At 33.3% G+C, this 57,671-nt stretch carries 48 protein-coding genes (1 of these 48 running past the window's edge); 26 read left to right on the top strand and 22 right to left on the bottom strand.

Features of this window, described 5'->3' with window-relative positions; translation table 11 throughout:
* A protein-coding gene (locus tag Q0876_RS03460) for an SLC13 family permease (RefSeq protein ID WP_299224129.1) crosses the window boundary here: on the bottom strand, nt 1-1,130 show its 5' portion. It extends 340 nt beyond the left edge of the window; only the first 1,130 of its 1,470 coding nucleotides appear in the window; its start codon is at nt 1,128-1,130; its stop codon lies off the left edge, out of view.
* Nucleotides 1,131-1,335: 205 nt separating this feature from the next.
* On the opposite strand from Q0876_RS03460, the gene Q0876_RS03455 reads away from it, so the two are divergent.
* The 3 genes from Q0876_RS03455 to Q0876_RS03445 are packed head-to-tail and all read left to right on the top strand — an operon-like array spanning nt 1,336 to nt 5,257.
* Nucleotides 1,336-2,157 carry a hypothetical protein gene (locus Q0876_RS03455; RefSeq protein ID WP_299224126.1) on the top strand — a complete coding sequence of 274 codons (822 nt, stop codon included), beginning with the start codon at nt 1,336-1,338 and terminating at the stop codon, nt 2,155-2,157.
* Between the two features lie 20 nt (nt 2,158-2,177).
* Nucleotides 2,178-3,677: a hypothetical protein gene (locus Q0876_RS03450; RefSeq protein WP_299224123.1), complete on the top strand. Its 1,500-nt coding sequence runs from the start codon at nt 2,178-2,180 to the stop codon at nt 3,675-3,677.
* Between the two features lie 41 nt (nt 3,678-3,718).
* On the top strand, nt 3,719-5,257 hold the full coding sequence (locus Q0876_RS03445; RefSeq protein ID WP_299224120.1) for a YifB family Mg chelatase-like AAA ATPase: 1,539 nt from the start codon (nt 3,719-3,721) through the stop codon (nt 5,255-5,257).
* Between the two features lies 1 nt (nt 5,258).
* Here the strand turns inward: Q0876_RS03445 and Q0876_RS03440 are convergent, their stop codons facing one another.
* The 6 genes from Q0876_RS03440 to Q0876_RS03415 form a co-directional block, all read right to left on the bottom strand.
* A complete protein-coding gene (locus Q0876_RS03440) occupies nt 5,259-7,412 on the bottom strand; it encodes a hypothetical protein (protein WP_299224116.1) in 2,154 nt (717 codons plus the stop codon).
* A gap of 184 nt (nt 7,413-7,596) precedes the next feature.
* Entirely contained in the window at nt 7,597-8,742 is a 1,146-nt protein-coding gene (grrM, locus tag Q0876_RS03435; RefSeq protein WP_299224113.1) for a cyclophane-forming radical SAM/SPASM peptide maturase GrrM/OscB, read from the bottom strand.
* Nucleotide 8,743: 1 nt separating this feature from the next.
* Nucleotides 8,744-9,058, bottom strand: a complete 315-nt coding sequence (locus Q0876_RS03430) for a hypothetical protein (protein ID WP_299224112.1) — start codon at nt 9,056-9,058, stop codon at nt 8,744-8,746.
* 28 nt (nt 9,059-9,086) lie between these two features.
* Nucleotides 9,087-9,884, bottom strand: a complete 798-nt coding sequence (locus tag Q0876_RS03425) for a hypothetical protein (RefSeq protein WP_299224109.1) — start codon at nt 9,882-9,884, stop codon at nt 9,087-9,089.
* Nucleotides 9,885-9,982: 98 nt separating this feature from the next.
* Entirely contained in the window at nt 9,983-10,570 is a 588-nt protein-coding gene (locus tag Q0876_RS03420; protein ID WP_299224106.1) for a hypothetical protein, read from the bottom strand.
* A gap of 43 nt (nt 10,571-10,613) precedes the next feature.
* On the bottom strand, nt 10,614-11,264 hold the full coding sequence (locus Q0876_RS03415; protein ID WP_299224103.1) for a hypothetical protein: 651 nt from the start codon (nt 11,262-11,264) through the stop codon (nt 10,614-10,616).
* A 261-nt stretch (nt 11,265-11,525) separates the two neighbouring features.
* Between Q0876_RS03415 and Q0876_RS03410 the strand changes: the two genes are divergently transcribed.
* The 8 genes from Q0876_RS03410 (at nt 11,526) to Q0876_RS03375 (ending at nt 18,257) form a co-directional block, all read left to right on the top strand.
* Complete coding sequence (locus Q0876_RS03410) at nt 11,526-12,644, top strand: DUF2891 domain-containing protein (RefSeq protein ID WP_299224100.1); 1,119 nt, start codon at nt 11,526-11,528, stop codon at nt 12,642-12,644.
* A complete protein-coding gene (locus Q0876_RS03405) occupies nt 12,637-13,863 on the top strand; it encodes an Nramp family divalent metal transporter (protein WP_299224098.1) in 1,227 nt (408 codons plus the stop codon). The genes Q0876_RS03410 and Q0876_RS03405 overlap by 8 nt, the downstream gene beginning before the upstream one ends.
* A gap of 7 nt (nt 13,864-13,870) precedes the next feature.
* Nucleotides 13,871-14,605, top strand: coding sequence for a 5-oxoprolinase subunit PxpA (pxpA, locus tag Q0876_RS03400; RefSeq protein ID WP_299224095.1), 735 nt, complete (start codon nt 13,871-13,873; stop codon nt 14,603-14,605).
* 8 nt (nt 14,606-14,613) lie between these two features.
* On the top strand, nt 14,614-15,345 hold the full coding sequence (locus Q0876_RS03395) for an allophanate hydrolase subunit 1 (protein WP_299224092.1): 732 nt from the start codon (nt 14,614-14,616) through the stop codon (nt 15,343-15,345).
* The gene (locus Q0876_RS03390; RefSeq protein WP_299224089.1) at nt 15,326-16,189 is read left to right on the top strand and encodes a biotin-dependent carboxyltransferase family protein; all 864 of its coding nucleotides are present in this window, start codon (nt 15,326-15,328) and stop codon (nt 16,187-16,189) included. Before Q0876_RS03395 ends, Q0876_RS03390 begins: the two co-directional genes overlap by 20 nt.
* Nucleotides 16,190-16,267: 78 nt before the next feature.
* On the top strand, nt 16,268-16,768 hold the full coding sequence (locus Q0876_RS03385) for a hypothetical protein (RefSeq protein ID WP_299224086.1): 501 nt from the start codon (nt 16,268-16,270) through the stop codon (nt 16,766-16,768).
* An 11-nt stretch (nt 16,769-16,779) separates the two neighbouring features.
* On the top strand, nt 16,780-17,487 hold the full coding sequence (locus Q0876_RS03380; RefSeq protein WP_299224083.1) for a hypothetical protein: 708 nt from the start codon (nt 16,780-16,782) through the stop codon (nt 17,485-17,487).
* On the top strand, nt 17,442-18,257 hold the full coding sequence (locus tag Q0876_RS03375; protein ID WP_299224081.1) for a histidine kinase: 816 nt from the start codon (nt 17,442-17,444) through the stop codon (nt 18,255-18,257). The genes Q0876_RS03380 and Q0876_RS03375 overlap by 46 nt, the downstream gene beginning before the upstream one ends.
* A 1-nt stretch (nt 18,258) precedes the next feature.
* Here the strand turns inward: Q0876_RS03375 and Q0876_RS03370 are convergent, their stop codons facing one another.
* The 3 genes from Q0876_RS03370 to Q0876_RS03360 form a co-directional block, all read right to left on the bottom strand.
* Entirely contained in the window at nt 18,259-18,969 is a 711-nt protein-coding gene (locus tag Q0876_RS03370; protein ID WP_299225162.1) for an RluA family pseudouridine synthase, read from the bottom strand.
* A gap of 9 nt (nt 18,970-18,978) precedes the next feature.
* Nucleotides 18,979-19,797, bottom strand: coding sequence for a 3-methyl-2-oxobutanoate hydroxymethyltransferase (gene panB, locus Q0876_RS03365; RefSeq protein WP_299224078.1), 819 nt, complete (start codon nt 19,795-19,797; stop codon nt 18,979-18,981).
* A gap of 71 nt (nt 19,798-19,868) precedes the next feature.
* Nucleotides 19,869-21,293, bottom strand: a complete 1,425-nt coding sequence (locus Q0876_RS03360; protein WP_299224075.1) for an L-serine ammonia-lyase — start codon at nt 21,291-21,293, stop codon at nt 19,869-19,871.
* 194 nt (nt 21,294-21,487) lie between these two features.
* Here Q0876_RS03360 and dnaK point away from each other — a divergent pair, with 194 nt between their 5' ends.
* From dnaK to Q0876_RS03335, 5 genes are all read left to right on the top strand, one after another.
* Complete coding sequence (dnaK, locus tag Q0876_RS03355; RefSeq protein WP_299224072.1) at nt 21,488-23,395, top strand: molecular chaperone DnaK; 1,908 nt, start codon at nt 21,488-21,490, stop codon at nt 23,393-23,395.
* A gap of 101 nt (nt 23,396-23,496) precedes the next feature.
* The gene (locus Q0876_RS03350) at nt 23,497-24,726 is read left to right on the top strand and encodes a class I SAM-dependent rRNA methyltransferase (RefSeq protein ID WP_299224069.1); all 1,230 of its coding nucleotides are present in this window, start codon (nt 23,497-23,499) and stop codon (nt 24,724-24,726) included.
* 41 nt (nt 24,727-24,767) lie between these two features.
* Nucleotides 24,768-25,058, top strand: a complete 291-nt coding sequence (locus Q0876_RS03345; protein ID WP_299224066.1) for a DUF2188 domain-containing protein — start codon at nt 24,768-24,770, stop codon at nt 25,056-25,058.
* Between the two features lie 25 nt (nt 25,059-25,083).
* Nucleotides 25,084-25,698: a DUF2306 domain-containing protein gene (locus Q0876_RS03340; RefSeq protein WP_299224063.1), complete on the top strand. Its 615-nt coding sequence runs from the start codon at nt 25,084-25,086 to the stop codon at nt 25,696-25,698.
* 355 nt (nt 25,699-26,053) lie between these two features.
* Nucleotides 26,054-28,921: a patatin-like phospholipase family protein gene (locus tag Q0876_RS03335; RefSeq protein ID WP_299224060.1), complete on the top strand. Its 2,868-nt coding sequence runs from the start codon at nt 26,054-26,056 to the stop codon at nt 28,919-28,921.
* Nucleotides 28,922-29,011: 90 nt separating this feature from the next.
* On the opposite strand, the gene Q0876_RS03330 is transcribed toward Q0876_RS03335, so the two are convergent.
* A complete protein-coding gene (locus Q0876_RS03330) occupies nt 29,012-30,202 on the bottom strand; it encodes a multidrug effflux MFS transporter (protein WP_299224057.1) in 1,191 nt (396 codons plus the stop codon).
* An 83-nt stretch (nt 30,203-30,285) separates the two neighbouring features.
* Between Q0876_RS03330 and Q0876_RS03325 the strand changes: the two genes are divergently transcribed.
* The 3 genes from Q0876_RS03325 to Q0876_RS03315 all read left to right on the top strand — a co-directional run bounded on the left by Q0876_RS03325 (nt 30,286) and on the right by Q0876_RS03315 (nt 32,430).
* Entirely contained in the window at nt 30,286-30,732 is a 447-nt protein-coding gene (locus Q0876_RS03325) for a DinB family protein (RefSeq protein WP_299224054.1), read from the top strand.
* A gap of 4 nt (nt 30,733-30,736) precedes the next feature.
* Entirely contained in the window at nt 30,737-31,270 is a 534-nt protein-coding gene (locus Q0876_RS03320; RefSeq protein WP_299224051.1) for a GNAT family protein, read from the top strand.
* A gap of 71 nt (nt 31,271-31,341) precedes the next feature.
* Nucleotides 31,342-32,430: an amidohydrolase family protein gene (locus Q0876_RS03315; protein WP_299224048.1), complete on the top strand. Its 1,089-nt coding sequence runs from the start codon at nt 31,342-31,344 to the stop codon at nt 32,428-32,430.
* Here Q0876_RS03315 and Q0876_RS03310 read toward each other — a convergent pair whose 3' ends face one another.
* Genes Q0876_RS03310 through Q0876_RS03280 form a run of 7 tightly spaced genes read right to left on the bottom strand, consistent with a single transcriptional unit; the run spans nt 32,431 to nt 39,517 of the window.
* Nucleotides 32,431-33,972, bottom strand: coding sequence for an acyl-CoA carboxylase subunit beta (locus Q0876_RS03310; RefSeq protein ID WP_299224046.1), 1,542 nt, complete (start codon nt 33,970-33,972; stop codon nt 32,431-32,433).
* 43 nt (nt 33,973-34,015) lie between these two features.
* On the bottom strand, nt 34,016-35,455 hold the full coding sequence (locus Q0876_RS03305) for an acetyl/propionyl/methylcrotonyl-CoA carboxylase subunit alpha (protein ID WP_299224043.1): 1,440 nt from the start codon (nt 35,453-35,455) through the stop codon (nt 34,016-34,018).
* Between the two features lies 1 nt (nt 35,456).
* A complete protein-coding gene (locus Q0876_RS03300) occupies nt 35,457-35,942 on the bottom strand; it encodes an acetyl-CoA carboxylase biotin carboxyl carrier protein subunit (protein ID WP_299224040.1) in 486 nt (161 codons plus the stop codon).
* A 38-nt stretch (nt 35,943-35,980) separates the two neighbouring features.
* Nucleotides 35,981-36,679, bottom strand: a complete 699-nt coding sequence (locus Q0876_RS03295) for a PrsW family glutamic-type intramembrane protease (RefSeq protein WP_299224037.1) — start codon at nt 36,677-36,679, stop codon at nt 35,981-35,983.
* Nucleotides 36,680-36,698: 19 nt separating this feature from the next.
* Nucleotides 36,699-37,253: an NUDIX domain-containing protein gene (locus Q0876_RS03290; protein ID WP_299224034.1), complete on the bottom strand. Its 555-nt coding sequence runs from the start codon at nt 37,251-37,253 to the stop codon at nt 36,699-36,701.
* Nucleotides 37,246-38,421 carry an aminotransferase class V-fold PLP-dependent enzyme gene (locus Q0876_RS03285; protein ID WP_299224031.1) on the bottom strand — a complete coding sequence of 392 codons (1,176 nt, stop codon included), beginning with the start codon at nt 38,419-38,421 and terminating at the stop codon, nt 37,246-37,248. The genes Q0876_RS03290 and Q0876_RS03285 overlap by 8 nt, the downstream gene beginning before the upstream one ends.
* 7 nt (nt 38,422-38,428) lie before the next feature.
* Nucleotides 38,429-39,517, bottom strand: coding sequence for a M42 family metallopeptidase (locus Q0876_RS03280; protein WP_299224029.1), 1,089 nt, complete (start codon nt 39,515-39,517; stop codon nt 38,429-38,431).
* Nucleotides 39,518-39,652: 135 nt separating this feature from the next.
* On the opposite strand from Q0876_RS03280, the gene Q0876_RS03275 reads away from it, so the two are divergent.
* The 4 genes from Q0876_RS03275 (at nt 39,653) to Q0876_RS03260 (ending at nt 45,687) form a co-directional block, all read left to right on the top strand.
* The gene (locus tag Q0876_RS03275) at nt 39,653-40,540 is read left to right on the top strand and encodes an ABC transporter ATP-binding protein (protein WP_299224026.1); all 888 of its coding nucleotides are present in this window, start codon (nt 39,653-39,655) and stop codon (nt 40,538-40,540) included.
* 30 nt (nt 40,541-40,570) lie between these two features.
* Complete coding sequence (locus Q0876_RS03270) at nt 40,571-44,218, top strand: M1 family aminopeptidase (RefSeq protein ID WP_299224023.1); 3,648 nt, start codon at nt 40,571-40,573, stop codon at nt 44,216-44,218.
* 156 nt (nt 44,219-44,374) lie between these two features.
* A complete protein-coding gene (locus Q0876_RS03265) occupies nt 44,375-45,061 on the top strand; it encodes a DUF4294 domain-containing protein (RefSeq protein WP_299224020.1) in 687 nt (228 codons plus the stop codon).
* The gene (locus Q0876_RS03260; RefSeq protein WP_299224017.1) at nt 45,061-45,687 is read left to right on the top strand and encodes a hemolysin III family protein; all 627 of its coding nucleotides are present in this window, start codon (nt 45,061-45,063) and stop codon (nt 45,685-45,687) included. Before Q0876_RS03265 ends, Q0876_RS03260 begins: the two co-directional genes overlap by 1 nt.
* On the opposite strand, the gene thrC is transcribed toward Q0876_RS03260, so the two are convergent.
* From thrC to thrA, 3 genes are read right to left on the bottom strand one after another with little or no spacing between them, the layout of a single operon-like run.
* Nucleotides 45,684-46,985, bottom strand: coding sequence for a threonine synthase (thrC, locus tag Q0876_RS03255; RefSeq protein WP_299224014.1), 1,302 nt, complete (start codon nt 46,983-46,985; stop codon nt 45,684-45,686). The two genes, Q0876_RS03260 and thrC, sit on opposite strands and share 4 nt — an antisense overlap.
* Before the next feature lie 14 nt (nt 46,986-46,999).
* Nucleotides 47,000-47,920, bottom strand: coding sequence for a homoserine kinase (locus Q0876_RS03250; RefSeq protein WP_299225160.1), 921 nt, complete (start codon nt 47,918-47,920; stop codon nt 47,000-47,002).
* A gap of 26 nt (nt 47,921-47,946) precedes the next feature.
* Nucleotides 47,947-50,394 (bottom strand): bifunctional aspartate kinase/homoserine dehydrogenase I, encoded by a 2,448-nt coding sequence (thrA, locus tag Q0876_RS03245; protein ID WP_299224011.1) that lies wholly within the window; start codon nt 50,392-50,394, stop codon nt 47,947-47,949.
* A gap of 88 nt (nt 50,395-50,482) precedes the next feature.
* Here thrA and Q0876_RS03240 point away from each other — a divergent pair, with 88 nt between their 5' ends.
* Nucleotides 50,483-52,033, top strand: coding sequence for an NAD(P)H-hydrate dehydratase (locus Q0876_RS03240; RefSeq protein ID WP_299224008.1), 1,551 nt, complete (start codon nt 50,483-50,485; stop codon nt 52,031-52,033).
* A gap of 44 nt (nt 52,034-52,077) precedes the next feature.
* On the opposite strand, the gene Q0876_RS03235 is transcribed toward Q0876_RS03240, so the two are convergent.
* Nucleotides 52,078-53,115, bottom strand: coding sequence for a TlpA disulfide reductase family protein (locus Q0876_RS03235; protein WP_299224006.1), 1,038 nt, complete (start codon nt 53,113-53,115; stop codon nt 52,078-52,080).
* Between the two features lie 126 nt (nt 53,116-53,241).
* On the opposite strand from Q0876_RS03235, the gene hutH reads away from it, so the two are divergent.
* Both hutH and Q0876_RS03225 read left to right on the top strand, forming a co-directional pair.
* Complete coding sequence (gene hutH / locus Q0876_RS03230; protein WP_299224003.1) at nt 53,242-54,753, top strand: histidine ammonia-lyase; 1,512 nt, start codon at nt 53,242-53,244, stop codon at nt 54,751-54,753.
* 499 nt (nt 54,754-55,252) lie between these two features.
* Nucleotides 55,253-57,671: hypothetical protein (locus Q0876_RS03225; protein WP_299224000.1), on the top strand; the 2,419-nt coding region annotated here is incomplete at its 3' end.

The following is a 57,671-nucleotide window of genomic DNA, read 5'->3' as shown; positions in this document are numbered from 1 at the left end:
ACTAATATTAGAATTAGAATAATAATGGTCATGCCTTGTAGAGAAGCCATTTGGTTTCCTAGCCAAGCTGCAAGACCACTAGTTTCAAAACCTTTGGCTAGCGCCATGCCACCTCCAAAAAGAAGGATAATTCCCCAAGGTAGCTTTACGGCTTCATTCCAATTAATAAGGTTCTCGTTTTTATTTTTTGAAGGAATCAAAAACAATATGATGGCGAAGAAGATAGCAATAATGGTATCGTCAATAGCTGGGAGAATACGCTTTAATATAAATGATCTTGTAATCCAGCAAAATGCAGTGAGTGCAAAAACGAGCGCTACCGCTTTTTCTTCATAATTAATGTTTCCTAAGGTTTTTAACTGATGTTTAATTTCAGCTTTGCCACCAGGAAATTGGGTTTGTTTAAATGTAAATGCATAACGTGTAAGGTACTTCCAGCAAATAAATAAGAGTAATAATGAAATTGGAAAGCCAAACATAAACCATTGTGAAAAAGTAATCTCATAACCATAAGTATCTGAAACTATGCCAGCCAAAACTAAGTTTGGTGGTGTGCCAATAAGAGTGGCAATACCACCAATTGATGCGCTGTAGGCAATAGCAAGCATTAGCGCTTTACCGAAAATTTGATTCTCATTTTCAAGTGTATCAGGATTATCTTTTAATTGCTTGATGATAGCAATACCAATTGGTAACATCATCACTGACGTAGCTGTATTTGAAATCCACATGGATAAGAATGCCGTAGCAATCATAAAACCCAAAATAATTTTTCGAACATCACTACCAATAATATGGATGATATTTAATGCGATACGTTTGTGAAGTTTCCATTTTTCGATAGTAATAGCAATAACAAAACCGCCTAGATAAAGAAAAACATATTTATGACCAAAAGCACTTGTGGTATTTGACAGATCCATCCCACCAGATAAAGGAAACAAGATTATAGGTAATAAAGCAGTTACAGCAATAGGAATGACTTCGGTAATCCACCATGCAGCTACCCAAGCTGTAGATGCTAATACTGCATTACCCTCAGTTGAAAGACCATCAGGCTTAAAGAATAAGATTATAACAATAAATAGTGTTGGTCCAAGTAAGAGACCAATACGTTTTTTTAAACTCATTTATGCTTTCAATTAAAGCCCTAAGATATATAAATTTGAGGTAGTTACTATTTTTTGAATAAATGACACTATGATCCAGTCTTGTGTTTTAGGTACGTTTTTATAATTCTTAAAGATTAAATGCAAGTTGTAAATCTTTTTTGTAATTTTAAGTTCTTCCTAAGAATACTAATTAATAGAGTTATTAATCTTAAAATCAATAAACATGAAAAGTATTGATACTATTAATGGTATTGCTTTGCATTATGCAAGACTGCCTCAACACCCTTATGGGACTCGTGGAATTCAGCGTACATTTAAAATCGAAGAGCATTTTTTAGAAGCTTTAGAAGCAGCATTAGAAGAGGTTTTTGATCATTGTCCTTTAGGAAAACCAGACGTCATCACTACAGCTGGTATCCTTGTTGATAAGCCAGGGCAGCATGGTCATGGAAAAGCCTTTGATTTAGATGCTATTTTCTGGCAAGACCAAACACTAATCACTCAAAATTTTTTGCATGATAAAGAGTTATATTTAGGTATAGAATCCTTTTTGCGGAAGCATTTTGGCATTGTTCTTAATCATTTTTATCCTAATCATCAAGATCATTGGCATGTTGATCAAAGTGTCAATGTAGATTATCATGAATCTTCTAAATCAGAAACACTATACTTACAAATGGTCTTAAAGTATATTTACGGAAAACCTGTTATTATTGACGGAGTTTCAGGACCACAGACCAGAGGTTTTACTAAAGAGGTCTTTAATAGGCTCAATATAAATACACCAATAACAACAAAGGTTAATTATTTAAAATTTTTAGACCTTACTGGAAAAATAGCATTTGAACTTAGTAAAGAAACGGTAACCCCTAAGCAACTATTAGAAAACTTGGAAGCAGTTGTCGACAATTTACCGTTAGATAATAGACATCAAGTAAGTCAAGCTTTAAACTCCTTTTTAGATCATAATGAAACAGCATCATGGCTTGGTGGAATAGATCATGAACATGATCTAGATGAAATTATAGATAGTATTATTAGCTAAAGAAACTATTCAACAAGTACATGGATCATAAACTAGAGCCTACAGTAAAATCGAAAGTAGATATGCCTAAGCAGTATACAGTTTATAACTGTCATACGCATACGTTTACTATAGATCATGTGCCCAATAATTTTGGTAAAAAGATATTGCCTTTATTCTATCAAGTGATTACCATGAAGGTGGTTAAATGGTATTACTTGAATTTAACGTTTCGAAATAGAAAATACAGACGTTTTTTGCACAAGTGCAAAAAGGTAAAATATTTCATTATAGCTATTTTAAAGTTTACACACATCTTGTATTGGTTGTACACGTTGATATTGTTTTTGTGCAATTGGATATTCAAAATGTTAATCAATATTTTAGCTTTAAGCAATCTTTTTAGTGCTCAAAGCAAAGCGGCATTCAAGCGATTTTCTACTATTGGTCGCTATGCTACTTACGTCGACTCTGGTCAAGGTAAAGTCTTCGATTTGTTAGAGAAAACGTATGGCCCCGACACCAGATTTGTTGTATTGCCAATGGATATGGATTATATGGAAGCAGGAAAGTCTACATACAATTATATGCAACAACTCGATGAATTGTTGAAAGTGAAATCTAATAATAGGGGACAAATACTTCCTTTTGTGTTTGCAGACCCAAGAAGAATCATTGATAAGAAAATCAATATAAATGGGTTTTCTTATGAGAATTATATTAAAAAAAACCTTTCAAATCATAAATTTAATGGCATCAAGATGTATCCTGCTCTAGGGTATTACCCCTTTGATAAAAATTTAATTGAAACCTTTAGGTTTGCTCAAGAGCATCAAATTCCAATCATAACACATTGTATAGAAGGCACTGTGTTTTATAGAGGAAAGAAGAAAAAAGAATGGAGAAATCATCCGATTCTTACTTATAAAGATGATAAGCTTATTAAGCCTTTGCCTCTTCCACAAACAAAGAATTACGAATTCACCACAAATTTCACACACCCATTAAATTACCATTGCTTATTAGATAAGACGCTATTAAGTAACTATTTGGGAGAAGAGACCGATTTGAGTAAACTAAAAATATGTTTAGCTCATTTTGGAGGAACTAAAGAATGGTTACGTTATATAGAAGACAGCTGGATTAACTATAACAATAAAATTTCTAAAGTTTCTAAAATAGATTATCAAAACAGTAAATATAAAAACACATTAACCCATGGTAATAAGAGAACTATATGGTGGAATGCAAGCTGGTTATCAATTATCTATGACCTTATGATAGCCTATGAAGGTGTATATACAGATATTAGCTTTATCGTTTTTAATGAAGAACTGTTTCCACTTTTAAAATATTTGTTAGAAGATGATAAAGTAAAGCATAAAATTCTATTTGGTACCGATTACTACGTTGTAGCTCAAAAAAATACTGAAAAAGCATTGTATCTTAATCTTAGAAGCTATATAGGCGAAGAGTTGTTCTATATGATAAGTCACGTCAATGCCAAGCGATTTTTGAGTACTTCCTTTAAAACATTTTGATTTTATAGAATATTGTCTATTTTTGAGTAAATATTCTACATATGCTCAAAAAAGTATTCGGTAGTGCTGTCTTTGGTGTTGAAGCAACTACAATAACAGTTGAGGTCAATGTCGATTCTGGTATTGGTTATCATTTAGTAGGTCTTCCAGATAATGCTATTAAAGAGAGTAACTTTCGAATTGCAGCTGCTCTTCAAAATAACGGTTATAAGATTCCTGGGAAGAAGATCATCATTAATATGTCTCCAGCCGATTTACGTAAAGAAGGTTCTGCCTACGATTTAACCTTAGCAATTGGTATTCTTGTGGCTACAAAGCAAATAAAAGCTAATCGTTTGGAAGAATATCTCATTATGGGCGAGTTATCTCTAGATGGTAATTTGCAACCTATAAAAGGAGCTTTGCCTATAGCGGTAAAAGCTAGTTCAGAAGGTTTTAAAGGATTTATTCTTCCAAAACAGAATGCTAAAGAAGCAGCTATTGTTGATGGTTTGGATGTGTTTGGGGTTGATAATATTAGACAGGTTATAAATTATTTTGATAATGATGAACCTATAGAAAAAACAATTATAGATACTAAAGAAGAGTTCTATAAAAATCTAAATTTTCCAGAGTTTGATTTTAGTGATGTCAAAGGGCAAGAAAGTATTAAACGTTGCATGGAAATCGCTGCGGCTGGTGGTCATAATATTATTTTAATTGGACCACCAGGTTCTGGAAAAACAATGTTGGCTAAACGATTACCAAGTATTTTGCCTCCTATGACTTTACATGAAGCATTAGAAACGACTAAGATACATTCTGTTGTGGGTCGTGTTAAAGCACATTCAGGTTTAATGGCTCAGCGTCCGTTTAGAAGTCCGCATCATACCATATCAAATGTCGCTTTAGTAGGAGGAGGAAGTTACCCACAACCTGGAGAAATATCGTTGTCTCATAATGGTGTCCTGTTTCTAGATGAGTTACCAGAATTTAAGCGTGAGGTTTTGGAGGTTATGCGCCAGCCTTTAGAAGATAGAGAGGTAACTATATCTCGAGCTAAATTTACAGTAACCTATCCATCATCTTTCATGTTGGTAGCAAGTATGAATCCAAGTCCTGGTGGTTATTTTAATGATCCAAATGCACCAGTGACCTCATCTCCAGCAGAAATGCAACGCTACTTGAGTAAGATATCTGGTCCTTTGTTAGATCGAATTGATATTCACGTAGAAGTAACACCAGTGCCTTTTGATAAACTATCAGATAAGCGAAAAGGAGAATCATCTGTAGCTATTAGAAAACGAGTCACTAATGCCAGAGCAATTCAAACAAAACGTTTTGCTAATTCAGAGCATGTGCATTATAATGCACAAATGACTACTAAACAAATTAGCGCCTTTTGTGCTCTTGATGAGAGTTCTTTAACACTATTAAAAACTGCTATGGAACAACTAAGCTTGTCGGCAAGAGCTTATGATCGTATTTTAAAAGTCTCAAGAACTATTGCCGATTTAGAAGCGTCTGACCATATCAAAGGCGCGCATATCTCCGAAGCCATTCAATACAGAAGTATGGATAGAGAAGGTTGGTTAGGTTAAATTATTCTTTGATAAAATAATTAGTGTCGTCATCTAGGCGCTTCCAATCTTTAGTGTTAATATCATAGCTATAAGGTACAGAAGCAATTTTAGTTTTATTTGCAGATTCAAAAGTCATAATAGTACCTAATCTGTTTAAGTACATATAAGACTTTTCAGATATAGGTAATAATTCAGCTTTTGGTAGATCTACATTGTCGCCTTTTCGTTTATAATAGAATTTGCCATCTTCTAGCCAAAATTTTCTTGGACCATAATTACCAGAATAAGCCTTATTTTGGGCATTTAAACTATCAGTACTTTTAGTTTTAATATAGTTAAGATGTTTAAGTATATTTGCTAAATAACTGTGCTCAGGATTATTTTTAAAAGCTACGCTGTAAAGCTGTTCAGCTTCAACCATATTCCCTTTTTCATAGGCTTGATTAGCTAGTTCAATGCTAGAATCCATTTTCCAATATAGAGTTGTGTAAGTATTTAGCCTATTAAATTGTGATACCGATAATGCATAGGTTTTACCTGCACTATTTTTAACCAAATCGCATTTATAAGTTTGATTTCTAATAAAGCCACTCGCAATACTTTTAGGTCCTGCTGGTATAAAGGTAGTCATACGTTGGTTTTTGATATACTGTATTAGCCGATCACCTTCTATCCATAGTTCCATAATTTGTTCATTGCTGCCAGACCTGTAGGTACCAACAAATTTTTGTAAATCTTTGATTGTTGGCGAATTGTTTTTTAAGTAGTTTACTACTGTGTCGTATACTTGACTTCTATTAGAATTACCTGGATATTGTAATTTAATGTCTTCTAATAAAGTTTCTGCAGCTTTGATGTCGCCTTTTAGAAGTAAGGGTTGTAGTTTAACATAAGAAAGGTTGGGATTTATAACTTCGTAAGTTTCAATAGCATCAATTAATAATTCGTCTTCACCACTAACTAAAGCAGCTCCAGCTAAATTCATACCTTCCTCTGGGCCTGGGTCTTTATCAAAAAGCTGCTCAGATTTTTTAAAATAAGCATCTACCTGTCTGGTTTCACCGTAGATAGAAAACAGAATTTGATTGTAAAAGTAATTGTTTGGATCAACTTCCAACTGTAGTTTTACTAGTTTTTCTGCTTCATCATAATTTTCATAAGCCAAGTTTCTTTGAATATACACTTCCAACTGTTTCTGTAAAGGAAGTTTGTTTCTCAAAGCATATGCCTTATCTATAATATCTTGAGTTTCCAATTTACCTCTATTGTATAATGTAGATCGCTTGGCATTTTCTAAATAAGCTAGAGCAAATGTATTGTCGATACTATATGCTTTGCTATAATCATCATTTGCAAAAGCCTCAATCGCTGGCATCGAGCTACTCATAAACTCATTTAGTGGCAGATCGATATAACGAATTGAATTGCGCTCTACAAAACCAGCTTGCGCAGTTATAAACACACTAATATCATCTAATAATTCTAAAAAGTTTGGTCCTTTAAATGTTTGTTCTTTTAATGTTTTTCCATTGCTTGATTTGCGGATAGAAGTTGTGATTTCAAAATCATCTCCATTTTTTTTGAACGTACCATCTACATAAAAATCATAAAACAAAGACGCTTCTCGTATTTTTGATGTTGTTGTGGTTACATATAAAAAATCTGGACTTAAACTTTTGTTTTGTAGCAAATCTTCGTGTAATAATTTACCAATACCATAATGCATCCATGATATTGTGCTATCATTGTCTATTTGCTCAAATGTATAAATTGGAATACCAATTCTAAATTCTTCTTTAGTAATAGTTTTGGTCTCTACCTCACCCAAATCGTTTTCATAGGTTATGTTCTTAGTTGTAGCACCTAAATCACTATTTCCAAAACCAAAGTATAGCGTGATAATTAGTAAAACAATATTCAAAGGGAAAATGATCTTCTCTCTAAGTTTTAGTATGCGTTTATTAATTCGATCTTGGTGATATAAGTAGATTGCTAAAGAAGGAATAATACCAATAAATACCCATAGTAGTACATCAACCCAATACGGAGAAATATTGTATCGGTTCAAGATCCAGTCCACAAATTGTAAAAATGTCCACGCAGCAACAAGATAAGCTGCAAGAATCTTTAAGGTTTTCACCCATTTTTTTTGCTTTTTAGTTTCTGTAGACATGGTTTTGAAGTTTTGCTATCACTAATTCAAAAATAGACTATGGCTTTTTATAAGTTTAAATATAAGTAGTATTTACAGTATTTGTAAGTGAATACTTCTAAAATATACCAAACTGTAAATTTAAACTGTTTTTTTATTTTTCAAATTAAAATTTATTCTATTGAAATTCATAGTGTAGCATTCATTATAACTCTTCAGAAAGTTTATTTAGAACAACGTTCAAAGGGATTTGAGTTGAAGCTTTACAATTATATGTTATTGTAGAATCAAAAGTTCCATTTTCAAAGAATTTGTTTGAAGGGCTTCCGCCACCACAAAAATCATAATATTGGCAAGTATCTATACACTTTTTTACTCCAGAAGTAATGTCTCTATATATTTGCTTGAAAGCTGTGTTACTTAACATCTCATTAATATTATTCATAGAAAATATATTTCCAAATAGAAAATCATTGAAATCTTTAGATTTCTGTCCCATTAATTCAGGAGAAAATGTTGATAAATTACCTTCTACATCAACAGAAAGTATTTTAAATGGTGTTATTTCTTGACCGTTTATATATCTTTTATCTAAAGCTTTTTTATCTAAATCTGCATATAATATTCTCTTTTTCACCCTATCTAACTCTCTAATATATAGCGGATCTTTATCATTTAATTGTTTGTTATATAAAGTATTAAAGAAATTAAACACCTTGTTTTTATTATAGTTTTCAATAAAACTACTTTTAGTGTTTGAGCCTTCTATTTCTTCTATATTTAATCCTAGTCTACTTATTCCTAAGGCCTTAAAGAAATCGTATAATTCATCTGCTTTATCAATGGATTCTTTAGTTATAACTGCAATTACATGAAAGTCAATATCATTGTCGCGAAGAATTTTAAGAGACTTATTTAATGTGTTATAAGTTCCTTTACCTGATCTAGTAATTCTATTAACATCATTAATTGTTTCTGGACCATCTATACTTAGACCTAAATTGATGTTTTGTTTCTTGAAAAAGCGAACCCAATTTTTATTAATTAACAACCCATTTGTTTGGAAAGAATGCTTAACAGTTATAGGTTTATTTTTTAATGCTTTTGAAATAGTATCAAAAAAGGTTTTGTATTGCTCTATTGGTATAACTAATGGCTCTCCACAATGCCATACAATACTAAGTTCTTTTCCTATGAGATTACTAGTTAATAATAGATCAATGGTTTTTTTTATGGTTTCGGTACTTATAACTCTCTTGTCTAGCCTATTTGGAAGATAGCAATATCGACAATCTATATTACAAAATGGAGTGCCTTGAAAAATTAGAAGATCTAAAGATTCTGAGACCATGCTAATTCATTACATTTCCCCAATTGTTCCAGTTATCCCAGTTGTCCCAATCACTCCAGTTGTCCCAATTATCCCAATCAGACCAATCAGACCATGGTAAGTCTCTAAAATCGTTGTTTAATGTTTTGGAGGTTCTATTGTTAAATAAATCTTGTAAAACCTTAGAATCTTTATTTTCAACTTTTTTTAGTTTTTCCCTAATATCTTTAACTCTTTCATTTAAATTGTTAGAGGTGTTATCAGTATTTATATGACCAAATGAGACAAATGGGATTAACGATAAAATAAATGAGGCAAGTTTTCTAAAATTCTTCATACGAATAAGTTAGGCTGCTATTATAAGTTTAATAGTAATAGTAAATATACTTATTTCGTGGTTTAATACCAAAATACCCTCTAGCTGTTATACTAATATCTATAGATTTACTATTTAGAGAACTTCCGTCGTGAAATAAATTTTCAGTAGGTGCTATATAAGCTTCAAATGGCTTAAGTTCAATTCTGAAGAGCTTATAGTTTGGGTTTGCTTCCAAAAAGAAATAAATTCTATTATAATGATCTGGTGTACCTATGTTTAAAGAAGAAAATGGCTTTGCTCTTAATTCATCTATTCGCTTATTCATGAATAGAAAATAACGATGTTCTTTTCCTAAATTAATACAGATTCTATTTCTTACTTTTCCTCGGTCTTGGGATGAAGCTTTTTCCCAACTATCAATATGCAAGCCTATTTTTTTTCCTTCATTAGTAGTTAATGTAGATTGGTTACTTTGTTTTTGACTAATGTTATGAATATCAATATGATCTTTTTTAAGCATAAAACTTTTAAGATATTTGAGCGTAAATAAATGCAGTTTTTGGTTTTCATTTAGCTCTCTTAATGTATATGCTTTTAACAATGCTTCTGCTTTTTTTCTATAAGAATTAGATGTTTTAAAAAAGCCTATGGTTTGAAACTCTTTTGGTGGTTTTTTGTCAATTAATAGTTTAAGCTCATTATCTGTAAGTTGCCTCCATAGATGGTCTTGAGGATAGTAATTATTATCATCCAAATTTTTTTTCACGGTTGTGGTCATTATGCGATCATTTAATTGATTTTTTAAATTCCATGAAAAAACAGTAATACCTTTTTCTAAGTTCATATTACATTATAATAACTGTGCCCAATAAGTGTAAGTTTTTATGTGATATTTTTTATTTTAAAAAAGACTTTTTATTTAGATTTTATACTAAAAAAGTGTTATATGCCTTCTGTTGTTTGAGAAGTAGTATTCTCAATTTCAGAAAAGCCTGTGTTATCAATATTTATTTGGTTTATTGGGTATACATATAATATGTATAAATAAAAGAAAGCAATAGATACGCATAAGATTAGTAACCCTATTATCGAAGAATTTATCTTCACACCATTAGTTAGAGATAATTCAATTTCAGTTTTATCTAAAATTGGGGAACTGTCTTCAGAACTGCTGTCGGTTGATGCTGTTTTTTTATTCAAATGGTTAATAGACTGTTTGAATTGAATACCTGAAAAGACGAGACCGCATAAAACTATTATAATTACAGTAAAGAAGATTAATTTTGTCGAAAATAACTGCCAGTCAAATGTTTGTTTCCTGTGGTCTAGGTTTTCAGTAAAATACTGAACATATTGACTTTCAAAATATTTTTCTTTAGCAATTTCATATTTTAGTCTAGCAACTTCGTTCAAATCACTGTAGTAGTCAACTGAATCTGTCAAAGAAGTTTTTTGGTTTTTGGTGAATTGTTCGAATTTTTGTGTAGCTTCACTAGAATCTTGACTTAAGACACTGGTAGATGAAAACATGATTAAAAAGCATGTAGATATTATTATTAAACTGTATGATTTTTTAATTTGAACTAACATTGTATTCACTGTTTAGAAATTTTAAGAATTTTTTTCTAAAAATAAACCGCTTTGAGTCGGTAGTTATATTTTTATTTTGTTCTAACTTAAGATAGTCTTTATATGTCATTCCTATAATAATATGTTGATTTTCGTTGATTAACTTTTTAATTGTTTCTAAATAAGTTTTAGAATCTTTAGATAGATTTCCTGTTCTTGTTGGGAAAATATCTATATCGCTAGCTATGCCTCTACATGTTAGGCTAAGCTTTTTTTCATTACGAAGCTTATTTATGTTTTCTGTTTTTTTGTTTTCACTTAGGCTCGATAGATCATCACAGAACATTTGAGAGAAATCAAGTTTTATAACTTCATTATCAATGGTAATTGAAAGTTTTTGAGACTCTAAAAGCCTAACTTTTTCTATGTAATTTTCTGAGTTTAATAAGCTATCGAGTTCAATTACTTCCTGAATGAAAAGATCTCTTTCTTTTTCTGTTTTCTCAAAATCTTTAAATGATGATAATGCGTCTTTCTGCTGACTTAATATATTATTCTGTTGGTTTAATACATTATTGTCATATTTAAATGATTTTGTAGTATTGCAACTACATATCAAATAAAATGCAAATAGAATCAATATTGTTTTTTTCATCCTTTTAGGTTAGATCATTTATAAATATATGATAATTTCTTAAGATTTCATTTATAGATAGTTATTTAAATGAACCATTTTAGGTTATTAGTTTCAGTAAGTATAATTAGAGCTGTTAACAATGATTTATTCAAAGAAGAAAGATGGCTGTTTTTAGTTTAGTATTTGTTGCAACCATAGTATTTGTGATTGAACGCTTCAAAATATACTAAATCGTATATTTAAATTGTATTTTTACTTGTCTAACTTACATAATTCTAAATGAAACCTCATCAAATTTTACTAGCTATATTTTTATTTGTTAGTTGTAATTCATCAGAAGAACAAAAAGTTGAAAACGCTCAAAATAAAATAAAAATCAAGAAAGAATCAATTGCAAAGATTGATTTGTCACAAGCAAATCGCTTAGCAAGTTTGCCAATACATTGTATTCAAACCGAATATCCAAATAAATTGAATCAAGTTATTGGAGGAGGCGAAGATTTAAAAACACCTCAAGAATTGCATCCTGCTTTTTATGGCTGTTTTGATTGGCATTCTGCAGTTCATGGGCATTGGAGCCTGGTGAGTTTATTAAAGCAGTTCCCAGAATTAGAACATGCTGAAAAGATGAAACAGATGTTACTAGAAAATATGTCTAAGACTAATATAGAAAAAGAAGTGTCTTATTTTTTCGGAAAGCATAATACAAGCTATGAGCGAACATATGGATGGGCTTGGTTGCTAAAATTAGCTGAAGAGCTCCACACTTGGGATGATCCAGTGGCTAAGGAATTAGAAATTAATCTGCAACCATTAACAGATTTGATTGTAGGGAAATATTTAGAATTCTTGCCTAAACTAAACTATCCAATTCGTGTAGGAGAGCATACCAATACAGCATTTGGATTATCTTTTGCTTATGACTATGCTAAAACTGTTGAAAACGATCAATTAAAATCTCTCATAGAAAAACGAGCTAAAGATTTTTATTTAAGCGATAATGACTGTCCTTTGAGCTGGGAGCCAAGTGGATTTGATTTTCTCTCACCTTGTCTTGAAGAAGCAGCGCTGATGAAACGTGTCTTGTCTACTGAAGAATTCAAGGCGTGGCTCAACGATTTTCTTCCAAAACTAAAACATGAGGACTTTGCTCTAGATACAGGAAGAGTAAGTGATAGAACCGATGGTAAACTGGTGCATCTGGATGGTGTTAACTTTTCAAGGGCATGGAGCTTAAATGAGATATCAAGAGCGTTACCAGAATATGAACATTTGAAAAACATTGCTAATCAGCATATTAATTATTCATTACCAAGTATTGTTGGTGATAGCTATGAAGGTGGTCATTGGCTAGGAAGTTTTGCTATATATGCTCTAAATTCTGTTGAACGTGATTAAAAAATGGTTCAAAAATATAGGTCCAGGGCCATTAGTTGCAGCAGCTTTCATTGGTCCTGGAACGGTTACAGTTTGTACGTTGGCTGGTGTTAATTTTGGTTATACATTGCTTTGGGCTATGTTATTATCTGTTATAGCTACAATAGTTTTGCAAGAAATGGCAGCACGATTAGGAATTATATCTCAAAAAGGATTGTCTGAAGTTATAAGAACTGAACTAAAACATCCCTTAATAAGAGGGTTGGCAATAGCTTTAATCCTTTCAGCTATAGTAATAGGTAATGCAGCTTATGAAGCAGGTAATATCAGTGGAAGTGTTTTAGGATTAGAGACTATTTTTGGAGATCATAGTTTTAACCTTGGGATATTAAAACTAAATGTTTTTAGCTTATTTGTTGGACTCATAGCCTTTGTAATACTATACATTGGGAATTATAAAACGCTGGAACGTATACTTGTTGCTTTGGTGGTTTTAATGAGTTTGGCCTTTTTAGCTACTGCTATTTTGACAAGGCCAAGTCTAAAAGAGGTCTTCAAAGGAATGTTTCTTCCTAAATTTTCTAATGATAATATTTTGACCATTATTGCTTTGGTAGGAACTACAGTGGTACCATATAATTTATTCTTGCATGCGGCCCTCGTGAAAGAGAAGTGGAATTCTGTTTCCGATTTGAAGTATGCGAGAAAAGACACCATCATTGCTATTGTTTTAGGCGGATTGGTTTCTATGTGCATCATTATATCTGCTGCAGCAATAAAGGCTCATGAAGTTAATAATGCAGCAGATTTAGCTAAAGGTTTAGAACCACTTTTTGGAAATTTTTCAGCTAATTTTCTATCTGTTGGATTGTTTGCAGCTGGTATAACAAGTGCTATTACAGCGCCTTTAGCTGCAGCTTATGTTGTTTCAGGTTGTTTAGGTTGGAAGTCTAATATGAGGTCTAGACGGTTTAGATGGGTTTGGATAATTATTCTTGGATTAGGTGTTTTCTTTTCTTCTGTAGGATTTAAATCTATAAAAATAATCAAGTTTGCACAAGTGGCAAATGGTTTGCTGTTGCCTATTATTGCTGGATTCTTACTTTGGGTAATGAATAAAATGTCTATTCTTAATAAGCATAGAAATACATTACTACAAAATGTATTTGGATTTATAATTTTAGCAATAGCTGTATTTTTAGGAATTAAGAGTATTTTGAAAGTGTTTAATATACTATAAGAAATAAATGTTTGAAATAGATATTAATTGCGACCTAGGTGAAGGTATTGGTAATGAGACTTCATTAATGCCATTCATATCGTCATGTAATGTGGCATGTGGTGGACATGCAGGTGATGAATACTCTATGAGAAGAGTAGTTGAACTTGCTAGTTCTCATAAAGTCAAGATTGGTGCTCATCCATCCTTTCCAGATAAAAATGGTTTTGGGAGACAGATAATGTTCATGACCAAAAAAGCACTTTCAAAAGTCTTAGTAGAACAAATAGATGCCTTACAGAACGTACTAGAAGAAAGAAATATGACTATGCATCATGTAAAGCCTCATGGTGCTTTGTATAATTTGGCTGCAGTAGATAAAAAAACAGCCAAAATTATAATAGATGTAATAAAATCATATGATAAAAATTTAGTTCTATATGCGCCTTATCAATCTGTAATTACTAGAATGGCTAAAAATGAAGGATTGAAAATTAAATTTGAAGCTTTTGCAGACCGAAATTATAATGAGGATCTAACTTTAGTTTCAAGGTCAAAATACAATGCTTTAATACAGGATTCAAAATCTATTTTTGATCACGTTTATAAAATAATTTCTAAAGAAAAAGTTAGTACAGTTAGTGGAGTAGAAGTGGTATTAAAAGCAGATACATTTTGTATGCATAGCGACCATGAAAATATACTTGAAAATTTAAAATTTTTAGTAAAAAAATTAACAGAAAATAACATCAAAATTTTGTAAGTTTATAGGTGGATTATAATCTTACATATCATCACTTTTCAGAGCGCTCAATCTTAGTGAATTGGCCTCAAATTATTGATAAGAATGTATTAAACGACATCTTATTTTATAAAAATAACTTAGAAATTTATTATGCTAAAGAAATAGTTCAAGTAAAAACCGCATATAACTCGTTGTTAATTACTTATAATAGAACTATTGATAATATCAATGATGAAATATCAGCCCTAAAGTTGCAATATAACAGCCGCTTGAAACTTGACAAGGCAAGTCACAAGCTGTGGCGTATACCAGTATGTTATGCTGACGAATTTGCACTAGATATTGATGAAATATCAACTAAAAATAAGATATCAAAATCTGAAATTATTCGCTTGCATTCTGAGCCGATTTACACTGTTTTTTTTATAGGATTTTTACCTGGTTTTTTATACTTAGGAGGTCTCAATGAACGGCTATATTATCCAAGAAAAAGAAGACCAAAATTCAATATAGAAAAAGGTGCTGTTGCCATTGGAGAAATGCAAACAGGAATTTATCCAAATGCTAGCCCAGCTGGTTGGAATGTGATAGGCAATTCGCCTTTAAACTTTTTTAATGTTAATGCTCAGGTTTCTTGTTTTGCTAAACCTGGAGATTGTATTCAATTTTTTCCTATTACTCTTAATGATTATCATACTATATCTAGAGATGTTTCTAGCAGAGTTTATAAATTAGAAAATGAGATCATCTATGATTGAAGTATTAAAAGCTGGTTTCTACGATACTATTCAAGATTTGGGTAGGTTTGGTATGCAGAATATTGGAGTGCCTTTATCTGGAGCGATGGATCAATATGCAGCTAAAACTGCAAATTCTGTATTGGGTAATAATGTTAATGATGCTGTTTTAGAAATTACAGTATCTGGACCAAAGCTACTTTTTCATTGTGATACGGTTATTTCTCTTTCAGGAGCAAATCTCAATGCATTAATGAATGCTGAGCATGTAAAATTAAATTCAATAATAGCCGTAAAAAAAAATGACATCCTGTCTTTCGGTAAATTAAGCTTTGGTTGCCGAGCTTATTTGGCTGTCAAAGGAGGTTTGCTTACTGAATACGTGATGAAAAGCCGAAGTATGTGCCCAAATATAACTTCTAATTTGCGACTACAAAAAGGGGATTGCATTAAAATTGAAGCCTACAGAAATGCTAAAATGAGTTCTACAGCATCAGTTAAGTTAAACTTGCATTATTTTGAAAACAACTTATTTGAGGTATATGAAGGACCAGAGTTTAAAATGTTATCGAAACAGCAACAAGAAGCGTTGTTTTCAAGAAAGTTTTCAATATCAAAAGATAGTAATCGAATGGGAATAAGGTTGAAAGAACCGTTCCCTAACCAACTAAAGTCTATAATAACATCATTAGTATTGCCCGGAACTATTCAATTAACACCTTCTGGTGAGCTTATAATCTTAATGAGAGATTGTCAGGTAACTGGAGGTTACCCAAGAGTTTTACAGGTTAGCGAGAATGCCATAAATCGATTAGCTCAGAGGATTTCTGGAAGTAATATTCGGTTTAAACGTATTTTTCAGTAAGAAAAAGACTAAAAAATATAGTTTTTTGTAAAGATTTTCAATATTTTAGGCTTAACAATTAATTCAAACTAACCAATTATGAAAAACTTAGTATTACTTATTCTCGGAATAATTTTAGGGGCAATAGCAATGTATTTCTATTGCTGTAAAGATGAACCTGTAGAAATGTTGCCAAAACCTCCTCAAGGAACAATTACTCCTGCTGAAGCAAGAACACTTGATGAAGCTTATAATTTAAGACATCGATTAATTAGCGATTCTATTGTAACGAGAGAAGGAGGCGACAATCGTTCATCATGGTATTCACTTACTGATATTGAAGATTTTATTGAAATTGCTAAAGATCAAGCAAGTGATTCTGGTTACACTATGAATGGAATAAGAATTTATTTAGGTGCTTATCCTCAAAGTAAAGAAGGTGCTGGTTACACAACCATGTTTTTAATTCCAACGGGTTATTTAAATACCGCTGAAGGTAGTATGCTTAATTTTCAATATAGCAATGGTGATATTCCTGGAACAAATGGATTGAATCATGGTGGTGACGGTGAACCACCTTCGGCTAATTACCCACAGTAGAAAGAGTATATTTGAAAGATTTTCTTTTAAATAACAAGGCTTTAATTACAAAGTCATTAGAATTATTTGCTGCAATTTTTGGAACCATTTATTTAAAAAATACCAAGAATTACACATTTAAAATATTTGTTCAGTATTTATGGTTAACTTTTGTAGTCGAAATTTTAGGCTATTATAGTACCATTCTACTGAACAACTATGATTATGATTGGTATATACAATTAAAAAATAGTGTGTTTTGTGGCAATAGGTGGCTTTATAATATATATTCTTTTTTAAGTATTGGGTTTTTAGGAGTTTTTTACTCTGGATTATTGAGTACACCAATATTTAAGATAATTATAAGAGCTGTTGTTATTTTTTACAGTGTCTTTTCAATTGCATTTTATTCATTTACAGATGCCTTTTTTGTGAAGACATTGCCTTATGATAATATTTTAGCTATGGTTATAGTTAGTATATTCATTATTTTATATTTTATAGAATTAATAAAAAGTGAGTCTATACTTATCTATTATAAATTACCATCATTTTACATTAGTGTAGCTTTATTGCTTTGGTATTTATGTGTTACGCCTTTATTTATTTTTGATTCTTATTTCTATGCTATAAATGAAAAGTTTGTAGAATTTAGATCTTTATTTTTATTGATAATTAACATTTTTACTTATTCATGTATCATATTCGGTTTTTGGTATTCATTGTACAAGAAGAGTTAATAAATGAGGAACAAATAGCCTTAATTGCTTACGTGATTTTTGTTGTTCTTTTATTGGCAGTCATGGTCATTTTATTTTTTGTGACCTTTCAAAAGCGAAAAAATAAACTGCTTATTGATAAAATGGAGCAGCAAAAACAGTTTGATGAGGAAATCTCTCGTACGCAAACCGAAATTCAAGAGCAAACACTAAAGCATATAGGATGGGAATTGCATGATAATGTAGGTCAATTGCTTGCTTATGCAAGTATGCAACTTAATATGTTGGGTAGTAAGGTGCCAGAGAATATTAAAAACAAAGTAGAAGAAACTTCAGGAATTGTAAAGCAGAGTTTAAAAGAAGTTCGTTCATTATCTAAATCATTAAATAATGATGTGCTTTTAAATATGGGTATTGAAGAGTCAATTACTAATGAGCTCGATCGGTTAAAGCGTATGAAGTTTACAACTGCTGAACTTGAGATTCGAGGTGCTAAACGAGAGATCGAGAATAAAAAACATGAGATTATCATATTTAGAATATTGCAAGAGTTTTTTTCAAATTCTGTAAAGTATTCTGAAGCTGAGCATATAAAGGTGGTTTTAATCTATGAATCTGATCAATTATCAATCGTAGCTTCTGATGATGGTATTGGTTTTGATACAACATTACAAGAGAAAGGTTCAGGACTCATAAATATGCAAAGTAGGGCAGAATTGATAAATGCCAATTTTCGACTAGAATCACAACCAGATGACGGAGTTCAACTCATTATAGATTACCCTTTTTAAATTAATATTCGCAAGCACTCCATATTGGATCTTTGGGTAAAGGTGCAATAATGTCAATATGATCTTTAGAAACGGGATGCGTGAACTGTAAACGTCTAGCATGCAGACTAATACTTGCATCAGCATTACTTCTGTTAAAGCCATACTTTAAATCTCCTTTGATTGGAGAGCCTATTTTTGCAAGTTGACATCTAATTTGATGATGTCTTCCTGTTTCTAACTCAATTTCTAATAGCGAATAATTATCAAGAGTTTTTAATATGCTGTAATGTAAAATTGCTTTTTTACTTCCTTCAATAAGTTTTGAGTATGCTGTAGATTTATTGTTCTTTGGGTTCTTCTTTAGCCAGTTGATGAGTGTGCTTTTTGGTTTTTCAGGTGCTTTTTTTACAATAGCCCAATAGGTTTTTCGAGCGTTTTTTTCTGCAAACAATTTATTGAGTCTTGGTAAAGCTTTGCTGGTTTTTGAAAACAAGATTATACCAGTTGTAGGCCTGTCTAATCTGTGAACAACGCCTAAATAAACATTACCAGGCTTGTTATATTTGATTTTTATATAGTCTTTTACTATATCACTAAGCGGTTTATCTCCAGTTTTATCACCTTGAACAATATCTCCAGCACGCTTATTTACTACAATGATGTGATTGTCTTCGTAAAGAACTTGTAGATTGTTTTTATTGGATACGACTTTTTCTAGAGACACATTGATTGTTCTAGGTTAGTATTGTTCTTTATCATTTGGGAAGCTAATAGTTTTAACATCGTCAACATATTGTCCTATAGCTTTGGTCATGTCTTCATAGAGATTCATGTAACGACGTAAAAATCGCGGATTGAACTCATGCGTCATACCTATCATATCGTGAAGTACAAGAACTTGACCATCAACACCTGCTCCAGCGCCAATGCCTATAACAGGAATAGAAATACTTTCTGCAACTTCTTGAGCTAATTTTGCAGGAATCTTTTCCAAGACTATTCCAAAGCACCCAGCTTTTTCTAGCATAAGTGCATCTTCCTTCAATTGTTGTGCTTCTTGTTCTTCTTTAGCACGAACAGTATATGTTCCAAACTTATAAATGGATTGTGGTGTTAAGCCTAAATGTCCCATTACAGGAATGCCAGCATTTAAAATACGTTTGATAGACTCTTTAACTTCTTTTCCGCCTTCCATTTTTACGGCATGACCTCCAGACTCTTTCATAATTCTAATAGCTGAACGCAAGGCTTCTTTTGGATCACTTTGATAGCTTCCAAAGGGTAAATCAACAACAACTAAGGCTCTGTCTATTGCTCTCACTACTGAAGAGGCATGATAGATCATCTGGTCTAAAGTTATGGGCAAGGTAGTTTCATGACCAGCCATGACATTACTAGCCGAATCACCAACTAAAATTACATCAACACCAGCCTCATCAACTATTTTAGCCATCGTGTAATCGTAAGCGGTTAGCATCGATATTTTTTCGCCCTTAGATTTCATATCTACTAAGGTTTTTACGGTAATTCGTTTGTATTCTTTTTTTGCAGTTGACATATACAATGGATTTCAGTTTGTAAAAATAAAAAATATTAAATGATAAAATAGATTTGTTTTTATAGAGCCTATTAACAATCACTAAAATGAACACCAACTGCTAAACCTCCTTCACTAGTTTCTTTGTATTTGGTATTCATGTCTTTGGCCGTTTCCCACATTGTATTTACAACTTTATCTAATGGAACCTTAACATTTTTAGGATCTGTATCTAATGCTAGCTCTGCTGCATTAATAGCTTTGATAGCTCCCATGGCGTTGCGCTCAATACATGGGATTTGCACTAAACCACCAATAGGATCACATGTCATTCCTAGATGATGCTCCATAGCAATTTCTGCGGCTATCAAAACTTGTTCAGGTGTGCCTCCAGATAATTCACACAGCGCTCCAGCTGCCATTGCAGATGAAACACCAATTTCTGCTTGGCATCCACCCATAGCTGCACTTATAGTTGCGCCTTTTTTGAAAATACTTCCAATTTCGCTAGCAACCAATAGAAAACGCTTAATATCTTCAAAATTCCCATCATGATTTTCAATAACCAAGTAATACATAAGTACTGCAGGAATAACACCTGCACTTCCATTAGTTGGTGCTGTAACAACACGACCTAATGAAGCGTTAACTTCATTCACTGCAAGAGCAAAACAACTCACCCATTTTAAGATTTGACGAAATTTTACTTCCGTATTTCTTATGGAGTAAAGCCATTCTATAGGAGTCGAATAAGGTGTGTGACCTTTTAAACTTTGGTGCATGTCATAAGCGCGACGTCTTACGTTTAACCCACCCGGAAGATTACCTTCAGTATGACAACCTAGGTACATACACTCTAACATGGTATCCCATACACGTTGAAGTTCAGTATCTATTTCTACTTCTGATCTAATTGATTTTTCGTTTTCTAGAACCACACCTGAAATAGGTAAGTTCAAATCTGAACAAAATTTTAAGAGCTCTTCACCTTTAGAAACAGGATAAGGAAATGTACAGTAAAAGATAATCTTATTGGCTTTTGATACTTTTCGTTCTTCTTGAACAACAAAACCGCCACCAATAGAGTAGTAAGTTGATTTATAGCGTCTGCCATTTATATGAGCAGAAAATGTCAATGCATTTGCGTGGAAAGGTAGAAACTTTCTGTTAAAAATAATATCTGTATCAATATTAAAATCAATAGTTTTCTCATTATTGAATTGTAAACTTTTAGAATTTTTAATTGATGAAATAATTACAGCTATATCTTCAACAGGAATATATTCTGGGTCAGCTCCACTTAAGCCAAGAAGTATAGCCGAATCTGTAGCATGACCTTTACCTGTTAAAGATAGAGAACCATACAGATCAACGGTTATTTTTTCAACGTTATTAAACTTTTGATTGTTTTTTAATTCTTTGATCCAGCGTTCTGCTGCACGCCAAGGCCCTAACGTATGCGAACTAGAAGGACCAATACCTATTTTTAGCATGTCAAAAACAGAAATACATTCCATACGAAATCGTTTTAGTGTGCCAAATATAGTTTGTTTGCGTTAATTTCATAGGTTTTCCTAAAAAGTTTAAAACGCAAAATGACATCATGTCATATTTTTTGTCATGGCATAATGATTGACATATACTTACCGAAATTAAAAAGAACACAACGTTTCCGTCTAAGGCGGAAATCTATAAAACAAAATATAGTATTATGAGTAAGATTATTGGAATCGATTTAGGAACAACTAACTCTTGCGTTTCTGTAATGGAAGGTAACGAACCAGTTGTAATCCCAAACGCTGAAGGTAAAAGAACAACACCTTCGGTAATTGCCTTTGTAGAAGGTGGCGAAATTAAAGTTGGCGATCCAGCAAAAAGACAGGCAGTAACTAACCCAACAAAAACAGTTTATTCTATTAAACGTTTTATGGGAAATAAATATTCTGAGTCTAAAAAAGAAGCAGAACGTGTACCATATAAAGTGGTAAAAGGTGATAACGATACACCAAGAGTTGATATTGACGGACGCTTATATACACCTCAAGAATTATCAGCAATGATTCTTCAAAAAATGAAGAAGACCGCTGAAGATTACTTAGGTCAAGACGTAACCGAAGCTGTAATTACAGTGCCAGCTTATTTTAATGACTCACAACGTCAAGCAACAAAAGAAGCAGGTGAAATTGCTGGTTTGAAAGTTCGTAGAATCATTAACGAACCTACTGCAGCAGCGCTAGCTTATGGTTTAGACAAAAAAGGTCAAGATCAAAAAATCGTTGTATTCGATTTTGGAGGTGGAACACATGATGTGTCTATCTTAGAATTAGGAGATGGCGTATTTGAAGTATTGTCAACAGATGGAGACACTCACTTAGGTGGTGATGATGTTGATGAAAAAATCATTAACTGGTTAGCAGATGAGTTCAATTCTGAAGAAGGGATTGATTTACGTAAAGATCCTATGGCTTTACAACGTTTAAAGGAAGCTTCAGAAAAAGCGAAGATCGAATTGTCATCTTCTGCTCAAACTGAAATCAACTTACCTTATGTAACAGCTACAGCTTCTGGACCAAAACACTTGGTACGTACATTAACGCGTTCAAAATTTGAACAATTAATTGATGACTTAGTTAAGCGTACAATTGAGCCATGTGAGTCTGCATTAAAAGCTGCGGGTTTATCAAAAAGCGATATAGATGAGGTTATCTTAGTTGGTGGATCAACTCGTATTCCTGCAGTTCAAACAGCCGTAGAGAAATTCTTTGGTAAGTCACCAAGTAAAGGTGTAAACCCTGATGAAGTTGTTTCTCTTGGAGCTGGTATCCAAGGAGGTGTTTTAACTGGAGATGTGAAAGACGTTTTATTATTAGATGTAACACCTCTATCTCTTGGTATTGAAACTATGGGTAATGTAATGACAAAATTGATTGAGGCAAATACAACGATTCCTACTAAGAAATCACAAGTGTTTTCAACGGCTGCAGACAATCAGCCTTCAGTAGAGATTCATGTATTACAAGGAGAACGTCCTATGGCTGCTGATAACAAAACGATTGGCCGTTTTCATTTAGATGGTATTCCACCAGCAAGACGAGGAACACCTCAAATTGAAGTAACTTTCGATATAGATGCCAACGGTATTATTAAAGTATCTGCTACAGATAAAGCTACTGGTAAATCTCAAGATATCAGAATTGAAGCTTCTTCAGGATTGACAGAAGAGGAAATTCAGAAAATGAAGCAAGAGGCCGAAGCTAATGCTGAAGCAGATGCAAAAGCTAAAGAAACTGCTGATAAATTGAATCAGGCGGATGCGATGATTTTCCAAACTGAAAGTCAGTTAAAAGAATTTGGTGATAAATTATCTGATGATAAGAAGAAGCCAATTGAAGATGCGCTTGAAGAATTGAAAAAAGCGTATGAAACTAAAGATGTGTCTGTTATTGAGCCAGCTTTAGAAAAAATAAATGAAGCTTGGAAAGTTGCTTCAGAAGAAATGTATAAAGCGCAAGCCGAAGCTCAGCAAGGTGGAGCAGAAGCACCAGGACCGGACGCCAGCCAGAATGGGCAAGCTGAAGGGAGTGATGTGGAAGACGTAGATTTTGAAGAAGTCAAATAATTAAAATATAATTACTTAACATTTGAAAAACGCAATCAGAAATGGTTGCGTTTTTTTTATATAATCGGCTTAATATCTAAAAAAGAGATTAATTTGCAATCATGAACTTTTCTTCATCTATAGATTGGACGCATCATCCTAAACGACTAGCAGTAAAACTCACAGCTAAAGGCGAAAATTATGTGCAACAAGGTCATCCTTGGGTGTTTTCTGAGAGTATTATAAAAGTCAACCCAAATGCCAAAACTGGTGATTTGGCTATTGTATTTGGCAAACGCGCAAATAAAATGATTGGAATTGGCTTGTATGATGCTAAATCTCCAATTCGTATCAAGATGATCTATAATGAAAGTGGATCTGTTCAAATAGATGATTCGTTTTTTCTTAGAAAGATTGAACAGGCCTATCAAAAGCGAGTCTTATTATTGAGAACTAAGACCAATAGTTATCGCTTGTTATTTGGAGAAAATGATGGTTTTCCATCTTTAATAGCAGATGTCTATGCTTCAGTATTAGTGGTAAAGCTGTATTCTGAAATTTGGCTGCCTTATTTGAAAACAATTCTTAAGAGTTTGATCTCTATCTCTAAATGCAAAACGGTAGTTTTGAGATTAAGCCGAAGTTTACAAAATTCCAATACACATCAACTCAAAGATGGAGAAATAGTTTATGGTACTCTAATAGATGAAGTAGTACAATTTGTAGAGCATGGTGTTAATTTTTCAGCCAATGTGATTAAAGGACATAAAACTGGTTATTTTTTAGACCATCGTGAAAACCGACGACAAGTAGGGTTATTAAGTAAAAATAAAACGGTTTTAGATGTGTTTTCCTATGCAGGTGGATTTTCAGTGCATGCTTTGGCTAATGAAGCTACTGAAGTTACAAGTGTAGATATAAGCGCGCAGGCTTTGGAGATAGCCATTCAAAATGGGAAGTTGAACCCATATAAAGGCAAACACTTTGTAAAAGCAGGAGATGCATTTCAAATTTTAGAAGAATTTATAATATCGAAAATTACTTTCGATGTTGTTGTTATTGATCCTCCAAGTTTTGCAAAGCAACAAAAAGAAGTCGCTTTAGCGAAAAAGAAGTATGCACAATTGGCTTATTTAGGCGTTCAATTAACTGCAAAAGGAGGGATATTAGTTTTGGCATCGTGTTCATCTAGAGTTTCATCTATCTCTTTTTACGACATTAATGCACAAACCTTGCAAAATTGTAATAGACCTTTTTCAATAGAATTAAAAACCCAGCATGATATCGACCATCCTATTGGTTTTCCTGAAGGCGCTTATTTAAAATCTGCGTATTACCGATTTTTGGATTAATAGTTTTATTATATTGCTTATATCTAAAGTGATACTAACACATGTCAAATAAGAACAGCTTAGCCAAAGCTATCCAGCAGCTAATTGAAGCTATTCTCAAGGCTTTGGGTCATAGCACTTATAAAAAGAGAACATGGCACCAACATGTTGTGCCTTATCAAGGCGATTGGGCAGTTCGCAGAGAAGGTAATCAACGTATCACATCTAAACACCGAAAGCAGAGTGCAGCCATACGTAAAGCTAAAACCTTGGCAAAACGCTACAAGGCAGATGTAATCATTCATCGCGAAACTGGAGGTATTCGTGATAGGATTAGTTATCAGGAGAATTAATTAGGAGTAGAATTCAAATTAAAAAATGATAAAAAAGATTGCGTTTATTGTTTTTGCCTTATCAAGTGTGGCTATAGGTTTGTACCCTATTATTTACTTGTTTATAGACGCTAATTTCGGATTGTTATCATCAAAACCAGAAGCGTTATTAAATAATAGTCTATGGAACTTTACCTTTTATACGCATATCTACTTTGGAGGTTTGGCGTTAGGTATTGGTTGGATACAGTTCAATCATGAGTTTAGGTATAAAAACCTCAGGCTACATAAAATTATTGGTAAAGTATATACAGTTGCAGTGTTATTAAGTGGCTTTTCTAGTTTGTATATAGCGTGTTTTGCAACAGGCGGTATCATTGCAATCTTCGGATTTACATGTTTAGGAATTATTTGGCTGGTTTCTACAATAGCAGGTTATTTATCAATTAAGAAAGGAAATATTGTTAAGCATCAGGAGTTCATGATATTCAGCTATGCTGCATGTTTTGCTGCTGTTACACTTCGCATTTGGTTGCCTTCATTAACAGTATTGTTTCAAGATTTTATAATTGCTTACAAAATTGTTGCTTGGTTATGCTGGGTTCCTAATATAGTTGTTGCTGCTATTATAGTTCGTCGATTGCAATCAAAAAATGTTTAGCAATTACCTTTGCCATTATCTAGATTCAAATTAAATAATTGGTAATTAATTCTTTAGAGTTAGTACTTTTTTAGATGTATAAAATTAAGTAAAGCGATTAGTCAGTAATTTTTATTAAATTTACATATCTCCCTTTATGAGTTGTTTGCCCTCAATAAGATTGGTCAATCTTGTTGAAACAACTTTTTTTCATAGTTGAATATAGATAATGAATGCATAATTTTATTATTAAGTAATCAGTATTTATGAAACCTTAAGATAGCCCGTTCTTGTCAGACGTGGTCTGGCTTATATACCATTATAAGTATTATTGCGATGTGCACAACAGGTTATTTAAATACAAAAACAAAAAAACATGGCTAAAACTTTAAAAATTTGTTTGGCAATGGGAGGCGGTGTCTCGCTAGGTTCTTTTTCTGGATCTGCCTTAACTGAAGCTCTAAAATTATTAATCTTGTACGGACAAGATGCAGAAGGTAATAAATACGACGATGTTGTTGTAGATGGTATGAGTGGCGCAAGTGCAGGAGCAATAGCACTTACTGTAATGCTTAAAACACTCATTGATTATGAGTCTATGATGTATCTTTTAAAAGACGTTACTCATGACAGCTTGATAGATGAAATTTCGATGTCTTATTTTGAAGGAAATAATACTGAAGCAGCTAATTTTGATAAAATTGAAGAATTGAAAGCACTTCAAGTAGCTCAAAAAATCCAAGAAGAATTGTGGGTCAATAGATTAGATGCTGTGAGCCTTTTTGGAAACAAAAAAATTAAAAACTTCAAACCTAACATTCACGAATCATTTTCTTTACTAGATAGAGGACTGCTTGAAAAGTTGGCTAAAGAATTCATTATCGAGCCAAAATTCGAGAATTTAAATAAAGTGAAAGTTTTAGATCAAGTAAGAGTTCCATTTGCTTGCTCATTAACTAATCTTTTGCCTATTGAAATTAAAAAAGATGAAAAAGGGCTACCTCAATTAGAGAAAAATGTGATCCAATCTGTTGGTGCTCAAAACCATACAGAGCTACGAATCATAGATTTTGTATTTAAGAAAGATAAACTCAATCACAAAGAGACAGATAAACGATGGCTGCAGTTCTCTGATACAGATGATGTAGATAACCGTCACTTCGATCTTAATAGCGACAAAGCTTGGGCAATTATATGTTCGTCCGTATTGGCTTGTGGTGCATTTCCAATTGCTTTTGAGCCTGTTATTTTAAAGCGATACAAAGAAGAATTTGATGGTGAAGGCGAAAATCCAAACGGTCAATGGCCAATTCAGTTTAATAAGTTAAATCATTTATACACTAGTGACTCTGTAACTAAAAAAAGCAGTGTATTTAATGAAACAATTGAAAATGAGATGTCTTACAAAAGTTTTAACTTTCCTTATGTAGATGGCGGAACTTTCAATAACGAACCTATAAGAGAAGCCTATCGTATTGGTGCGTTTCAAGATTTTGGTGATCACTCAAATAAATCTGATAGGCTAATTCTGTTTGTAGATCCAATCGTTAGAACCGAAAAATACCAAACATTCCTTCAATCGTCTTTAATACCCGTGAGTATGAAGGCGAAAGCGGCACAAACCAATGGAGAATTATCTAAGTTTGTTGGTGTGACCTCAAGTTTAATAAACTCATTGAAGAATCAAGGTCGTGTCAAAGAAGAACATAAAATATCTGACGTAAGAGAAAACCTAAAACTTAGAAACACCATATTTAATTATTTAGAAAATAACGATAAACTAGGAAAGAGCTTAACTGTAGAAATTTTAGATACGGCATATGTAAAAATTGAGACCAACCTTAAAGATGATATCATCCCTTTAGGCACACGTGATGTTGTAGCCTATTTTAAAAATGAACTTATAAAAACTTGTGTCAAAGAAAACAAGCCTGACAGTTCATGTCTAGTTATAGCGCCTAATCAATTTGAAAAGCTAATTTCAGAAATAGAACGCTATAAAAGAGAAGGTAAGAAATTTGATTTTCAAAAACTCGGTTATAAAATTTTAGGTATCAAAACCATTGAAGATGAAAACTTATTTGCCAATACTGTATTTAAGATCATATTCGATTTTTCTTTGAACACAGATGGTAAAAATGAAAAAGCAGAGCGTGTTGCTATATTGCCTATCAATTCAGAAAAAGAAATTATAAGCTTACCAGGAGAGGAAGTAAGTGCTTTTGGAGGTTTTGCATCTGTAAAAGCAAGACAATATGCATTTCATTATGGGAAGCTTAGTACATTAAACTCTCTAGCAGCTGTAGAAGGTGGTTTTAGAAAACGAAGGGAAGGTCAGGAAGAAGCATTTCCATTTATTACTTCTGAAAAAGAAGCCTATATAAAAGGTTATTTAGAAAAGAAAATCAATAAGATTAAGTTTTTTGATAGCTTGAATGCCTATCAAGAACATATTCGTAAAGACTTGGTAAAACTCGGCTTAAAACGCGTGTTAGTTTTAGTGAAGCACGTATTTGGTCGAGGTATGTTTTTTAGCGCATTAATAGGTTCGTTTGCAGGCTTGATGTTTAGATTACCATCTAGATTAAATTGGTTTATGAAATTCACATCTGGTATGATTTATAAGTTCTTTTTGAAAAAGAAAATTGAAGTTACTCATGTAAATTTACTACCAGTAACGATCTCAATCTTGAGCAAAACAAAGTTATCAACTAAAGCACGTATTACTGCAACAGATGAAAAATCTCATAAAATTAAAATGATTTTAAACGAGTCTGCAGATAGTGATGGGAACGAGAGCTACCAATATATATTTCAAGCCTATAGAGGGCTTTATCGTAAGGATATAGTCGATACTAAACCAGATGAAAAGCCAGAAACTAAAGTGTTAATGGGAACAACCTATACACTTGAACCAGAAAAGGTTGAAAAAATAGCACTCACACTTCAGAAAAAGGTGCGTTTACCCAATATTGACGGCAATTTAAGTCAAGGGGAGATGACCAAAGAGCTGCAAGCTAATTTTGAAAAGATCATTTATAGAATTCGAATTGGAAAACACGAACTACCATCAATAAACAAAGCCTTAGAGGCCGAAAACGACATGTTAAGGCATTCATTTTTAAACATTGAATATCATCTAAATCCACTTATCGAAATTGATATAGACCAACTTGATAAGGGTTGGTACTTCAAAGAAAATACTGAAGCCATGCATAAAAAGTTTTTGAGGACTGATGCATAAACTTAGTTTTTTATTTATGCCTAATTATTAACAAAAAAGTTGAATAGCCTTTAAAGCGGAAATACTGTAAATTAAATGACTTCAACTATATCACATTCTTTGTTTCAACCATAAAAATACTGTAACCGACAATATACCAAATATCGAAAAGCCAATAAATAAAGGCAGGACGGAAGTTTCTACAAAACCACCAATATAATTGGCAATAGGTACAGCCATTACTGTAGATACAAATCCGTTAATTGCAGAACCAATACCAGCAATATGGCCTAAAGGTTCCATAGCTAGTGAGCGTAAGTTGCCAAAGAGAAACCCAACCGCAAAAAATTGTAATAAAAAGAATGTAAGTAAGATGACAATACTTGGATTAGTTCCATCAAAAAACAATACCACATATAACAAAGAAATAATTGTATAGGCTATAGCTGCTCTAAACGCAATATTATAAGCGCCAAAACGTATTACAAGTCTGCTATTGGTAAACGTTGCAAAGCCAACAGAAAAGGCTGTGCTTGCAAAAATATAAGGAAATAAATCACCAAGCAGATATTGCTCTTGAAAAATTTGTTGAGACGTACTCAAATACACCATAAACGAACCCGTAATAAAACCTGAGACTATGGTAAAAGCAACCGCTTCTTTGTAACGAATAAATTCTTTGGTCCCTGTAATAAAAATAGAAGACGAAAACTTGATTTTGTGCTCTGGTGCTAAGGTTTCTGGTTGTCGTTGCCAAAACCATAACACGATAAGTAAACCAATAACCAGATTAGCATTAAAGATGGCTTGCCAATTAAATAAATGCAGTAGCCATTGCCCAAACGTTGGAGCAACAATGGGCACCAAAATAAAGAACATGACAATAATAGATAGTATTTTGGCCATAAAATCACCACTGTAAGTATCACGAGTCATAGCAATAGCAATTGTTCTAGGAGAAGACAGGCCAATGCCTTGAAAAATACGTCCAATGATCATAACTTCAAACCTATTGGTGGTTACACAAACAATGCTGGCAATAACAAATACAGCAAATCCAAAATACACCATGGGTTTTCGTCCGAAACTATCAGATAGAGGCCCGAAAATCAATTGCCCAAAGCCTAGACCTAAAAAGATCATGGTAATTAGCAATTGATTGTCACTTGGGTTGGTCACGCCAAGCGAGTTGCCAATTTCTGGTAATGCAGGTAATAAGGCATCAATAGACAACGCTACTATAGACATCAACGATGCCATGAGTGCTATAAATTCAACTTTAAAAGTAGGTTTGCTTTGCATGCCGCAAAAGTAAGTCAATTATTGTCTATTTTTGATAGCAGCGTATAGCAATAACAAATATTTACATTCAATCTATAAATCCTATGACCACAGCATCACTTATTACTTTGTATAACAAAGACTTAAATGCGCTTATTAAAGAAATTCGACTATATGCTGATGAATCTAATCTTTGGTTAGTTCCTAATGGTATTTCAAATTCTGCTGGGAATTTATGTTTACATCTCGTTGGAAATCTCAATCATTTCATTGGAGCAACACTTGGCAATTCTGGATATGTACGTCAGCGTGATTTAGAGTTTACTCAAAAAGATGTGCCGCGTACAGAATTAATTCAGAAGGTAGAGGAAACCATGCAAATGGTAACTAACACTTTACAAGCATTATCTGAAGATGATCTGCAACAGGAATACAAACATCGCGTTATTGATAAACCTATGACTACTGTTTTTTTTCTAATGTATTTGGCTATGCACTTAGCATATCATCTTGGACAAATTAATTACCATAGACGGTTATTAAATATATAAATTCATGAAATTTAATCACTATAACATCAACCTGCTACAAGCTGAACAAAGTGAAGCTTTTTTCAATTTAATTGATAAAAATAGACCACGTTTGGAAGATTTCTTTGCTGGTACTGTGTCTAAAACGCGCACTTTAGAGGAGACCGAAGCTTATTGTGTTGAGATTCAGAAACGCATTGTCAAAAAGACTTATTTGCCTTTTATGATTACGGACACTAAAACCAACGCTTTTGTCGGATTGGTAGATGTAAAGAATATTGATTGGAATGTGCCTAAAGCTGAGTTAGGTTCTTTTATTGATAAGCGATATGAAGGAAAAGGAATTGTGACTAAAGCGACACAAATGGTAGTGAATCATATCGTTGAAAAATACCATTTTATTAAATTGCTTTGTAGAGCAAATAGTAGAAATAAAGGAAGTATAGCAGTAATATTGAAAAATGGATTTGAGCTAGAAGGTACTATACGAAACGATTACAGAACAACTAAAGGCGAAATTGTAGATTTAAACTACTATGGTCGTGTTTTCGATAACTAAATGTTAAACCCATACTAAATCTGTAAGATACGCCTTAATGATGTTTAATTTTATTATATAAATTTTCACTTATGACAATTAAACACTATTTACTTATTGTTTCAATATTAGCTGTAAAATTCATCTCGTTTGCTCAAGATATCTCTTTTGAAGATTATAATCCAACATCTACGCTTGTCGTTCCAGGAGAAGTTATTAATAAAGCCAAGTTCCCATTTATTGATGTACATGGACATCAATATAATATGCCAAATCAAGACTTAACTCCTGTGGTAGCTGCTATGGATACACTTAACATGCAAATTATGGTAAATTTGAGTGGCCGAACAGGTCGCGATCTTGAGAAATCTATGGCTAACATTGATGCTAATTTTCCAAATCGGTTTGTTGTATTCTGTAACATAGATTTTGAAGGTGCAGGAGCAGAGGGTTGGATTGAAGAAAAAGTAGCGCAACTAAAAGAAGACGTAAAGCATGGTGCTCGTGGCCTTAAAGTTTACAAGAGTTTGGGCTTATATAATAAAGACGTTGATGGAAAGCGTTTAACTATAGATGATAAGCGTTTGGACCCAATTTGGAAAACTTGTGGAGCGTTAGGGATTCCTGTTTTGATTCATGCAGCAGACCCTAAACCCTTTTGGGACGAATTTAATGGAGATAATGAACGTTGGTTAGAGTTAAAAACGCGTCCACGTCGTAAACGTGGTGCTAATAATCCTGCGCCTTGGGAACAAATTATTCAAGAGCAGCATAACATGTTTAAAGCCCATCCTAATACAACGTTTATTAATGCACATATGGGTTGGTTTGCTAACGATCTAGAACAATTGGGTCGTTTGCTTGATAAAATGCCTAATATGAATGTTGGCATTGGAGCTATAATCGCCGAATTAGGTAGACAACCTCGTTTTGCAAAAGCATTTTTTATAAAGTATCAAGACCGAATTCTATTTGGAAAAGACAGCTGGAAACCTGAAGAGTTTCCAACATATTTCAGAGTGCTTGAAAGTGATGATGAATACTTTCCATATCACAAAAAATACCATGCATTTTGGCCAATGTATGGTTTAGACCTGCCTGACGATGTATTAAAAAAAGTATATTACAAAAATGCATTAAGAATAGTTCCAGGACTAGATAAAAGTAAATTTCCTAATTGATTAAAGCGGAATATTTCCATGCTTACGCTTAGGACCATCAATAACTTTATCTTCTAGCATTGCAAAAGCTTTTATGAGTTTTCGTCTAGTGTCTTTTGGATGAATGACTTCATCAACAAAACCACGTTCTGCTGCACTGTAAGGATTTGCAAAAAGCTCAGCATATTCTGCTTCTTTTTCTTTCCACTTAGCTTCCTTGTCTTCAGCAGCCTTAATATCTTTTTTGAAAATAATTTCAGCAGCTCCTTTGGCTCCCATAACGGCAATTTCTGCACTAGGCCAAGCAAAATTCATGTCACTACCAATATGTTTTGAATTCATTACATCATAAGCACCGCCATAAGCTTTACGAGTAATTACCGTAACTCTAGGTACAGTAGCCTCACTAAATGCATATAAAAGCTTGGCACCATGAACGATAATTCCATTCCATTCTTGATCTGTTCCTGGTAAAAATCCTGGCACGTCTTCTAATACGAGTAAAGGGATATTGAAGCAATCACAGAAACGTACAAAACGTGCCGCTTTTTTAGAGCTATTCACGTCTAATACACCAGCTAAAAACATGGGTTGATTAGCAATAATACCAATACTTCGACCACCTAAGCGCGCGAAACCAACAATAATATTTTCAGCATGATCTTTATGGATCTCATAAAATGAATTCTCATCAATAATTCCTTGAATGACATCATGCATGTCATAAGGTTTATTAGCATTGTCTGGTACAACAGTTGACAAACTATCTCTAACCTCTTCTTTTAGTTCGTATGGTAGTAGAGTAGGTGTTTCAGTATTATTTTGTGGCAAGTAACTTAAAAGTTTTTTGATATCTTCTAGGCATTCGATATCGTTAGAAGCGGTTTTGTGAGCCACACCAGATTTGGTTGAGTGTGTACTAGCACCACCAAGAGCTTCACTTGACACTTCTTCATTAGTTACGGTTTTAACAACATTTGGACCTGTAACAAACATATAGCTTGTATCTTCGACCATTATTGTAAAATCGGTCATAGCTGGAGAATACACAGCACCACCAGCACAAGGACCCATGATAGCCGAAATTTGTGGTATTACACCTGAAGCTTGAACATTTCTATAAAAAATATCTGCATAACCACCTAAAGAACGTACACCTTCTTGAATACGAGCTCCGCCTGAATCATTTAGTCCAATAACTGGCGCACCAATTTTTACTGCTAAGTCCATGATCTTGCATATTTTTTCAGCATGTGTTTCTGATAAAGAGCCGCCAAAAACAGTAAAATCTTGCGAAAAGATGTATACCAATCGTCCTTCAACTGTTCCGTAACCTGTAACTACACCATCCCCATAGAATTTTTGGTTTTCCATACCAAAATCTTTGGTTCTATGTGTGACTAATGCTCCAATTTCTTCAAAAGAACCTTCATCTAAGAAATACATCACACGCTCTCTAGCGGTTAGTTTTTTCTTTTCATGTTGTTTATCAATTCTTGATTGTCCGCCTCCTAAATAGGCTTTTTGTAGTTTATCGTTGAGGTTTTTTATTTTAGAATCCATAGAAATGGTATGTAGTATTATAGGTCTTAACCTGTTAAATCAATTAATTTGGTATGCGCAACTGTTTTTGTTCTTCCAAATAGCATTTTACCGCAACAAGTGCAGCGATATGTGCTTCAGTTTTTTGTTGATCAATTAAATCTTTAGGTGCGTAGTAGCGTTTAACAAAATGCGTGTCAAAATTTCCACTTCTAAAAGCATCATGTTCGCAAACATAGGTGCCAAAAGGTAACGTAGTTTGGATTCCTTCAATATGATAATTATCTATCGCCTTTAACATTAATGCTATCGCTTCATCGCGTGTATTGCCATAGGTGATGAGCTTAGAGATCATTGGATCATAATAGATAGGTATTTCCATGCCTTCCTCAAAACCGTTATCTACTCTTATGCCTTTGCCAAAAGGTAACTGGTAAGTCTCTAGCTTGCCTACACTTGGAAGAAAATCATTTAAAGGGTCTTCAGCGTAAACACGCAATTCAAGAGCATGACCATATATTTTTAAATCGTCCTGTTTCATTGGTAGTACTTCGCCACGAGCAACACGTATTTGTAATTCTACCAAATCTGTATTAGTAATAATTTCTGAAACAGGATGTTCTACTTGAAGTCGTGTATTCATCTCTAAGAAGTAGAAATTATGTGCATCATCCAATAAAAACTCAACAGTTCCAGCACCAACATAATCGCATGCCTTTGCAACTCTTATAGCAGCTTCGCCCATGTCTTCGCGTAATTTTGGTGTTAGCACAGTTGAAGGCGCTTCTTCAACAACTTTTTGATGACGACGTTGAATACTACATTCACGCTCAAATAAATGGATGATATTACCGTGAGTATCTGCCATTATTTGTATTTCAATGTGTCGAGGCGATGCAACATATTTTTCAATAAATACGGAGCCGTCTCCAAATGCATTTACAGCTTCACCTATGGCGCGATTCATTTGAGATTCAAATTCAGATTCTTTTTCAACGATGCGCATCCCTTTACCACCTCCACCTGCTGAAGCTTTTATAAGAATAGGGAAGCCAATAGTTTTAGCTATTTCTTTAGCTTCAGAAATATCTGTAATGGCTTCATCTGTTCCTGGAACCATTGGGATATTATAGGCTTTTACAGCTTCTTTAGCAGCTAATTTGCTGCCCATGACTTTAATGGCGTGTGATTTTGGACCTATGAAAATGATATTATTGGCTTCACATAATTCGGCAAAATCAGCATTTTCACTTAAAAAGCCATAACCAGGATGAATGCCATCAACATTTAAGCGTTTTGCAACTTCAATAATTTTTTCTCCTAAAAGGTAAGATTGATTAGAAGGCGCTTCCCCAATTAAAACCGCTTGATCAGCATATTTAACATGAGGCGAATGCCTATCTATTGTAGAGTATACAGCAACAGTCTTAATGCCCATTTTTTTTGCAGTTTGCATCACGCGAATTGCAATCTCACCTCGATTCGCTACTAATATTTTTTTCATTTTATTGGAATTCAATTAGTAATTGATTCTTGTCTACAGCATCTCCTTTTACTACAGAAATAGATTTTATAATACCAGCCCTTGGAGATGTTAGTGCGTTTTCCATTTTCATTGCTTCTAGGATTAATAGTGTGTCATTTTCTTCAACTTCTTGACCAGCTTCTACATTTATCTCAAGGATTAGTCCTGGCATTGGTGCTTTGATTTCATTTATCATTTTTGAACTGCTCAATTCAAACCCCATTTGTTTAACAAGAACATCTAACTCATTTGAAATGTATATGTTATACGTGTTATTGTTAACTTTTACTTCAAATGATTTTTTATTAAAATTTGAATGTATTATTTCAGTTTTATAAGATGAATCCTCATACAGAACATGATATTTGTTTACTGAAGTTTTGATACTATTTAGATTGGAACTGTCTATTTCCGAAATATCAAAATCGAATGATTTATTGGCATTTACCTTAAACGATTGACTCATTGAAACTTGTTTTCTTAATTGGTTATAAATATAACAAATTATAACGTTTTCGTAAGGTCATCTTCAGGTTTAAATTGTGATATGTTTTGATGTTTTTTTATTGCTTTTTGAGATAAAACGATACCAATAATTAAGGATACAAATGCACCAATCCAAATGCCAGGGATAAAATCGATGAACAAGAAAAAGTCATAAGCGCCATGAAATAAAATGGCTAGTGCCAATCCATAAAGATTTAATCGAATTCTATGATTTGAAAATTTAGCTTTTCCCATGAAATAACCCATCAATATACCAAAAGTAGCATGGACAGGTACAGCAGTAAAGGCTCTTAATATCGCTACTTGATAACCGCCTTCAAGAACGTAAAAAACATTTTCTGTTGCGGCAAAACCCATAGATATCATTACCGCATAGATAATCCCGTCGAAGGGTTCGTTAAATGCCGTTTTTGGTTGTGCAAAGTAACGCACAATAACATATTTACTGAATTCTTCAACCAGAGCGACAACAAAAAAAGCTTTTACAAACTGTTGAATAACACTATAGTCATCTGGTAAAGGCAGGATAATATCAAAGCCGATATATAAAACTGTGGTGATAACTATACTAACGATGGCTCCAAATACAAAACTTAATAAAAGTAAGCCTCTTGGTTCTTTTTCGTATTTATCTTTGCAATAGATATAAACGATGATGATAAGTATTGGTGCGACAGCTAATAATAGTGTATTCATGAGTTGAAAGTACTAAAAATTATTGTTGAATTTGTTTCTTTATTGCATTTAAAACAAAATGATAATAATTGCTATTTGAAGCGATAAAGTGATTATTGATTTCACTTTTCTGCAATAGGGTTTCAAACTCTGAAATTGTAACATACTTAACTGCTTCAACTTCATTTTCTTGAAGTATTAATTGCTTGATTGCAACGTCTATTTTTGAAATAAATGTATTGTGAAATTCATTATCTATAATTCCATTTTCATAGGTTTGGAAGCACTTGAACACACCAATTTTTATAAGTTGGTGTTCAAAAAGATCTAAGCCAATTTCTTCTTTGGCCTCACGAATTATCGCCTTTGCAATCGTTTCACCAGCATCTACATGCCCTGCTACTGAAACATCCCAAAGTAGTGGAGCTATAGATTTTGTGGCTGCTCGCTGTTGTAGTAAGATATGACCTTTTGATGTGTAACACCAAAGATGTGCAGTATGGTGAAAGAGGCCTTTTGAATGGATTTCAGATTTTAACGCTGATTTACCAGTAGCATTTCCATTTTCATCAACAATATCAATTAGTTCATCCATACTTAGCATTATCTATATGCGATGATAAGCAGTTGATTAGAGGGATAAAATCTTCAGGTGTGTTATATAAATGACATGATATTCGGATATAATTCCCTCTAAAGGATATAAAGATGTTTTCACTTAACAGCGCTTTCTTGAGTGCTTCTATATCTATTTGATCGGGTAGTTTAATACCGAAGAGGTGATGAACTCTGTCATTATCATTTTCAATAGCACATCCCATCGCTTTTAATTTCTTTACGGCATTCGATGTAATGTTTTTGCAGTAAGCTTGAATGGCTTTAGGAGTCCAATCAAGTACTTGTTTTAAAGCAGCAATTTGCATTTTTATATAAATGAAACTTCCACTTTCACCTACGGCATAGCGATTGGCCAAAGGTTTATATTGTGATTCGTAATTTGTTAAACTAGAGAAGTTTTCACTATGCAGTCGATTAGACCAGTTTTGTTCAATTGGTGTTCCATTATCGAAATATTCACCATAGTAAGCGTATGCACAACCATAGGGTCCGAATAACCATTTATAACCAGCACAAATCAAGGCGTCTGGCTGAATGTCTTTAACAGAAAAAGGTAAAGCACCAATAGATTGGCTTCCATCAATAATGAGTAATGCATTGTATTGTTTTGAGACTTCTCTGATTGTTTTTAAATCAAACAAATTCCCATTTGACCAGTGTATATTTCCCATTGCCACTACTGCTGTATTCTTGTTTATAGCATTGAGAATGTTTTTATTTAATTGCTGTGATTTACTACCACTTTCATTTTGGGTTTTTACAGTCACAATTTTAGCATCATAGGTTTTGGCTAATTTTTGCCAAGAATAGATATTACTAGGAAATTGCTCTTCAATAACCAAAATCTCATCGGTAGGCTTTAACTTTATGTTATTTGTGACAGTAGCCATTCCATAGGAGAGAGATGGAATAGTGACTATCCGATTATAATCATTAACTTCAATGAGTTTTGCAAATAATTTTTTGAGTTCAGTTACAGGCTCAAAATAATCTGATGTTTTAATGGTATGCGGATGACTTTTTTGTTTCAAGCCTTCTAAGCCAGCTTCATAAACGGCCTTAAAAGCTGGAGATTGGCTTGCGATATTTAAATAAATGACATCCTCTGGAATATCAAATAAGTGTTTTTGATGTTGCAATTGCATTATTTATTTAATCAAAATATGAAAAAGTGTCACCTTCTTTTATGTTAAGTAGTGTTTCATATATCATTTTAATCACGTTTTCTACATCTTTTCGATGTACCATCTCTACAGTAGTATGCATATAACGTAAGGGTAATGAAATCAATGCGGAAGCAACACCTCCGTTACTGTATGCAAATGCATCTGTATCTGTGCCAGTGGATCTAGATAATGCAGAGCGTTGGAAAGGAATTTTATTTGCTTCTGCTGTATCTGTAATTAGATCACGCAATTTTTGTTGTACAGCTGGTGCATAAGCCACAACAGGACCTTTACCTAACTCGAGATGACCTTCTTTTTTCTTATCGATCATAGGTGTTGTGGTATCGTGTGTAACATCAGTAACAATAGCAACATTTGGTTTTATGGTCTCAGTAATCATTTGAGCACCTCGGAGTCCGATCTCTTCTTGAACAGAGTTTGTGATATATAATCCAAAAGGTAATTTCTTTTTATTTTCTTTAAGCAACCGTGCTACTTGCGCTATCATGAAACCACCCATTCTGTTATCTAATGCGCGGCACACGAATTTATCTTTGTTTAAAATATGGAATTCGTCAGGATAAGTAATCACACAACCAACATGAACGCCTAATTTTTCAACATCTTCTTTAGTAGCGCAACCACAATCTATAAAAATATTATCAGGCTTTGGAGCTTCCTCTTTAGCTCTGTTTCTGGTGTGAATTGCTGGCCATCCAAAAACACCTTTTACGATTCCCTTTTTAGTATGGATATTCACCACTTTACTTGGTGCTATCTGATGATCGCTACCTCCATTTCTTATAACATAGATTAACCCGTTATCTGATATATAATTAACATACCATGAGATTTCATCTGCATGACCTTCAATAACTACTTTGTATTTTGCCTTTGGATTGATCACACCAACCGCAGTTCCGTAAGTATCAGTAATAAATTCATCTACGTAAGGTTTAAGATAATCCATCCATAATTTTTGTCCATCCCATTCGTAACCAGTTGGAGCTGCATTATTCAAATAGTTCTCAAGGAAATCAAGTGATTTTTTATTAAGTATGCTTTTTGTAGCCATAAGTATTCATTGTTTGTATTTGTGTAAAAATAAAAGGATTTATTTAGTATTAAAACGTTAGTGAATTAATTTTTGTAACAAAATGAACTATTTTTACACCTATCAGCTTATAAATTAATTTTTAAACTAAAACAAATGAAACTAGTCATTACAGATTTAACAAAGACCTACAAGAATGGAGTAAAAGCTATAGATAATCTTAGCCTTGAAATTGGAACAGGAATGTTTGGTTTGTTAGGACCTAATGGTGCAGGTAAGTCCTCATTGATGCGAACTATTGCAACACTGCAGAGTCCTGACTCTGGATCTATTATGTTTGGCGATATCAATGTTTTAGAAGATAAAATGGCACTGAGAAAGATCTTAGGTTATCTGCCACAGTCTTTTGGTGTGTATCCTAAAATGTCTGCCGAAGCACTATTAGATTACTTTGCTACTTTAAAAGGGGTAAGTTCAAAATCGGACAGAGGAGTTTTGGTGAAAGAAGTCTTAGAGATTACCAATTTGTATGATGTTAGAAAAAAGAATGTGGCTGGTTATTCTGGTGGAATGAAACAACGATTTGGCATTGCACAATTATTACTTAATAATCCGAAACTAATCATTGTAGATGAGCCAACGGCAGGTTTAGATCCAGCTGAAAGACACCGGTTTTTGAACGTACTCAGAGAAGTAGGAACCAATTGCACAGTAATATTTTCTACACACATTGTAGAAGATGTAAAAGAATTATGTAATGAAATGGCTATTTTGAATGGAGGTCGTATTTTAAAGCATTCTACTCCTACTAAAGCTAGAGAAGAATTGAACGGTAAGATTTGGACTAAAGTTATACAACGAGAAGATTTAGAAATTAATGAAACCAAATACAATGTGCTTTCATCAAACTATAATGAAGACAATAGCTTAAATATAAGAGTGTTATCAGATGAGAGTCCTGATGAGGACTTCTCCTATGCAGAACCACAATTAGACGACGTGTATTTTATAGCATTAAGGCATGACGAACCTGTGCTAAGTTAAGATTGATCTTTAATTATTAAAAAATACATTATGTTTTCAACTATATTTTTTCATGAAATAAAATACTGGATTAAAAGACCAGCCTTTTACATATATTTATCAATTTTCTTTGCATTATCTTTATTATTTTCGGCTTCTTCAGCTGGAATTTTCGATAGTGTAACGGTTACTACTGGTTCTTCTAGAATAGTAAATTCGCCATTAGGAATTAATAATCTATTTAGCGGATTATCGATATTTATTTTCTTTCTGTTTCCTTCAATTATTGGTGTGTCAGTGTACAGAGATTATAAGAGTGAAATGCATACAATCTTATATTCTTATCCATTTTCTAAGGCTAATTATTTATTTGCTAAATTTTTTAGTTCCATACTTATAGTTACCTGCATCGTATTAATGATTGGTATTGGTATTTTTATTGGATTTAGACTTCCTGGAACAAATCCAGACATAGTAACCGCCTTTGATTTCAGTTCTTATTTCAATACATATTGGCTTTACATCTTACCAAATATCTTATTGTTTGGCGCCATTGTATTTGCTGTAGTTACATTTACTAGAAATATAGCAGCAGGTTTTATTACGGTTATCTTATTACTTTTTGTACAAGGGTTAACAGAAGGCTTGCTATCTGACCCAGAGCATAGATATATGGCCGCCATGTTGGATCCTTATGGAGCAGCAGCAGTGCAATATTATACACGATATTGGACTGTAGCTGAACAAAATGAGTTGCATTTGCCCATAAAAGAAGTTATTCTTTACAATAGGTTATTGTGGTTAGGTATTGCAAGCTTGATATTTGGTTTAGTTTATAAATTTTTTACGTTTAGCCAAAATGCGATTTCATTTTCATTGTTCAAAAAGAAAAAAGGAGAGCGTTCAACTAAAAGTAATTTTGGTGGTATAACTAGAATCAACCTTCCAAAAGTAAATTTTGATTATTCATTTATTCAGAATTTAAAAGCCACATGGAAGATTTCTAATGTTGAATTTAAATATATCGTTAAAAGTTGGCCGTTTATTAGTATTGTTCTAGTAGGATTGATTATTGTTTTAATAGCACTTTCTGATTTTAGCAACCCATTTGGAACACCAACTTACCCAAGAACATGGCGCATGTTACAAGGTGGAGGTGCTTTTGTAATAGCAATTAATATTTGTACGTTCTTGTATGCTGGTATGCTAGTAAACCGAAGTAAAATAACACGAATGAATGGTTTAGAAGACGTTACACCAATTCCTAATTGGTCACTTTTCTTATCTAAATTTATAGCGATTGTGAAAATGCAAATGTTGTTATTATCTGTAATAATGATATCAGGAATTTTATTTCAATTATATAAAGGGTATTATGATATTGAATTAGGCTTGTACATTAAAGAGCTTTACGGTTTAAAACTTATTAATTACATCATATGGGCATTTTTATCACTTATGGTACAAACACTAATTAGAAATCCATATTTAGGGTTGTTTGTACTTATTGTATTGTCTATAGGTATTCCATTGTTAGGTCTTGCGGGTGTTGAACAATCTATCTTTAAATATAATGAAGGTCCTGGGTTTAGCTATAACGATATGAACGGATATGGTAATTCGCTAGCACGTTATCTAATCTACAAAGGTTATTGGTTTATAGCAGGTTTGATTTTAATGCTCATAGCAGGCTTATTTTGGGTTAGAGGATTACCACATTCATTTAAAGAACGATTAAAGATTGCTAGATCTAGATTTAAGTTACCAGTGGCTACTACATTTATAATTTTACTGATTGGATTTTTATCTTTAGGATTTAAAATCTATCACGAAAATAATATAGCCAACACACGTTATTCTTCTAAAGAACGAGAAGAACAGTCTGTTGAATGGGAAAAGAAATACAAAAAGTATGAAGACTATGCGCAACCTAGAATTGTTGCTGTTAAAGTTGATCTTAATATTTTTCCTAAAATGTTAAATTTTGATGCCTCTGGAAATTATACGATGGTTAATAAAACCAATCAGGTGATAGATAGTCTTTTCTTAAATCACAACAGTTATCCAAGTACATTTAAATTTGATAGAGATAATACTTTAGTTTTAGAAGACACGTTATATAATTTCGACATATACAAATTAAAGCAACCATTGAATCCTGGAGACTCAATACAGTTGTATTTCACTGTTAAAAATAAGCCTAATACCATTTTAAGACGTAACTCACCCGTAATTGCAAATGGAACCTTTATAAACAATGTTCAGTTATTTCCTGGTTTTGGATATAGTGGAGGTGAATTAACAGATGATAAGACACGAGAAAAATATGGATTACCTCCAAATGAGTTAAAACCGCATCCAAGTGATTCTACTGCATTAGGAAACACTTATATCTCCAAGGATAGTGATTGGATTGATTTTGAAGCTACTGTTAGTACGAGCGAAGACCAAATAGCAATAGCTCCTGGTTACCTTCAGAAGGAATGGACAGAAGGTGGTAGGCATTATTTTAACTATAAGATGGATAGTAAGATTCTGCATTTTTACGCTTTTAACTCAGCTGAATATGAAGTTAAGCGTGATAAATGGAAAGATGTAGATCTTGAAATCTACTATCATAAAGGACATGAGTATAATTTAGATCGTATGATGCGAGGTATGAAAGCCTCACTTGAGTACAATAGCGAGAATTTTAGTCCGTACCAACATAAACAGTTGCGTATTGTTGAATTCCCAAGAGGAAGTTTTGCACAATCATTTCCTAATACAATTCCTTTTGCTGGAGATGCAGGCTTTATAGCAGATGTTGACGATAGCGAAGAAGGAGGCGTTGATTATACTTATGCCATTACAGTACATGAGGTAGCTCATCAATGGTGGGCACATCAAGTTATTGGAGCAGATGTACTAGGAGCAACAATGCTATCTGAGAGTTTATCTGAGTATGTAGCACTTAAAGTACTTGAAAAGGAGATTGGAAAATCACAAATGCGCAAGTTTTTGAAGAAGTCTCTAGATGATTATTTAACACGACGAACGTTTGAAAGTAAACGAGAAAAGCCGTTGATGTATAATGATGGACAAGGGTATATTCGTTATCAAAAAGGGTCACTTATTTTTTATGCTTTGAGTGATTATATTGGAGACGATGTGCTTAATAATGCACTTAAAGATTATGTTGAGAAAGTAAAGTTTCAAGAACCGCCTTATACGACCTCAATAGATATGGTTAATCATATTAAAGCTGTAACGCCAGATAGTTTACAATATGTAATTAAAGATATGTTTGAAACCATTACATTATATGACAATAGAGTGGTTGACGTTTCTAGTACAGCGTTGGATGACGGTAAGTATAAAGTTGATATTGAATTCAATGTGAGCAAATACAGAAATGATGAAAAAGGAAAGCGTTATTACTCTGAAGCAGATCAAGACTCTATTTCGTTTTTGCCAGAAGGAAAGACACGACCACTACTTTCAGTACCGTTAAAAGATTATATAGATATTGGCGTCTTTGCTGAAGATGATGTCAATGGAAAGAAAAAAGAAAAAGTACTGTATTTGAAAAAGCATAAGATTTCAAAAATTAATAATAAGATATCTATCATTGTAGACGAACAACCAACAGAAGTTGGCGTAGATCCTTACAATAAGCTAATCGATACTAGGTCTGATGATAATCGACAGCGGCTTTAAATAATTGACAACATAAAAAAAACCCATAAATGATTATCATTTATGGGTTTTTTTAAGTACAAGAAAAATGGATTTAATTATAATATTAATACGATTTTAAGGTTTTAGTACCTGTAAATCCGTAATTTTGGAATGGTTTTAGCACAGTATTATGTAATGAAGTTTATAACGTACTTATATCTTTTATTTCCGGTTTTGCTAATGGCTCAAATCAAGCCAGTACAGCAGGACACAACAGCCGTTGAATATATTTTGGTTGAAGGCGATTCTATCCCACAAACTGCTATTGAATTAGATGAGGTTATTATGCTACGAAAACTAAAATTTGATAGTAAAGATGAGCGTATTAGGTATTTGGTCTTAAAGCGAAAAACATTAAAAGTTTATCCTTATGCTAAATTAGCAGCAGAACGACTAGTTGCATTAAAAGCTCGTCTTGAAACTTTAGAGAGTAAACGAGCAAAAAAACGTTATGCAAAAATAATTCAGAAGTACATCGAAGATGAATTTTCAGCCGAGTTAAAAAAATTAACACGTACAGAAGGTCAGATACTAGTTAAGCTCATTCATAGACAAACTGGAAAAACCACCTTTCAGTTAATTAAAGAATTACGTAATGGATGGCGTGCATTTTGGTTCAACACCACAGCTAGTATGTTTGACATTTCATTAAAACGAGAGTTTGATCCTTTACATGCTAAGGAAGACTTTTTAATTGAAGATATATTAGAACGTGCTTTTCAAGATGGAAAGTTAGAACGACAAGAGCCAGTTGTAGAATTTGATTACTATGATTTAACAACGAAATGGTTAGACAATAAAACTGTAGAGGTCAAACAATAATGCGAACACAATCGCCATTAGAAGAACGGTTAAATGCATGGAGCCATGGTATAGGAGCTGCTTTAGGGATAGCAGGTTTAATACTACTTATTATTTTTTTAAAAAGTGAAAGACCTTATGCTCTATTTAGTGTTATCGTATATGGCATATCAATTATTATTCTCTTTTTAGCATCTACATTTTATCACGCAGTAAATGGTGATAAGCGTAAACATTACTTTAGAATTATTGATCACATTAGTATATATCTGCTTATTGCAGGTACTTATACACCAGTATTGCTAATTGTTCTCTCAGATAGCTTGGGATGGCTACTATTTTGGGTTGTTTGGAGTATTGCTGCTTTTGGAGTTATTTTAAAACTGTTCTTTACAGGTAAATTTGAGACGTTTTCTACACTTTTGTATTTGGTAATGGGTTGGTTGATTGTTTTCGATTTTTCAAATTTAGCAGAAAGAATGCATTTAAATGGGCTGTATTTACTATTTGCAGGTGGTGCTTTCTATACCTTAGGAATTATTTTTTATGCTATTGAGAAAATTCCCTACAACCATGTTATTTGGCACCTATTTGTTTTAGGTGGCGCTATATGTCACTTTTTCATGGTGTACTATTACGTTATTTAGTGTACAGATGTCAATAAAAAATCTTTTAGCGCACCGTAATTAGAAATTTTAGTAGCAACCTTTTCTTTATCAATCACAGCTTTAATTTGTGGAGGAAGATCAATGGTTTCAGAAATAACACTTTCAACAACATCTAAAAATTTAGTAGGATGTGCAGTTTCAAGGAACACACAATACGTGTCTGGATGTGATTTTAAAAAGGCTTTACAGCCTAGGTAACCTACAGCACCATGAGGGTCAGAAATGTAGTTGTAAGTATCATATAGCTCTTTTATGGCCATTTTTGTTTCATTATCTGTAAAACTATATGAAGACAGGTTATTTTTTAAAATATCAAAATTATGGTTGTATATTTCTTGAATACGAATAAAATTACTTGGGTTACCAACATCCATTGCATTACTTATAGTTTGCACTGAAGGTTTTGGATTATAAGAGTTGGTTTTTAAATACTCTGTCACCACATTATTAGCATTATTTGCTGCTATAAAGTGCTTAATAGGAAGACCTAATTGCTGCGCCATCATGCCAGCACAAATATTTCCAAAGTTCCCGCTTGGAATCGAAAACACAATAGTTCTATGAGTCTTATGTAAGCTTTTATAAGCAAACATGAAATAGAAAAGCTGAGGTAGCCATCTTGCTACATTGATAGAGTTTGCAGAAGTAAGCTGCATTACACTAGTCAGTTCTTCATCCAAAAATGCACGCTTAACCATATCTTGGCAATCGTCAAATGCGCCATCTACTTCTAACGCAGTAATATTTTGACCTAACGTAGTTAATTGCTTTTCTTGAATATCACTTACCTTACCAGAAGGGTATAAAATAACTACATTTACACCTTTAACGTCCAGAAATCCATTGGCCACAGCACCTCCAGTATCACCAGATGTGGCTACTAAAACTGTTACCTGCTCTGTTTTGCCAGTATTAAAATAACCTAAGCACCTAGCCATGAAACGCGCTCCTACATCTTTAAAGGCCATTGTAGGGCCATGAAATAACTCTAATGTTGAAATAGTTTCGTTTATAGGTATTACCGGAAAATCAAAACACAAGGTGTCTTCAATAATCGTTTTCAAGACCGATTCTGGAATATCAGGAGACACAAATTGTTTAATGGTTTCATAGGCGATTTCAGTATTTGATAAGGCGCCAATAGTGTCAAAAAATGATTTAGGTAAAGGCTCGATCTTTTCTGGAAAATATAAACCTTTATCTGGTGCAAGTCCTTTAATGACAGCATTTTTGAATGTTGTGTTGGGCGCTTTTTTATTTAAACTAAAATAGTTCATGAGTAACCGAGTTTCTATAAAATTTTAATACCTTCTGTGTTAATTTTTGATAAATGAATTTCAAATGAAACCTCTGTTTTTAAATAGCTATTATTGATCGCATTCTTAACTTGTTTGGCATTTTTAACGCCTTTGCATAAACTAAATATAGAAGGACCAGAGCCAGAAATACCACAACCCAAAGCACCATTATTTAGTACTTCTTTTTTTACCATTTGAAAATGCGGAATTAGTTCGCTTCTGTGCGGTTCAATAATAACATCCTCTAATGAATTACCTAGTAAGTCATAATCGTTGGTATGCAGTGCATGAACTAAGCTTCCAAGGTTTGACCATTGTGTAATGGCATCTTTCAGAGGAATACTATTAGGTAAGATTGCTCTTGCTAAAGATGTTTTGATTTCAATTTGGGGATGAATAATAATAGCATATAGCTCATCAGGAGTAGGTAGCTGTAATACCTTAATTGGAGATGTATTTTTTATTAGTGTAAAACCTCCAAAAATAGTTGGAGCAATATTATCTGCATGTTCACTACCGCTAGCTATAGCCTCACCTTTCATAGCAAAGTGGGTAAGTTGTGTTTTTGAATATGGTCTACCTAACAATTCATTAATAGCAAACACACTTCCTGAAGCGCTTGCAGCACTGCTTCCGATTCCACTTCCAGGTTTGATATGCTTATAAATTTCAATGTCGAAACCAAAATTAGGTTTGGCGTCATCATACAAGGCTAGCGCCGAAACTCCAGCAACATTTTTTTGAATGTCATAAGGTAAATCTGAACCAATAATTTTAGAAATAGAAACTCCTTTTTCTTTTGTTTTTCTAACAACCATTTCATCACCTATGGTATCTAAGCAAAAGCCCAAAACATCAAAACCGCAGGAAACATTAGCAACAGTAGCGGGTGAAAAAATCCTTATTTCATTCATATCTGTTTTCATTTTAATAGAAATGGTTATTTATTTCCAATTCTAATAATATCTGCAAATAACCCTGATGCAGTAACGTCAGCACCAGCACCAGCACCTTTTATAATTAAAGGTTGTTCTGGGTAACGTTGTGTATAGAACATGACTACATTGTCTTTCCCTTCTAAGTTATAGAATGGATGTCCTTCAGGAATTTCTCTTAGACCAAGTTTCGCTTTACCATTCTTAAACTCTGCAACATACTTTAATTGACAGTTTTTAGACTTTGCTTTTTCATATAGTTTTTGAAAATGAGCCTCATCAGCCTTTAATGTTTTGTAAAAATCATCTATAGAGTTGCTATCGAGATTAGCTTGAGTTAAAAAAGATTGATTATCTATATCTTCTATCTCCATAGTGCCACCATTTTCTCTTGCTAAGATTAATATCTTTCTAGCGACATCAACACCACTTAAATCTATTCTTGGATCTGGTTCTGTATAGCCTTCAAATTGAGCCCGTTTTACAGTATCATGAAAATTAGTACGATCACTAAAGTGATTGAATATAAAGTTTAGGCTTCCAGATAATACAGCTTGAATACTAGTTACTTTATCGCCTGATGCCACTAAATTGTTTAATGTATTAATAATTGGTAAACCAGCACCTACGTTGGTTTCATAAAGAAAAGGTGTGTTAAAACTTAATGATAGCTCTTGTAGTCGTTTATATCTTTCAAAAGTACTTGAACAAGCAATTTTATTACATGCAACTACAGCAATGCTTTGCTTCAAATAGGCTTCATAATAATTGGCTACACTATCTTCAGCTGTGATATCAACAAAAATACTATTGCGTAGATTAAGAGTCACTGTTTTATTAAAAAAACTATCTAAAGTAGACTTATCAGCATAGTGAAATTGTGAAGCCCAATTTTTGAGATTAATGCCATTTTCATTAAACACCATTTTTTTAGAGTTTGCCAGTGCAATTATACGAACATCTATTTTTAAATTCTTTTTCAGAAAACTGTGTTGTTGCTCTATTTGGTCAATAAGTTTTTCGCCAACATTTCCAATGCCAACAATGAAAACATTGAGTTGTTTTGTTTTAACTTCGAAAAAGCGTTCATGAAGTGTATTTAATGCTTTTCTTACGTCATTTTCATTGATAACTGCAGAAATGTTACGTTCAGATGCACCTTGAGCTATAGCTCTAACATTAATATTGTTTTTCCCTAGTGTACTGAACATTTTTCCAGAAATGCCTTGGAAATTTTTCATATTATCTCCCACCAATGCAATTATAGATAAGTTTTGTTCAATAAGAATTGGATCGATCTTGTGGAGCGAAATTTCATTTTCAAAATTGTTGTCTATAGCAATTTTTGCATTGTCAGCATCACTAATATCAACACCAAAGCAGATAGAGTGTTCAGATGATGCTTGAGTGATAAATATGATATTAATTTTCTCTTGAGCTAAAGTTTCAAAAAGACGTTTTGAAAACCCTGGAATACCTACCATACCATTGCCTTGTAAGGTTAGTAAAGCGATGTTGTTAATATGAGTAATTCCTTTTACAGGAGACGTTATTTTTTTTTCAGTTTTGACACCAATAACTGTGCCTATTACCTCTGGTTTTAAAGTATTTTTAATATGTATAGGAATATTAAGGTCTAATACAGGTTGTACAGTTGGAGGATACAACACTTTAGCTCCAAAGTGCGATAGTTCCATAGCCTCTTGATAAGAAAGGTGCTTAATTGGAAAAGCCTGCTTAACTATTTTTGGATTGGCAGTATACATTCCACTCACATCAGTCCAGATCTCTAATTGCTCTACTTTAAGTGCAGCAGCTATTATCGCAGCAGTATAATCTGATCCGCCACGACCTAATGTTGTAAACTCTCCTTGATTAGACTTTGAAACAAAACCAGGTACTATTGTGATTTTTTGATTTGTAGCTTTAAAATAGTTGCGAATATTAGTATTTGTAGTTTCAAATAAAACTTCTGCTTTTGTGTAATTTGAATTTGTAACAATGAGTTCTTGAGAATTTTTCAACTCACTATTGATTTGTCTTGATTTTAAAGTTTCAGAGATTATGAATGACGACAATAACTCACCAAAACTTAAAAGTTTATCTGAAGTCTTTAAAGATAATTCGTTTATCAAATAAAGTCCGTCTAACAGGTCATTAAGTTCTTTTAGTTTTTCTTCTACAAGTTTTACAACACTTTTGTTTTTTTTTGGAATTAGAGTTTCAACTAACTTTAGATGATTGCGTTTAATTGAATTGAATACATCTTTATAAGAGTTGTCTTTTTCTTGAGCTAATTTACCAGCATACAATAATTCATCTGTAATGCCACCAACAGCAGAAACCACACAAATGATATTGTTAGTTTTAGACAGATTTTCTAAGATGGTTATAACACTATTTATATTTGCCGCAGACCCAACTGATGTTCCTCCAAATTTTAATACTTTCATAAGATAAAGATTACATCTTACACTCAGATGTTTGGTTTTAATTTACGTTTCAAAAGTATTACTTTTACTTTTAATAAAAATAGTACACGTGAAAATTTTCTCTAAAGAACAAATTTATGAAGGCGATAGGTTAACTGCTGAAAAACAAGGGATTACTTCAGTTGAATTAATGGAACGTGCAGGAATCCAAATATTTAATTGGTTACACATTAGAATGCAAGGGGCTCAAGTGCCTATTCATGTATTCTGTGGTATCGGAAATAATGGTGGAGATGGTCTTGTCGTTGCAAGGCACTTAATCATTCATGGATATAATGTACATACGTATATAGTAAATTGTAGTGATAAGCGTTCTAAAGATTTTTTAATCAATTACGATAGTATAAAGCAGACTACTAAAAATTGGCCAACACTTCTTGGCTGTAAAGAAGATTTCCCAAAAATCAACAAAGATGATATTATAGTTGACGCCGTATTTGGTATCGGACTCAATCGACCAGCAGATGAATGGGTTAGTCAATTGTTTATGCATTTTAAGTTAAGTCAAGCTTTTACATTATCTATAGATATACCATCTGGAGCCTACACAGATAAAATACCAGAAAATGAAAATGGAGTCGTTTGGGCAAATCATACACTTAGTTTTCAATCACCTAAACTTATTTTCTTTTTGCCAGATACAGCAAAATTCTCAATGCAATGGGAAGTTTTAGATATTGGAATTGATCGTGAGTTCTTATTTAAAACAGAAACTGATGTTGAACTTATAGGTAAGCATGAAGTCTTACCTATGTATAAGCCACGAGAAAAATTTTCACATAAAGGGAGTTATGGTCATGCGCTAGTCATAGGTGGAAGCTATGGTAAAATTGGAGCTGTACTTTTAACAAGCAGAGCAGTTCTAGCTTCAGGTTCAGGTCTGGTGACTTCTTTTATACCAAAATGCGGTTATTCAATTTTGCAGACTGCTTTACCAGAAGCTATGGTTATTACAGATGCAAACGATACAATAATCACAGATATCAAATTTGAAATTAAACCTACTGTAGTTGGTTTAGGTATAGGAATTGGGACGAATACTAAAACCATATCTGCTTTAGCGCAATTTTTGAAAACTAATGCATCACCAATGGTTATAGATGCTGATGGACTCAACATACTTTCAAAAAAGAAAACGCTTTTAAAATATTTACCAAAGCTTTGCGTGTTAACACCACACCCTAAAGAGTTAGAGTGTTTGATTGGTACTTGGAAAGACGATTTTGATAAATTAAAGAAGGTCAAGATATTTTCTAAAAAACACAATGCCGTAATAGTAATTAAAGGCGCTAATACTATTACTGTATACAACGACAAATGTTATATTAATTCTACTGGTAATCCAGGTTTGGCAACTGCAGGAACAGGAGACGTACTTACAGGAATTATCACAGGAATGATTGCGCAAGGATATCATCCATTACACGCAACTCTATTTGGAGTATATCTTCACGGTAGATCTGCTGATATAGCAGTTGAAGATTTAGGTTATCAAAGTATGATAGCCAGTCATATTATTGAAGCTTTAGGCGAAGCTTATCTTGACTTATTCAGACAGCCTGAGCAACCCAAGGTTGAACAAGAAAATAAAAAGCAATAAAAAAACCACGCTTAATTGCGTGGTTTTTCATGTGTGTAAGTGATTTATATATTTAGTTTTTCTTCTAGTAATTCTACTAATTTTGGATTTGATGGTCTAGGAGCATCTGGAGTAACGATGTTTCCATCTGGATCAATTAATATAAAACGTGGAATACCATCTACTTTATAATTACGTACAAAATCAGATTTCCAAGCATTATCTGAAAATAATTGAATACCGCCTAAATTTTTGTCTTTAACCATTTTATTCCATGCTTCAAAAGCTTTTTCTTTAGTGCCACTACGTTTTTCATCGTCTACAGAAATGCTAACAAATTCAATGTTTTTATTATGAAATTGTTCTTCAACCTTTTTTAATGACGGTATTTCACGCTTACAAGGGCCACACCAAGTCGCCCAAATATCAACATATACGTATTTTCCTTTTAAATCTGAAAGTGATGTCGTTCCACCTGCGTGATTGATGTAATTCTCAAAAGTTGGAGAAGGTGTGCCTTCTGGAAGCGATTCTCGTAGTGCTATTTTACTAGAGAGGTATCCCTTCAAGGATTTTATAGTGCCTTCCATATTCTTTTGACCATTAGCAATGCGCAGAGAATCTAATTCAGGGTAACTATCTTGCAACTTTTTAAAACCTATTTTATAGTCTTCAATAGCTTTGTTTAGATCTTCTGTATTAGGATTAGCAAATAGGTCTTCAGTAAAATAATCGTTAGATACCAAATAAGATTTTATAGCAAAATTATTAATATCTGATGCATCTCCTTTATATACTAAGGTATTGTCAAAATCATTGTAATCTGTTTCAAAAGAAGATTCAAAGCCATTTTTCAAATATATCGAACCATATTCATCCCCATGCTTGATTGTATAGTCTCCTTCCGAAACTTTTAAGGTGTCGCTAAATGTACCATCTTCATTAATAGTGATTGTCTTTTCAAACTCTTTACCTTTGAAAATTTTTAAAGTGTTGCTTTCATGCGGATTAGAAATTTTTCCATTAAGAGTTACATAATCTTTAGGTTCCTCTTGGCAGGCTACAACAGAAATCACAAACAATAATAAGAATAATCGTTTCATTTTATTTAATTTAAGTTTTCTCAAAAATATAATAATATAAGGAGTTTATTAATATTTTATTAATTATTAACATTTGTTGCATACTATACTTGTAATGTTGAATTTTGAAGTATTAAATAACTACTAATGGATTCCACACATAAAATATCATCCAAGATACTTGATCTCTCTTCAATAAGTGATATTATTTTTTGCAACAAAACAATTGAACTATCACAAGAAGCTGTCGAAAAAATTTCAAAGTGTAGAGCCTATCTTGACAAGAAAATGCAAGATGAAAGTAAACCTATATATGGAATTAATACAGGATTTGGGTCGCTTTGTGATGTTAAAATTACAAAAGATAAATTAGCGCAATTGCAAGAAAACCTTGTGATGTCTCATGCATGTGGAATAGGAGAACATGTGCCTTTAGAAGTAGTTAAATTAATGTTGCTCCTTAAGATACAATCATTGAGTTATGGTCATAGTGGAGTACAAGTAGAAACTGTTGAGCGTCTGGTTTACTTTTATAATAATGATATTTTACCTGTGATTTATACGCAAGGGTCTTTGGGAGCTTCTGGAGACTTGGCACCATTAGCACATTTAGCATTGCCACTTATTGGAAAAGGAGAAGTGTATTACAAAGGAAACATTTCTAATACAGAACATGTTTTACATGAATTGCGTCTTGAGCCCATTAAATTACAATCAAAGGAAGGGTTGGCATTACTAAATGGAACTCAGTTCATGAGCGCATACGGAATACATTTACTTATTAAATCTTACAAGTTGTCTTATATGGCAGATGTTATAGCTTGTATCTCCTTAGATGCGTTTGACGGTAGGATAGAACCATTTAATGCGCTAGTGCATATGGTAAGACCACATTTCGGACAATTAAAAACAGCCGATCGTATAAAAGAGATTTTGGAAGGTAGTGAACTTATTCAACAAGAAAAGAGCCATGTACAAGACCCATATTCTTTTAGATGTATACCACAAGTACATGGTGCTACGAAAGACACATTGAAGTTTGTTGAAAAAACATTTAAAACCGAAATAAATTCGGTCACAGATAATCCAAATATTTTTGTTGATGATGACGAAATAATATCTGGTGGAAATTTCCATGGACAACCTTTGGCTTTAGCATTAGATTATTTAAAAATCTCGATTGCCGAACTTGGTAACATCTCTGAGCGAAGAATTTATAAACTCGTATCTGGAGAAAGACACTTACCCACTTTTCTGGTAGACAATCCTGGCTTAAATTCGGGTTTTATGATTCCACAATATACCGCAGCTAGTATCGTAAGTGCTAATAAGCAATTAGCTACGCCTGCAAGTATAGATAGTATTGTGTCGAGTAATGGTCAAGAAGATCATGTAAGTATGGGCGCTAATGCGGCAACTCAAGCATTTACTTTAGTTAATAATGTTGAACGTATTCTAGCCATAGAATTATTGAACGCATCACAAGCACTTTATTTTAGAAAGCCTAAAAAATCATCACCTCTAATCGAGTCTTTTTTAATGGCTTATAGAAACGAAGTGAAATATGTTAAAGAAGACATAGTATTTCATGATTTGATAAAAAAATCAATACATTTTATCGAAGATTTTTGCATCGAAAATGAATTACTTTTCGATTAAATGCAAAAAAAAATGTTCAACTGTTTATTATATAAAAAAAGACTAAATTTATTTGGCAGTCAATATTTTATAATCTACTTTTGAAAGTAAGTCAAGGTGAATAATGTTCATTTTGGCCACATAAAAAATAACATAATAGCAGTTGTTTTTTATGATCTTACCTAAAATTGTTTGATAGCACAACAATTGATTATTAGCACATTTATTGAGTATTTGAATATCTAGGTATTCAAGCTTTATTTTCGTTTGTATGACGTTAATTCGTCCTGCAACTTGATTTTATTAACGGCCCCAAACCTGCAAAAATCAACGCTACTACTGTTATGTTGACATAAAGAATTTAATGTCAATAAATAAATGTTAAGATAATTTTAATTTAAAACCAAATGTTATGTTTATGAGCAATTTTACCCGAAGTGGTGGGCGCGCCAAAATTTGGCAGTCGATCACTAATTTATCGTGTTGTAGCATTGATCTTATTACAAAACAAAAAAGAAGCATGAAGGCATTAGTCTTTATCATGCTTTTTATGTTTAGTATGGGACCAGTGTTCGGGCAGACGCTTGAAAGAAGTACATTCTTCAATCGTTGCCAAGAAGACGCACCACCTGGCCCATCTGAGGCAGATGTTGCAAACTTGTATATGAACCAATGCCCTGGACTAGTGGCTACAGTTGTAAAAACTGAAAGTATGTCTGGAAATGATTGCGATTGGGAAGTTGAATACACTTATGATGTTAAGTGTGGAGATTTCGAAGAGCAAATCAAAATTGGATATGTAGGAGGAGATCGAACTCCACCAGAATTAAATGAGGGAGCAGAAGTTCCTGCAGGAGGTTCAAATTTAGATTTATGTTTCAATGATGCTCCATTAGGACCAACCGAAGCAGAAATTGCTGCATTATACTCAGACAATTGTTTAGGAGATGTAACAGTTGTTAAATTTGGCGCACCTGAAGGAGATGATTGTTCATGGACTGCTAATTACAAGTATCAAATAACCGATGCTTGCGGAAATCCGGCAGCTGAATTAGATGTAAATTATAGTGGTAGTGATCAAACACCACCAGCTTTAAATAAAAATGCTGAAATACCACAAGGAAACCTAAATTCTGAAGCATGTTTCTTAGATAAGAATCAAGGTCCTTCTGAAGAAGAAATTGCTATGCTATATAGTGACAATTGTGGTGGTCCAGTATTCGTAGAAAAAACAAGTTATTCTAAAGGTACAGATTGTAAGTGGGTAGCTGTTTACGATTATACAATTAGAGATTTATGTGGCAACTTTGCAGAGCCATTACAAATTGTATTCCAAGGTTCAGATCAAGAAGATCCTATGTTAGATGGTGTACCAGTTAATACTACTGTAAGTTGTATTGATGAAATTCCTGAGCCAGCTCAAGTTGTTGCTTTTGATAATTGCTCTGAAGGTAAAGATCTTACCTTAACTTTTGAAGAAGATGATTCTCAACTTGGACTTGCATGTGCAGGTGGTGTTTTAGTAAGAACTTGGACAGCTACAGATTTCTGTGGAAGATCAGTAAGTGCTACTCAAGAAATCACTGTTTTGCCAGCACCAATGGCTCAGTTTGAAGAAGTAGCTGATGATACAATCACTTGTGAAGAAGCATATAACTTCCAAGCAGGAGATTTATCATATAGTAATGGAGTATCTAAAGGTGCATGTAGTATTATGGGTTCTGTAACAGGAAATGCTACGCCAGACTTTACAGTTTGTGGTGGTACAATTACTGTTAACTGGACGTATACTGATGAGTGCCAAAGAGAAATCAATGCTCAACAACTTATCAATGTAATACCAGCACCAGAAGCTCAAGTGAGTGCACCTGAATTACCAGATAGTATTACTTGTGCAGATGCTGCAACATACACTCCACTTGATGCTACATATAGTAACAATTTAGATGGTTTATCATGTGGGATTTCAGGATCGCTTACAGCTAATGTTGAAAGAGATTATGATGCATGTGGTGGTAAACTTACCATTACATACAACGGACAAGATGAGTGTGGTCGTCCACTAAGTGCAGGACCATATGAGTTTGATGTAGAACAAGCACCAGAAGCTGATATTACAGTACCTGAGTTCCCAGATAGTATTGCTTGTGCAGATGCAGCAGGATATGAAGCAGCAGATGCAACATATAGTAATGGCTTAGAAGGAACAGCATGTGAGATTTCAGGATCAATCACAGCTACAGTTGAAAAAGATTACGATGCATGTGGTGGAAAGATCACAGTAACATACAACGGACAAGATGAGTGTGGTCGTCCACTAAGTGCAGGACCATATGAGTTTGATGTAGAACAAGCACCAGAAGCTTTAGTTTCTAAGCCAGAATTCCCAGATTCATTCTCATGTCAAGAAGCTATAGCTTTTGTTGCAGGAGATGCTACTTATAGTAATGGCTTAGAAGGAACAGCATGTGAAATTTCTGGAATAATTGAAGCTACAGTATCTAACAGTTATGGAAAATGTGGTGGTTCAATTACAGTATCTTACGATGCTGAAGATGCGTGTGGTCGTCCATTAAGTGCAGGACCATATGTTATCACTGTTAACCCAGCACCAGAAGCTGATATTACATTACCAGAATTTCCAGAAAGTATTGCTTGTGCTGATGCGGCTGAATACGAAGTTGCAAATGCAACATATAGCAATGGTTTAGAAGGGACTGGATGTGAATTATCAGGTTCTATTGAGCCTATTGTTGATGTAGAGTATGACGCTTGCGGTGGAAAAATCACAATTAATTATATAGATAAAGATCAATGCGATAGAGATTTAATTGCTGGACCATTTGAAATTCTTATCGATGCAGCACCAGAAGCTGATATTACAGTACCTGAGTTCCCAGATAGTATTGCTTGTGCAGATGCAGCAGGATATGAAGCAG

The sequence above is a fragment of the uncultured Psychroserpens sp. genome (assembly GCF_947503375.1).
Classification (GTDB): Bacteria; Bacteroidota; Bacteroidia; order Flavobacteriales; family Flavobacteriaceae; genus Psychroserpens.
The sequence above is the reverse complement of the archived record's forward strand: the minus strand, read 5'-3'. Positions and strand labels throughout refer to the sequence as shown.

Excerpts from the sequence above, each read along its gene's own strand:
- Q0876_RS03420 (WP_299224106.1), bottom strand. The coding sequence starts at position 10,570 with ATGTTTTCATCTACCAGTGTCTTAAGTCAAGATTCTAGTGAAGCTACA.
- Q0876_RS03280 (WP_299224029.1), bottom strand. The coding sequence starts at position 39,517 with ATGGCTACAAAAAGCATACTTAATAAAAAATCACTTGATTTCCTTGAG.
- Q0876_RS03415 (WP_299224103.1), bottom strand. The coding sequence starts at position 11,264 with ATGAAAAAAACAATATTGATTCTATTTGCATTTTATTTGATATGTAGT.
- Q0876_RS03390 (WP_299224089.1), top strand. The coding sequence starts at position 15,326 with ATGAGATCATCTATGATTGAAGTATTAAAAGCTGGTTTCTACGATACT.
- hutH (WP_299224003.1), top strand. The coding sequence starts at position 53,242 with ATGGATTCCACACATAAAATATCATCCAAGATACTTGATCTCTCTTCA.
- Q0876_RS03445 (WP_299224120.1), top strand. The coding sequence starts at position 3,719 with ATGCTCAAAAAAGTATTCGGTAGTGCTGTCTTTGGTGTTGAAGCAACT.
- pxpA (WP_299224095.1), top strand. The coding sequence starts at position 13,871 with ATGTTTGAAATAGATATTAATTGCGACCTAGGTGAAGGTATTGGTAAT.
- Q0876_RS03305 (WP_299224043.1), bottom strand. The coding sequence starts at position 35,455 with ATGAAAAAAATATTAGTAGCGAATCGAGGTGAGATTGCAATTCGCGTG.
- Q0876_RS03285 (WP_299224031.1), bottom strand. The coding sequence starts at position 38,421 with ATGCAATTGCAACATCAAAAACACTTATTTGATATTCCAGAGGATGTC.
- Q0876_RS03265 (WP_299224020.1), top strand. The coding sequence starts at position 44,375 with ATGAAGTTTATAACGTACTTATATCTTTTATTTCCGGTTTTGCTAATG.
- Q0876_RS03325 (WP_299224054.1), top strand. The coding sequence starts at position 30,286 with ATGACCACAGCATCACTTATTACTTTGTATAACAAAGACTTAAATGCG.
- Q0876_RS03360 (WP_299224075.1), bottom strand. The coding sequence starts at position 21,293 with ATGGAATGTATTTCTGTTTTTGACATGCTAAAAATAGGTATTGGTCCT.
- dnaK (WP_299224072.1), top strand. The coding sequence starts at position 21,488 with ATGAGTAAGATTATTGGAATCGATTTAGGAACAACTAACTCTTGCGTT.
- Q0876_RS03290 (WP_299224034.1), bottom strand. The coding sequence starts at position 37,253 with ATGGATGAACTAATTGATATTGTTGATGAAAATGGAAATGCTACTGGT.
- Q0876_RS03385 (WP_299224086.1), top strand. The coding sequence starts at position 16,268 with ATGAAAAACTTAGTATTACTTATTCTCGGAATAATTTTAGGGGCAATA.
- Q0876_RS03320 (WP_299224051.1), top strand. The coding sequence starts at position 30,737 with ATGAAATTTAATCACTATAACATCAACCTGCTACAAGCTGAACAAAGT.
- Q0876_RS03250 (WP_299225160.1), bottom strand. The coding sequence starts at position 47,920 with ATGAATGAAATAAGGATTTTTTCACCCGCTACTGTTGCTAATGTTTCC.
- Q0876_RS03275 (WP_299224026.1), top strand. The coding sequence starts at position 39,653 with ATGAAACTAGTCATTACAGATTTAACAAAGACCTACAAGAATGGAGTA.
- Q0876_RS03330 (WP_299224057.1), bottom strand. The coding sequence starts at position 30,202 with ATGCAAAGCAAACCTACTTTTAAAGTTGAATTTATAGCACTCATGGCA.
- Q0876_RS03350 (WP_299224069.1), top strand. The coding sequence starts at position 23,497 with ATGAACTTTTCTTCATCTATAGATTGGACGCATCATCCTAAACGACTA.
- thrA (WP_299224011.1), bottom strand. The coding sequence starts at position 50,394 with ATGAAAGTATTAAAATTTGGAGGAACATCAGTTGGGTCTGCGGCAAAT.
- Q0876_RS03430 (WP_299224112.1), bottom strand. The coding sequence starts at position 9,058 with ATGAAGAATTTTAGAAAACTTGCCTCATTTATTTTATCGTTAATCCCA.
- grrM (WP_299224113.1), bottom strand. The coding sequence starts at position 8,742 with ATGGTCTCAGAATCTTTAGATCTTCTAATTTTTCAAGGCACTCCATTT.
- Q0876_RS03335 (WP_299224060.1), top strand. The coding sequence starts at position 26,054 with ATGGCTAAAACTTTAAAAATTTGTTTGGCAATGGGAGGCGGTGTCTCG.
- Q0876_RS03300 (WP_299224040.1), bottom strand. The coding sequence starts at position 35,942 with ATGAGTCAATCGTTTAAGGTAAATGCCAATAAATCATTCGATTTTGAT.
- Q0876_RS03310 (WP_299224046.1), bottom strand. The coding sequence starts at position 33,972 with ATGGATTCTAAAATAAAAAACCTCAACGATAAACTACAAAAAGCCTAT.
- Q0876_RS03375 (WP_299224081.1), top strand. The coding sequence starts at position 17,442 with ATGTATCATATTCGGTTTTTGGTATTCATTGTACAAGAAGAGTTAATA.
- Q0876_RS03295 (WP_299224037.1), bottom strand. The coding sequence starts at position 36,679 with ATGAATACACTATTATTAGCTGTCGCACCAATACTTATCATCATCGTT.
- Q0876_RS03455 (WP_299224126.1), top strand. The coding sequence starts at position 1,336 with ATGAAAAGTATTGATACTATTAATGGTATTGCTTTGCATTATGCAAGA.
- thrC (WP_299224014.1), bottom strand. The coding sequence starts at position 46,985 with ATGAACTATTTTAGTTTAAATAAAAAAGCGCCCAACACAACATTCAAA.
- Q0876_RS03340 (WP_299224063.1), top strand. The coding sequence starts at position 25,084 with ATGATAAAAAAGATTGCGTTTATTGTTTTTGCCTTATCAAGTGTGGCT.
- Q0876_RS03260 (WP_299224017.1), top strand. The coding sequence starts at position 45,061 with ATGCGAACACAATCGCCATTAGAAGAACGGTTAAATGCATGGAGCCAT.
- Q0876_RS03235 (WP_299224006.1), bottom strand. The coding sequence starts at position 53,115 with ATGAAACGATTATTCTTATTATTGTTTGTGATTTCTGTTGTAGCCTGC.
- Q0876_RS03410 (WP_299224100.1), top strand. The coding sequence starts at position 11,526 with ATGAAACCTCATCAAATTTTACTAGCTATATTTTTATTTGTTAGTTGT.
- Q0876_RS03440 (WP_299224116.1), bottom strand. The coding sequence starts at position 7,412 with ATGTCTACAGAAACTAAAAAGCAAAAAAAATGGGTGAAAACCTTAAAG.
- Q0876_RS03270 (WP_299224023.1), top strand. The coding sequence starts at position 40,571 with ATGTTTTCAACTATATTTTTTCATGAAATAAAATACTGGATTAAAAGA.
- Q0876_RS03315 (WP_299224048.1), top strand. The coding sequence starts at position 31,342 with ATGACAATTAAACACTATTTACTTATTGTTTCAATATTAGCTGTAAAA.
- Q0876_RS03345 (WP_299224066.1), top strand. The coding sequence starts at position 24,768 with ATGTCAAATAAGAACAGCTTAGCCAAAGCTATCCAGCAGCTAATTGAA.
- Q0876_RS03425 (WP_299224109.1), bottom strand. The coding sequence starts at position 9,884 with ATGAACTTAGAAAAAGGTATTACTGTTTTTTCATGGAATTTAAAAAAT.
- panB (WP_299224078.1), bottom strand. The coding sequence starts at position 19,797 with ATGTCAACTGCAAAAAAAGAATACAAACGAATTACCGTAAAAACCTTA.
- Q0876_RS03450 (WP_299224123.1), top strand. The coding sequence starts at position 2,178 with ATGGATCATAAACTAGAGCCTACAGTAAAATCGAAAGTAGATATGCCT.